The sequence below is a fragment of the Stenotrophomonas sp. genome (assembly GCF_032061965.1).
Lineage (GTDB): Bacteria > Pseudomonadota > Gammaproteobacteria > Xanthomonadales > Xanthomonadaceae > Stenotrophomonas.
The window spans coordinates 175,757-227,367 of the sequence record NZ_DAMBEF010000002.1 but is presented as its reverse complement, the minus strand read 5'-3'; the positions used below and the strand labels follow the sequence as shown (position 1 = coordinate 227,367).

General features: G+C 65.1%; 41 protein-coding genes. 18 read left to right on the top strand and 23 right to left on the bottom strand.

What is annotated here, in order from left to right; all coding sequences use genetic code 11:
* Nucleotides 1-145: 145 nt before the first annotated feature.
* Nucleotides 146-586: a D-aminoacyl-tRNA deacylase gene (dtd, locus tag RT460_RS02175; protein ID WP_313316880.1), complete on the bottom strand. Its 441-nt coding sequence runs from the start codon at nucleotides 584-586 to the stop codon at nucleotides 146-148.
* Nucleotides 587-650: 64 nt separating this feature from the next.
* Here dtd and RT460_RS02170 point away from each other — a divergent pair, with 64 nt between their 5' ends.
* The 4 genes from RT460_RS02170 (at nucleotide 651) to RT460_RS02155 (ending at nucleotide 4,924) form a co-directional block, all read left to right on the top strand.
* Nucleotides 651-1,571 carry a lauroyl acyltransferase gene (locus RT460_RS02170; RefSeq protein WP_313316879.1) on the top strand — a complete coding sequence of 307 codons (921 nt, stop codon included), beginning with the start codon at nucleotides 651-653 and terminating at the stop codon, nucleotides 1,569-1,571.
* A 74-nt stretch (nucleotides 1,572-1,645) separates the two neighbouring features.
* On the top strand, nucleotides 1,646-2,767 hold the full coding sequence (gene ribA, locus RT460_RS02165; RefSeq protein WP_313316878.1) for a GTP cyclohydrolase II RibA: 1,122 nt from the start codon (nucleotides 1,646-1,648) through the stop codon (nucleotides 2,765-2,767).
* A gap of 139 nt (nucleotides 2,768-2,906) precedes the next feature.
* Complete coding sequence (locus RT460_RS02160; protein ID WP_313316877.1) at nucleotides 2,907-3,419, top strand: PH domain-containing protein; 513 nt, start codon at nucleotides 2,907-2,909, stop codon at nucleotides 3,417-3,419.
* A complete protein-coding gene (locus RT460_RS02155; RefSeq protein ID WP_313316876.1) occupies nucleotides 3,416-4,924 on the top strand; it encodes a PH domain-containing protein in 1,509 nt (502 codons plus the stop codon). The genes RT460_RS02160 and RT460_RS02155 overlap by 4 nt, the downstream gene beginning before the upstream one ends.
* 163 nt (nucleotides 4,925-5,087) lie before the next feature.
* Here the strand turns inward: RT460_RS02155 and RT460_RS02150 are convergent, their stop codons facing one another.
* Entirely contained in the window at nucleotides 5,088-6,119 is a 1,032-nt protein-coding gene (locus RT460_RS02150) for a CDP-glycerol glycerophosphotransferase family protein (RefSeq protein ID WP_313316875.1), read from the bottom strand.
* 102 nt (nucleotides 6,120-6,221) lie between these two features.
* On the opposite strand from RT460_RS02150, the gene RT460_RS02145 reads away from it, so the two are divergent.
* Nucleotides 6,222-7,040 carry a glycosyltransferase family 2 protein gene (locus RT460_RS02145; protein WP_313316874.1) on the top strand — a complete coding sequence of 273 codons (819 nt, stop codon included), beginning with the start codon at nucleotides 6,222-6,224 and terminating at the stop codon, nucleotides 7,038-7,040.
* On the opposite strand, the gene RT460_RS02140 is transcribed toward RT460_RS02145, so the two are convergent.
* Nucleotides 7,031-8,227: an O-antigen ligase gene (locus tag RT460_RS02140; RefSeq protein ID WP_313316872.1), complete on the bottom strand. Its 1,197-nt coding sequence runs from the start codon at nucleotides 8,225-8,227 to the stop codon at nucleotides 7,031-7,033. The genes RT460_RS02145 and RT460_RS02140 overlap by 10 nt on opposite strands.
* A gap of 395 nt (nucleotides 8,228-8,622) precedes the next feature.
* On the opposite strand from RT460_RS02140, the gene RT460_RS02135 reads away from it, so the two are divergent.
* The gene (locus tag RT460_RS02135; RefSeq protein ID WP_313316871.1) at nucleotides 8,623-9,570 is read left to right on the top strand and encodes a UDP-glucuronic acid decarboxylase family protein; all 948 of its coding nucleotides are present in this window, start codon (nucleotides 8,623-8,625) and stop codon (nucleotides 9,568-9,570) included.
* Nucleotides 9,567-10,484, top strand: coding sequence for a glycosyltransferase family A protein (locus RT460_RS02130; protein WP_313316868.1), 918 nt, complete (start codon nucleotides 9,567-9,569; stop codon nucleotides 10,482-10,484). The genes RT460_RS02135 and RT460_RS02130 overlap by 4 nt, the downstream gene beginning before the upstream one ends.
* A gap of 35 nt (nucleotides 10,485-10,519) precedes the next feature.
* Here RT460_RS02130 and RT460_RS02125 read toward each other — a convergent pair whose 3' ends face one another.
* The 4 genes from RT460_RS02125 to def all read right to left on the bottom strand — a co-directional run bounded on the left by RT460_RS02125 (nucleotide 10,520) and on the right by def (nucleotide 14,348).
* Nucleotides 10,520-11,281 carry a glycosyltransferase family 25 protein gene (locus RT460_RS02125; protein WP_313316867.1) on the bottom strand — a complete coding sequence of 254 codons (762 nt, stop codon included), beginning with the start codon at nucleotides 11,279-11,281 and terminating at the stop codon, nucleotides 10,520-10,522.
* A 96-nt stretch (nucleotides 11,282-11,377) separates the two neighbouring features.
* The gene (rsmB, locus tag RT460_RS02120) at nucleotides 11,378-12,721 is read right to left on the bottom strand and encodes a 16S rRNA (cytosine(967)-C(5))-methyltransferase RsmB (RefSeq protein WP_313316865.1); all 1,344 of its coding nucleotides are present in this window, start codon (nucleotides 12,719-12,721) and stop codon (nucleotides 11,378-11,380) included.
* A 3-nt stretch (nucleotides 12,722-12,724) separates the two neighbouring features.
* A complete protein-coding gene (fmt, locus tag RT460_RS02115) occupies nucleotides 12,725-13,648 on the bottom strand; it encodes a methionyl-tRNA formyltransferase (protein ID WP_313316864.1) in 924 nt (307 codons plus the stop codon).
* 184 nt (nucleotides 13,649-13,832) lie between these two features.
* The gene (gene def / locus RT460_RS02110; protein WP_313316863.1) at nucleotides 13,833-14,348 is read right to left on the bottom strand and encodes a peptide deformylase; all 516 of its coding nucleotides are present in this window, start codon (nucleotides 14,346-14,348) and stop codon (nucleotides 13,833-13,835) included.
* Nucleotides 14,349-14,476: 128 nt separating this feature from the next.
* Between def and RT460_RS02105 the strand changes: the two genes are divergently transcribed.
* From RT460_RS02105 to RT460_RS02065, 9 genes are all read left to right on the top strand, one after another.
* Complete coding sequence (locus RT460_RS02105) at nucleotides 14,477-15,601, top strand: LysM peptidoglycan-binding domain-containing protein (protein WP_313316861.1); 1,125 nt, start codon at nucleotides 14,477-14,479, stop codon at nucleotides 15,599-15,601.
* Between the two features lie 72 nt (nucleotides 15,602-15,673).
* Complete coding sequence (dprA, locus tag RT460_RS02100) at nucleotides 15,674-16,816, top strand: DNA-processing protein DprA (protein WP_313316860.1); 1,143 nt, start codon at nucleotides 15,674-15,676, stop codon at nucleotides 16,814-16,816.
* A 46-nt stretch (nucleotides 16,817-16,862) separates the two neighbouring features.
* Entirely contained in the window at nucleotides 16,863-17,336 is a 474-nt protein-coding gene (locus tag RT460_RS02095; protein ID WP_313316859.1) for a DUF494 family protein, read from the top strand.
* A 37-nt stretch (nucleotides 17,337-17,373) separates the two neighbouring features.
* Entirely contained in the window at nucleotides 17,374-18,087 is a 714-nt protein-coding gene (locus RT460_RS02090) for a pilin (RefSeq protein WP_313316858.1), read from the top strand.
* A 32-nt stretch (nucleotides 18,088-18,119) separates the two neighbouring features.
* Nucleotides 18,120-19,073, top strand: a complete 954-nt coding sequence (locus RT460_RS02085; protein ID WP_313316857.1) for an RDD family protein — start codon at nucleotides 18,120-18,122, stop codon at nucleotides 19,071-19,073.
* 184 nt (nucleotides 19,074-19,257) lie between these two features.
* Nucleotides 19,258-21,759, top strand: a complete 2,502-nt coding sequence (locus RT460_RS02080) for a DNA topoisomerase I (RefSeq protein WP_313316856.1) — start codon at nucleotides 19,258-19,260, stop codon at nucleotides 21,757-21,759.
* Between the two features lie 269 nt (nucleotides 21,760-22,028).
* Nucleotides 22,029-22,589: a Sua5/YciO/YrdC/YwlC family protein gene (locus tag RT460_RS02075; protein ID WP_313316855.1), complete on the top strand. Its 561-nt coding sequence runs from the start codon at nucleotides 22,029-22,031 to the stop codon at nucleotides 22,587-22,589.
* A gap of 218 nt (nucleotides 22,590-22,807) precedes the next feature.
* Nucleotides 22,808-23,470 carry a DUF4124 domain-containing protein gene (locus RT460_RS02070; protein WP_313316854.1) on the top strand — a complete coding sequence of 221 codons (663 nt, stop codon included), beginning with the start codon at nucleotides 22,808-22,810 and terminating at the stop codon, nucleotides 23,468-23,470.
* Nucleotides 23,470-24,081 carry a DUF4124 domain-containing protein gene (locus RT460_RS02065; protein ID WP_313316853.1) on the top strand — a complete coding sequence of 204 codons (612 nt, stop codon included), beginning with the start codon at nucleotides 23,470-23,472 and terminating at the stop codon, nucleotides 24,079-24,081. The genes RT460_RS02070 and RT460_RS02065 overlap by 1 nt, the downstream gene beginning before the upstream one ends.
* Here the strand turns inward: RT460_RS02065 and RT460_RS02060 are convergent.
* Nucleotides 24,069-24,845: an SDR family oxidoreductase gene (locus RT460_RS02060; RefSeq protein WP_313316852.1), complete on the bottom strand. Its 777-nt coding sequence runs from the start codon at nucleotides 24,843-24,845 to the stop codon at nucleotides 24,069-24,071. The two genes, RT460_RS02065 and RT460_RS02060, sit on opposite strands and share 13 nt — an antisense overlap.
* A gap of 96 nt (nucleotides 24,846-24,941) precedes the next feature.
* Between RT460_RS02060 and RT460_RS02055 the strand changes: the two genes are divergently transcribed.
* Nucleotides 24,942-25,178, top strand: coding sequence for a hypothetical protein (locus RT460_RS02055; protein ID WP_313316850.1), 237 nt, complete (start codon nucleotides 24,942-24,944; stop codon nucleotides 25,176-25,178).
* 431 nt (nucleotides 25,179-25,609) lie between these two features.
* On the opposite strand, the gene sppA is transcribed toward RT460_RS02055, so the two are convergent.
* From sppA to RT460_RS02035, 4 genes are all read right to left on the bottom strand, one after another.
* Nucleotides 25,610-27,517, bottom strand: a complete 1,908-nt coding sequence (gene sppA, locus RT460_RS02050; protein ID WP_313316849.1) for a signal peptide peptidase SppA — start codon at nucleotides 27,515-27,517, stop codon at nucleotides 25,610-25,612.
* 69 nt (nucleotides 27,518-27,586) lie between these two features.
* Nucleotides 27,587-28,951, bottom strand: coding sequence for an MATE family efflux transporter (locus RT460_RS02045; protein WP_313316848.1), 1,365 nt, complete (start codon nucleotides 28,949-28,951; stop codon nucleotides 27,587-27,589).
* Between the two features lie 142 nt (nucleotides 28,952-29,093).
* Nucleotides 29,094-29,663 (bottom strand): DUF3106 domain-containing protein, encoded by a 570-nt coding sequence (locus RT460_RS02040; protein WP_313316847.1) that lies wholly within the window; start codon nucleotides 29,661-29,663, stop codon nucleotides 29,094-29,096.
* Nucleotides 29,650-30,654: a hypothetical protein gene (locus tag RT460_RS02035; RefSeq protein ID WP_313316846.1), complete on the bottom strand. Its 1,005-nt coding sequence runs from the start codon at nucleotides 30,652-30,654 to the stop codon at nucleotides 29,650-29,652. Before RT460_RS02035 ends, RT460_RS02040 begins: the two co-directional genes overlap by 14 nt.
* A gap of 423 nt (nucleotides 30,655-31,077) precedes the next feature.
* On the opposite strand from RT460_RS02035, the gene RT460_RS02030 reads away from it, so the two are divergent.
* Nucleotides 31,078-33,270, top strand: a complete 2,193-nt coding sequence (locus RT460_RS02030) for a primosomal protein N' (RefSeq protein ID WP_313316845.1) — start codon at nucleotides 31,078-31,080, stop codon at nucleotides 33,268-33,270.
* A 67-nt stretch (nucleotides 33,271-33,337) separates the two neighbouring features.
* On the opposite strand, the gene RT460_RS02025 is transcribed toward RT460_RS02030, so the two are convergent.
* The 11 genes from RT460_RS02025 to RT460_RS01975 form a co-directional block, all read right to left on the bottom strand.
* The gene (locus tag RT460_RS02025; protein ID WP_313316844.1) at nucleotides 33,338-34,429 is read right to left on the bottom strand and encodes a serine hydrolase domain-containing protein; all 1,092 of its coding nucleotides are present in this window, start codon (nucleotides 34,427-34,429) and stop codon (nucleotides 33,338-33,340) included.
* A 428-nt stretch (nucleotides 34,430-34,857) separates the two neighbouring features.
* A complete protein-coding gene (locus RT460_RS02020) occupies nucleotides 34,858-36,762 on the bottom strand; it encodes a hypothetical protein (protein WP_313316842.1) in 1,905 nt (634 codons plus the stop codon).
* A 105-nt stretch (nucleotides 36,763-36,867) separates the two neighbouring features.
* The gene (locus RT460_RS02015; RefSeq protein ID WP_313316841.1) at nucleotides 36,868-38,697 is read right to left on the bottom strand and encodes an ATP-binding protein; all 1,830 of its coding nucleotides are present in this window, start codon (nucleotides 38,695-38,697) and stop codon (nucleotides 36,868-36,870) included.
* Entirely contained in the window at nucleotides 38,694-39,353 is a 660-nt protein-coding gene (locus tag RT460_RS02010) for a response regulator transcription factor (RefSeq protein ID WP_313316839.1), read from the bottom strand. Before RT460_RS02010 ends, RT460_RS02015 begins: the two co-directional genes overlap by 4 nt.
* 329 nt (nucleotides 39,354-39,682) lie before the next feature.
* Nucleotides 39,683-41,119, bottom strand: coding sequence for a glycoside hydrolase family 47 protein (locus tag RT460_RS02005; protein WP_313316838.1), 1,437 nt, complete (start codon nucleotides 41,117-41,119; stop codon nucleotides 39,683-39,685).
* A complete protein-coding gene (locus RT460_RS02000; RefSeq protein ID WP_313316837.1) occupies nucleotides 41,119-43,824 on the bottom strand; it encodes a glycoside hydrolase family 2 protein in 2,706 nt (901 codons plus the stop codon). The genes RT460_RS02005 and RT460_RS02000 overlap by 1 nt, the downstream gene beginning before the upstream one ends.
* Nucleotides 43,825-43,857: 33 nt before the next feature.
* Complete coding sequence (locus RT460_RS01995) at nucleotides 43,858-45,099, bottom strand: AGE family epimerase/isomerase (protein WP_313316836.1); 1,242 nt, start codon at nucleotides 45,097-45,099, stop codon at nucleotides 43,858-43,860.
* Nucleotides 45,096-46,091: a carbohydrate kinase gene (locus tag RT460_RS01990; protein ID WP_313316835.1), complete on the bottom strand. Its 996-nt coding sequence runs from the start codon at nucleotides 46,089-46,091 to the stop codon at nucleotides 45,096-45,098. Before RT460_RS01990 ends, RT460_RS01995 begins: the two co-directional genes overlap by 4 nt.
* A 6-nt stretch (nucleotides 46,092-46,097) precedes the next feature.
* Nucleotides 46,098-47,405 carry an L-fucose:H+ symporter permease gene (gene fucP / locus RT460_RS01985; RefSeq protein WP_313316834.1) on the bottom strand — a complete coding sequence of 436 codons (1,308 nt, stop codon included), beginning with the start codon at nucleotides 47,403-47,405 and terminating at the stop codon, nucleotides 46,098-46,100.
* Between the two features lie 43 nt (nucleotides 47,406-47,448).
* Complete coding sequence (locus RT460_RS01980) at nucleotides 47,449-48,507, bottom strand: LacI family DNA-binding transcriptional regulator (RefSeq protein ID WP_313316833.1); 1,059 nt, start codon at nucleotides 48,505-48,507, stop codon at nucleotides 47,449-47,451.
* Between the two features lie 98 nt (nucleotides 48,508-48,605).
* Nucleotides 48,606-51,062: a GH92 family glycosyl hydrolase gene (locus RT460_RS01975; protein ID WP_313316831.1), complete on the bottom strand. Its 2,457-nt coding sequence runs from the start codon at nucleotides 51,060-51,062 to the stop codon at nucleotides 48,606-48,608.
* Nucleotides 51,063-51,611: the final 549 nt, after the last annotated feature.

The following is a 51,611-nucleotide window of genomic DNA, read 5'->3' as shown; positions in this document are numbered from 1 at the left end:
TGCTGATCAGAAGCTTGATGTCGTTTTGCTGGGCAGGACGTTCGTTGGCCATGTAATGCTCGCGCCACCGGCGATTGTGAAGATGGGAACCTAGCATTATACCAGCGCAGCATAGCGCTTGCCGTGGCGGTGGGTTCACGGAGCGTCATGGTCTGAGCAGAAAGGTGACAGGCCCGTCATTGATCAGGCTGACAACCATATGGGCACCAAACCGCCCGGTTTCCACCCCTGGGCCGTGCTTTTCACGGCAGATCGCCACCAAACGGTTGAAAAGCCGTTCAGCCTCGGCCGGCGGCGCGGCGCTGGTGAAGCTTGGGCGCATGCCCGAACGGGTATCGGCAGCGAGGGTGAACTGGCTGACCAGCAACAGGCCACCCCCGGTATCACGCAAAGAACGGTTCATCTTGCCCGCATCGTCGGCGAAAACCCGGTAACCGAGCAAACGATCAGCCATCCTCGACAACATCGCCTCGTCATCGCCCGGCTCCACGCCAACCAGGGCCAACAGACCGTGGCCGATCTGCCCCACCACGGCGTCATCGACGGTCACCGAGGCCTGGGTGACACGCTGGATCAGGGAAAGCATGGTCGCTCCTGCAAAGGGGGGCTGGGCACCATAGCACCGGGCGCCAGCGGCTAAACTTGGGCCAATGAAACCGCAATCCACCGCCAAGCTCTATTACCGCCTTGCCTCCGTCCTTACCCACCTGCCCTGGTCCTGGCAGAAGGCCCTGGCCGACGCAGTGGCCTGGCTGTGGCGCAGCATCAATGCCCGCGAAAGCCGGGTGACCCGCCGCAACCTGGAGCTGGCTTTCCCGGAGCTGGACACTGCCCAGCGTGCCCGCCTGCAACGTGAGGTGCTGCGCACCACCGCCCGCCAGGCGCTGGAAACGCTCTATCTGTGGACCCACGACCCCGCCCAAAATCTGTCCCGGCACCTGCGCGAACGGCATGGTGAAGCGCTGTATGACGCCGCCCTGGCCTCGGGAAAGGGGGTGATCGTCATCGCCCCGCACTACGGCAACTGGGAGCTGTTGAACCAATGGTTGGCCTCGCGCGGACCCATTGCCATCGTCTACGCGCCACCGGAAAACCCGGTGGGCGATGAATTCCTGCAGCTGTGCCGCGGCGGCGACAACGTGCGCCAGGTGCGCGCTGAGGGGCCGGCGGTGCGGCAGCTGTTCAAGGTGCTCAAGGAGGGCGGCGCCACCGGCATCCTGCCCGACCAGCAACCCAAGAACGGCGACGGCGAGTTCGTGCCCTTCTTCGGGATACAGGCGCTGACCATGACCTTGGTCAACCGTCTGGCCGAGCGCACCGGCGCCACCCTGCTCTATGGCTGGTGCGAGCGCATCGGGCCCAACCTGGACTTTGCCCTGCATATCGAACCGGCCGAGGCACAGATCGCCGACCCGGACCTGCAACGGGCCGTGGCTACCCTCAGCGGTGGTATCGAGCGCATCGCCCGGCGCGATCCCGCCCAGTACCAGTGGACCTACAAGCGCTACACGTTGCGCCCCCCCGGCAGCGGCGAAACCGATCCTTACGCCACCGCCAAACACCCGCACTGAGCGCGCTCCTGCAACACTGCGTCACCGCTGCCGTCGGATTGATTCGATGGCCAACGGCCCCCATAAGGTTCCAGATGAACAGCCCTGCCTCTCCCACCCCGCCCTACTTCGGCCAGACCGCCGCCATCGCCTGCGAACGCGCGGCAGCCGAGCTGCGGGCAGGCCGCCCAGTGGTGGTCAGCGATGGTGCGCGCCGGCTGGCCAGCATTGCCCTGGACAGCAGCTCGCCGGAAGGCTTTGCCGCGTTTGCCAGCGCCGCCGGCAACCGCCATTACATGTTCCTGACCGCTGCACGTGCGCAGACCCTGGGCATCGATGCCGCGCATGGCATCCGCATCCCACTGGCCAGCCGCGACTTCGCCGGGTTACCTGCGCTGGCCTACCTGCGCGGCGCGACCGCGCCCAGCGATGCACTGCCCAATGGCGATGCGCTGGATGCCGCCAGCGTGGAAGTGGCACGGCTTGGCCTGCTGCTGCCGGCGATGGTGTCGGTGGAACTGGATGCAGGACCCGGCCCCTTTGACGGCTGCATGCAGCTCAGCGCCGATGCGTTGCACGACGGCGCCAGCCAAGCCGGCCAGGACTACGAACTGGTCACGCGCTCACCCGTGCCGCTGCGCGACGTCGGCATGAGCGAGTTTGCGGTCTTCCGTGGCGGCGTGGCACAGCGCGATCAGGTCGCGGTGATTGTCGGCAGCCCGGACATGGGCGGCATCGTGCCAGTGCGGGTGCATTCGTCCTGCCTCACCGGCGACCTGTTTGGCTCGCTCAAATGTGACTGCGGCGATCAGCTGCGGCGCGGCTTGCGCACGCTCAAGGAACTGGGCGGCGGCATCCTGTTGTATCTCGACCAGGAAGGCCGTGGCACCGGCATTGCCGCCAAGATGCGCGCCTATGGCTACCAGCATGAAGGCTTGGACACCATCGACGCCGATGCACAGCTGGGCTTTGGGGCCGACGAGCGTCGCTATGGCAGCGCGGTGGCGATGCTGCGCGCGCTGGGCGTGCAACGCATCCAGCTGCTGACCAACAATCCCACCAAGGTGCAGCATCTGCGCAAGGCAGGCATCGAGGTCGTGGGTTGCGTGCCGGTCACCGGCGAAATCACCCACGAGAACGAGCAGTACCTGCGTACCAAGGCCGCACGCGCCGGTCATCATCTTGATGTGGATGCGCTGATCATGGCCGCGCAGTAGGCGCAGAGCCTCAACCCACCCCAACGTGTAGTGCCGAGCCATGCCCGGGAGGGCTGTCGCCGGAAATCCATCCCGGCATCGCAGGGATTATCAATGCCACGCCTACCGTTGCGCAGGTCCGGCGTTATATCGTCTGCACATGATCGACGCGCCCGAACTCCCCACTCCCCGGTTTTCCGACGACAGCCAATGGCATCCCTTGCCTCCGCGTGGCGCGGTGTTTGCCGCCATCGGTTCGGGGCTCAGCATGGCCCTGCTGTTCGGCGTGGCCAGCGTCGTCCTGATGCTGGTCACCCGCCAAACCCACTGGCTGCTGTGGCCTCTGGCAGCCGTTGCCGTTGGCGCCTTGCTCGGCGCCTGGTTTGGCTGGCGCCGCCATCGGCTCACCTTCTGGCGGCTGGACGCACAATCGCTGGGCGTGCGTCGGGGCCATATGTGGCAGAGCGAGAGCCACGTGCCGGTATCGCGTGTGCAACACCTGGATCTGCGCCGCGGCCCACTCGAGCGCATCGCCGGGCTGGCCACCTTGATCGTGCACACCGCAGGTACGCGCATGAACACCGTCGCCGTGGCGGGGCTGGCGCATGCCGATGCCGAGCGCTTGCGTGATCGCCTGGCGCGGCAGCTGGACCACGACGACGACGCCCTGTGAGTATCCCGCCGCCCCTGCCCAGCGACGAGCAGCGCCTGCACCCGTGGTCATGGCTGTTTGCGCTGCAACAGCAGGTGCAGCAGTTCCTGCTGCCCTTGCTCGCCCTGCTGGTGTTCGGCAGCCGCAGTGATGACGACCTGCCCTACCACCACTGGATCAGCGGCGCGATCGTGCTGTCCTTGGTGGTAAGCGCCGTGCTGCAATACCTGAGTTATCGCTACCGCATCGGCAGCGATGCGCTGAGCATCCGCAGTGGCATCTTTGAACGCACCCGTCGCGAGATCCCCTTCGCACGCATCCATAACGTGGTGGTGCACCAGAACCTGCTGCACCGCCTGTTCGGTGTGGCCGAGCTGCGACTTGAATCGGCCGGCGGCGACAAGCCCGAAGCGGAAATGCGCGTGCTCAAGCTGCCACAGGCCCTGGAGCTGGAGCGCCTGATCCGCCAAGGCAGCGATGGGGTGACACCGCAGATCGATACCAACGCACCTCACAGCGACGTGCTGCTTGCACTGCCGTTGTCCGAGCTGGTGCGGCAAGGCCTGATTTCAAACCGCGCGCTGGTGGTGGTTGCCGCGGCAATGGGCGCGGCCTACCAATTGTTCCCACGCCGGGCGACTTCGGATTTCATCGAAGAGCACGGCCGACAGGCATTCGGCTATGCCAGCCAGTTGCAGTTGGGCGCCATCACCCTGGTCAGCAGCGCGCTGCTGATCCTGGCGCTGGCGCTGGTGCTGATGCAGCTGGTCTCGATCGGCCTGTCGATCGTGCAGTACTACGGCTTCCGGCTGAGCGAAGCAGACCGTCGATTGACCGTTGAACGCGGGCTGTTCACCCGCGTGCGCAGCTCGGTGGCACGGCGCCGTATCCAGGCGTGGACCTTGCGTGAAGGCGCATTGCATCGTCTTTTCAAGCGACGCCAGCTGCGGGTGGACATTGCCGGCGGCGGCCAGCAGCAAGAGCAGGATGGACGCGCACTGAAAGAACTGGCGCCCCTGGCTACACCGGCAACCTGTGATGGCCTGCTGCAGCATCTATTGCCGCAGCTGCAATGGCCCCCGCTGCACTGGCAAGCGGTGAGCCGACGCGGCTGGTGGCGGCTATGTCTTCCGGCCCTGGTACTGATGAGCGCGCTGTCGGCACTGCTGATCTACGAAACCGGCAGCCTGTGGGGGCTGTTGCCCTTGCTGTGGCTGCCGTGGTCAGCGCTGAAGGCCTACCGCCAGGTCAGCCGGATCGGCTATAGCATCGATGCACAGCGCGTAGCCATTCGCGGCGGTTGGTGGAACCGTTGGTGGCGTGTGGCCGAACTGGACAAGCTGCAGGCGCTGCGGCTGGATCGTTCACCGCTGGACAGGCGGTTTGGCACCGCGACGCTGACCTTGGATACCGCAGGTGCGGCCGGCGCGCCGGCCTTGCAGCTGCGGTTTCTGGATGAAGCGCAGGCGCGGGCGCTGATGGCGCAACTTGAGCAGGAGATGGTGCGGCGCAAATTGCGTTGGTGAGGGAGGAGCCGCCCTCTCCCGCCCCTGCGGGGCACCCTCTCCCGCAAGGGGCGAGGAGAAGAGCTGCAATTGCAGGCAATGCTTGAACTCGCGGGGCTTCGCCCCTCTCCCCTTGCGGGAGAGGGTGCCCCGCAGGGGCGGGAGAGGGGAAAAGCGCGCCACCTCAAACCCGCGCAGGCCCCCAATAACCAATCCGCTTGCGCAGCTTGATCTTGCGCCACCAGTTGCGCGGCTTGGGCTTGCGGTTGCGCCCGCCCTTGGCGATGAAATCATCAATGGCCTGCAGGATGCGCTCGCTGGACTTGCCGTCGCGGTAGGGGTGCAGCTGGTCGGCGAACTGGCGTACCGCTGCCATCAATTCCGGCGGCCGCGACAAGGCGGTACGGATCGCACCTTCAAACTGCGCAGGGTCGTCAATGTCGATCAGCTGCGGGCCCGGACGGCGATTCTTGAAGGTCACCACCGGCTTGTAGGTCAGCAGGAATTCGTTGAGCGCCGAGGAAGTATCCGAGCACATCATGTCCACCTGCGGGAACAGGTCCAGGATGTTGTCGTCATCGGCAAAGCGCAGGTACGGGCCTTCCAGCGCGCGGTACTTGGCCACCACTTCCGGGTCCATCTTGGGGTGGAAGGTGACGATCCAGCGCCATTCGCCGGTCTGCGACAGACGCTTGATCTCATCGTGCAGGATACCGGCAGCACTCCATGACGGAGAGAACGTGGAGTGATAGAGGATCACCGGTGGTTCGCGCACCGGGTCCGGCTGATCGTGCAGTTGGCTCATGAACGGATCAATCTTCGGAAAGCCCGTTTCAACCACCGAAAAGTGCCCGGTCTTCTGCGCCAGTTCGGAGAACGCGGCGGTATCGCGTGGGCCGGTGGTGCAGTACAGGTCAAAAAACCCGCGGATGTAGATATGCCGCGGCTTGCCGGCATCGAAGCCATGGAAGGTCTCGACCTTCACTCCGGGGAAGAAGTGCGGCACCGCGTTGGACGAGGTGATCACCGCACAGGGGTTCCATGCGCGCACCTGCTGCACGGTCAGCAGGGTTTCATCCGCGGCCAGATCCTCGGCGCCAGGGCCGTCGAAGAACCACGCCGCCTCATCGCCACGCGCTCGGATAGCGGCCTGCAGCGGGCGGAGGATGGCCAACGCATAGCGCTCGGACCCGTACAGCAGATAGTGGCGTGGCACGGCGGGGAACTCCTGAATATCCCGGATATGGCGCAATTATCGCATCGCCAGTGGAACCCGTCGCTGCTAGGCTTTGGCCCGTTCCCCCGTGCCAGACACCGCATGCCCAGCTCAAGCCCCTCCTCGCCCGCCCCGCGACCACGCCTGTCGGCCTGCATCATCGCCTTCAACGAAGCCGACCGCATTGGCGACTGCCTGGCGTCGCTGGCGTTCTGTGATGAGATCGTGGTGGTCGATTCGTTCTCCAGCGATGCCACCGTGGCTGTTGCAGAGGCCGCCGGCGCGCGGGTTCTGCAGCGCGCCTTCAGCGGCTTCCGCAGCCAGAAGGCGTTCTGCGTGGAACAGGCCAGCCATGACTGGGTGCTCTGCCTGGATGCCGATGAACGCGTTGACGCCACCTTGCGCGCCGCCATCGAGGCCGAACGCGATGCGGGCTTCGGCCGTGCAGTCGGCTATCGCTTCGCGCGCTGCTCGGAATACTTTGGCCGCTTCTTGCGCCATGGCACGGCCTATCCGGACCGCGTGCTGCGTCTGTTCGACCGCCGACACGGCGGTTGGCGTGGCGACCGCGAGATCCACGAAGCGGTAGCGGTCGACGGGCCGGTGGCCTTGCTCCGCGGTGACCTCTTGCACCACCCCTACCGCAGCTTCCTGCAACTGCTGGACAAGAAGCAGAAGTACGCGCGGATGATGGCCGAGTACGAGCATGCCAAGGGCAAGCGCGCCACCTTGGGCAAGCTGGTACTCGCCCCCGGCTGGCGCTTCATCCGCAGCTACGTGGTCAAGCGCGGCTTCATGGATGGCTGGCCCGGGCTGATCGAAGCCTTCGTCAGCGCCAACTATGTGCGCCAGAAGACCATCATGCTGTGGCTGCTCAACAACGGGCAGCCGCTGGTCGACCCGCCGCGCGCTCAGTCCTGAGACGCGGGCCGCCGCCGTTGCGCGGCATCCAGCAAGGACAGACCGGCCAGCACGCCGACCAGGGTGGTATAGACGCTGGCGGTGATCTGGTGGGCGAACATGGATTGGGTCAAACCGCACAGCACATAGGTGCCCACGACCAATATCCCGGCCGCCGCCGGACCGCGGAATCCGCTCTCGCCACTGCGACGGTGCAGCCGCGTGAACAGCCACAACGGCAGCCCATAGACGATCAGCAGCAATACCGCCCCGGGCAAGCCCATCGTCGCGGCCCACTCCGCCAGGTCGTTGTGTGCGTGCCCCAGGTCACAGCGCGGCGCCTGCTGCACCGACGGACGGCACACCGGCAGGCGCTCCATTGCATTGTCAAAATGGCCGATGCCGATACCTGTCCAGGGACGCTCCTGCACGGTGGCCCATGCCACCTGCAGTCGCTCCAGGCGGGCTCCCGCCGATGAATTCACGTCGCCCCGTTCGATCCGCTGCACGTCGCTGTGAAGTTCATCCAGACGCGTCATTTCCCGCAGCTCGGGCACGGCCAGCACCAGCGTGCCGGCAACAGCCACCATGCTGGCGAGGATGGCAAGGCGGAACCGACCGTTGCGCCAAGGCACGCTCAGTGTCATGGCCAGCAACAGCATCAACAGCGCAGGCCACACCCCACGACTGCCACTGAGCAGAATCACCGTACCGCCGGCGACCATGCCCAGCATGATCAATCCCCAGCGTTGCGGCGGCCGGCACAGCACCAGCACCACCATCAATACCAAGGTGGTATCGGCAAGGACAATGGCATTGGTCCAGGCTTCGGCACGCTCGAGCCCCCCTGCAACCTGCACCACGGCGACCACCGCGGTGGCCAGCAATCCCAGCAGTGCTCCCCACCATAGCGATTGCTGTGCCGGCCGCAATGCGCATACCCACAACATGGCCCAGGGCATGACCAGGAATCGCGAGCGGTTGTCGACGTCGTCCAGCACGTTGTCAAAGTGCCAGACCGACCACAGTCCCAGCGCGATCACCGCCAGCGCCACGCCGGCCAGGGCGCCCAGATAAGGGCGCGCCAACGCCCGCGCGCGCCAGAGATAATCCGCGCCCAGCAGGCTACTGAACAACAGCACCACGCCGAACGGCAGCAGGTTGGTGGGGGTACTGAGAACCAGCCCCAACAGCAGCAGCAGACCCAACGAAGCAGATCGGTGCAGGGCAAGCCAACGACGGCTGCCACTGACTGGTTGCGCAAGACCGGGGGCGGTATCAGACAAAGATGAGGGCATCCGCGAATTGTGCCGTGATTGTGCTGAATTGTTCGCACAACCGCCAAAAAATTTTCACAACACGCTGCATTCTTTGCATCGGAGCCGGCCTCCACGGTCAATCCTGACAAAGGCACCGCCGCCGCGCCGAAGGTTCCGGCGGCCCGGCATCCCAGAAAGCCCCCAAAAGCGCCCCCTGATCTCCTTCCTTTTGTGCCGTTTTGGTCATTCCGGCCACCTCATGACGTCCGGCCCATGACAAAATAGCCCCCGCCGAGCCGTCAGGGGGGGGTAAAGCGGCAACACCATCCACCAGAGAAGGCTCCATGCAACGTATTCTGATCACCGGCGGCGCCGGGTTCCTGGGTTCCCATCTGTGCGATCGGCTGATCGCCGAGGGTCATGACATCCTCTGCGTCGATAATTTTTTTACCGGCAGCAAGCGGAACGTGGCGCATCTGCTGGGAAGCCCGAACTTCGAATTGATGCGCCATGACGTCACCTTCCCGCTGTACGTGGAAGTGGACCGCATCTTCAACCTGGCCTGCCCCGCCTCGCCGATCCACTACCAGCATGATCCGGTGCAGACCACCAAGACCAGCGTGCACGGCGCGATCAACATGCTTGGTTTGGCCAAGCGACGCGACGCGCGCATCCTGCAGGCCTCCACCAGCGAGGTCTATGGCGATCCGGAAGTGCATCCGCAGCAGGAAGGCTATTGGGGCCGCGTCAACCCCATCGGCGTGCGCAGCTGCTACGACGAGGGCAAGCGCTGCGCCGAGACGCTGTTTTTCGATTACCACCGCCAGCACTCGCTGGACATCAAGGTGGTTCGCATCTTCAACACGTACGGCCCGCGCATGCATCCCAACGATGGACGCGTGGTAAGCAATTTCATCGTCCAGGCACTGCGGGGGCAGGACATCACCATCTACGGCGATGGCAGCCAGACCCGCAGCTTCTGCTACGTGGATGACCTCATCGAAGCGATGACCCGCATGATGGATACTGAGCGCGGCTTCACCGGACCGATCAACATCGGCAACCCGGGCGAGTTCACCATGCTGGAGCTTGCCGAAATGGTGATCCGACTGGTCGGCGGCCGTTCGCGCCTGGTCTACCAGCCACTGCCCTCCGACGACCCCCGGCAGCGACAGCCCGATATCTCGCTGGCCCGTGAAAAGCTGGATTGGGAGCCCAAGGTGTCGCTTGAGGATGGCCTGAAGGAAACCATCGCCTACTTCCGCGCCTTGCTGGCCGAGGGCCAGGCATGACCACCTTCTCGGTGGTGATCACCAACTACAACTACGCCAAGTTCGTATTCGAGGCAGTGGAAAGTGCTTTGGCACAGACCCGCGCCGCGGCGCAGGTGCTGGTGGTGGATGACGGCTCCACCGACGACTCACCACAGATGCTGCGCGAGCGCTATGGCAATGACCCGCGCGTGACCTTGCTGTTCGACAAGAACGAGGGGCAACTGGCGGCCTTCCAGCGTGGCGTGGCAGCAGCCAACGCCGATGTGGTGTGCTTCCTTGACGCGGATGATCGATGGAAGCCGGACTATCTGGCACAGATCGGCGCCGTCTATGACAGCCGGCGCGACGTGGACTTCGTGTTCAGTGACCTGCAGACCTTCGGCATAGACCAGATGGATATCCGCTACGAAGACAGCGGCCAGGCCATCGATCTTGGTTACACGGCGATCAGCACCTACTTCCTGGTGCCCTGGTATGGCGCGCCGACCTCGGCGATCTCACTGCGCCGTCACTGGGCCGAGAACGTGCTGGACCTGCCTCACAGCTTCCGCCGCCATTGGAAACTGTGTGCCGACGCCTGCGTTGTACACGGCGCGAGCATCATGGGCGCGCGCAAGTACTACCTGCCCACCGGCTGCGTGGAGTACCGCACCCACGGCAGCAATGGCTGGTGGGCCACCCGGCAGGACCCATCGGCAATCTATCGCAACAACCTGCGCAACTACGGCATCGTCCGCCAGTACGCATGGCGTGCGGGACTGGATGATGGCTGCTGCATCCAGAGCAAGTACGAATACCGGACCAAGCCCAACCCGAGCCGCAAGGAGCGCAAGCGTTATGCCTCCCTGGCGTTGCGCGGCAACGCTCCCTGGTGGAAGCGGTACGAACGGGCTCTGGGCATCCTGATGGGCCATCGCGGCCAAAAGAAGTGAGCCTGTCACGGTCCGCGGCACCGCGGACCTGAGGCTTATCGGCGCTTGCTTTTCCAGCGGCTGCGCAGGCGGTGCGGAAGGTTGTGCAGGAACCAGCGCAGGTTCAGGCCTGCGCGATAGCCCTCACGGGTGATCCACCCCCATGGACCCAATGCCGGCTTGGCTGCTCGGCCCACCTGGATGATCGACTCGAACCCGTCGTCACAGTGCACGACGCCCGGCTTGACGCCCAGGCACTCCACGCCATGCAACCAGGCCAGGTCCATGTAGTCATCCACCGGCAGCACCCATCGCTCGGCGTGGCGCAACAGTTTCTGCGCGGCTTCGGGTGCCAGGTAGTAGCCCAGCGTGCACAACGGGCTGCGCCAATACCGGTGCAGCTCGAAATCTCCAAACCGCAGCCAGGCAGTGCTGGGGCGATCCCCGGCATGCAGGCGGAAATAGCCGACCTGCGCCGGCAACTGTGGCAGCGCCTGCAACAGATCAACAAATCGCTGCGACAGCGTGATGTCATCCTCCAGCACGATCATCGGCTGCCCGCTTTCCACGCAGCGCTGCCAAAGCAGGTAGTGGCTGGCCCAACAACCCAGTTCACCAGGCTTGAACGGACGCCCCTTGCCCGCCACCCGCCTGCCTTCATCCACATGCGCGAACAGCGGGTGGGGCTGACGGCCGTTGACCGCTTCGAAGAACGTCAACTGCAGTCCCCATGCCTCGGCCTGGCGTTGCATGGAATCGCGCCTGTCCGAAGAAGCCGGCAGGTTGACCACATACAGCGGCGGACAGGAATCAGGCAATGGCGCTCCTGGGCCCGATGGCGTACCGCCCACCCCGGCCCGCGGTGCATCGGCCCGCGGACTCAACGACACAGGGCTTGGCATGTCCACGGGATCTCAGCGCTCCCGTGCCTTGAGCAGACGTGCATAGAAGAAACCATCCCCCCCCTGTTCGCCCGGCAGACGCTGGCGCGCGCCCTGCTGGTCATGGCCAAATGCGCCAGGCAATGGCTCAAGACTGGCATCGGGGTGACGCTGCAGGAATGCAGTTACCTGTGCCGTATTTTCCTGCTGCAGGATCGAGCAGGTCGAATACAGCAGCACCCCGCCCGGCCGCAGCACCTGCCACAGCGCATCCATCAGCCGCGCCTGCAGGGCTACAAGGGCGGTGATGTCCGCAGGGCGGCGGTGCAGCAACACATCAGGCTGGCGGCGAATGATGCCCGTAGCCGAACACGGTGCATCCAGCAGCACCGCGTCGAACGGCTGCCCGTCCCACCATGCGGCCAGATCAGCGGCGTCCACGGCTTGCACGGTGGCATCAGCGCCAACACCCGTGCGGGCGAAGGTTTCGCGAATACGCTGCAGACGACGCGCGTCCACATCCAGCGCCAGCAACTTCAACGATGGGTCGCGTTCCAGCAGATGTGCCGACTTGCCGCCTGGTGCAGCGCAGGCGTCCAGCACCCTGGCCCCGGCCAGCGGCGCCAGCGCATCGGCCACCTGCTGCGCCGACAGGTCCTGTACCGATACGGCGCCTTGGGCAAACCCGGGCAGGCTGCTGACCGGCACCGGCTGCGGCAACTGCAGCGCGTCACCACTCAGCGGCTCGGCCAACGCCTCGATGCCCGCCTCCGCCAACTGTGCCTGGTAGGCATCACGGCGGTGCTGTTGGCGATTGACCCGCAGCCACAACGGCGCGGGCTTCAGACTGTCGGCAATGATTGCCCCCGCCTGCTCCGGCCAGTCGTTGCGGACCTGTTTGAGCAACCATTGCGGCCACGCATCTTCAGCGCGCGCTTCGGCAAAACCCTCGCGCTGCGCGCGTCGCAGTACCGCGTTGACCAGACCAGCCTGGCGCTCACGGCCCAGCGCGCGCGCCGCGTCCACCGTGGCGGACAACGCAGCGTGCGCGGGCAACTGCAATGCGTCGAGCTGGGCAAAACCCGCCATCAACAGCCCGCGCAGGTCCACGTCACGCGGGCCCAGCGGCTTCTGCATCCATGTTGTCAGCGCCTGTTCGTAAACGCAGCGTCGGCGCAGGGCAGCGAAGCAGATGGCCTCCAGCAACGCGCGGTCGCGGCTGTCGTCCAGGCGCGGCAGCGCCGCGGCCAGTTCGGCTTTCAACGAGCGGCCCTTGCCCAACACCGCAGCCAACACCTTGGCCGCCGCGACACGGGTCTGCACGCCAGGCGCCTGCGCTGCGCCTTTGCCGGCCCAGGGTGAAGAAGTTGCCGTCACGGATCAGTCCTCGATCCGCAGGTCACGCCGGGCATTGAGATAGTCGGCGGCGGTGATGGCCTTGCCACCTTCGCGCTGCACCACCCGCAGGCGCAGAGCGCCCTGACCGCAGGCGATATCGATACCCTCGCGCGAAGCGCCGATCACGCTGCCGGGCGCCTTGCCGCGGTTGTCGGCCAAGGCCACGGCACCATGGATGCGCACCCGCTCGCCGGCCAAGGTAGCCTCCGCCACCGGCCACGGGTTGAATGCGCGCACGGTCCGCGCCAGCGCGGCAGCATCGCGGCTCCAGTCAAGCCGGGCCTCGGCCTTGTCCAGTTTGTGGGCGTAGGTGACGCCCGCTTCGGGTTGCACCTGCGGCATCGGTTTGAGGCCGGCGCGCAACAGCCCCAGACCATCGGACAGTACCTGCGCACCCAACTGCGCCAGACGGTCGTGCAACTGGCCGCCAGTATCGGTGTCGCTGATCGGGGTGTGTTGGCGCAGCAGCACCGGGCCGGTATCCAGGCCAGCTTCCATCTGCATCAGGCAGACGCCGGTTTCGGCATCGCCGGCCTCGATCGCGCGCTGGATCGGCGCCGCGCCGCGCCAACGTGGCAGCAGGGAAGCGTGCACGTTCCAGCAACCGTGGGTAGGAATGGCCAACACTGCCTTGGGCAGGATCAGGCCATAGGCCACCACGATCATCAGGTCTGGCTGCAGGTCGCGCAGCTGTTGCTGGGCCTCAGGCGACTTCAGGCTTTCCGGTTGGAACACCGGGATACCGCGGGCAATGGCATCGAGCTTGACCGGCGAGGGCATCAGCCCGCGCCCCCGCCCGGCGGGGCGATCCGGCTGGGTGTAGACGGCGACCACCTCGTGATGGCGAGCCGCAGCAGCCAAGGAGGCGACCGCGAATTCCGGCGTACCGGCAAAGATGATTTTCATTGGGCGGGGGTCTGGAATTCGGGATTTGGGATTGGCAAAAGCAGCGCAGCGGCGACGGTTACCAATCGCGAATCAAAAAATCGGCGTGCAGATCAGGGACGCAGGAGGGAACGCCGGAGCTGGAAAAGACGCAGCAATGCACGCCTTCACCTATCCCCAATCCCGACCTCCCCAATCCCTGCACTCAAGCGACGTGCTTGCGCGACTTGGCCAGCTTCTTGCGCACCATCTCGCGCTTGAGCGGGGACAGGTAGTCGATGAACAGCTTGCCGTCCAGATGGTCCATCTCATGCTGCACGCAGGTGGCCAGCAGGCCATCCACGGCCAACTCCTGCTGCTTGCCCTCGCGGTCGAGGAAGCGAACAACGATGGAATCGGCGCGGGTGACGTCGGCATAGATGCCCGGCACCGACAGGCAGCCTTCCTGGTAGACGCGGCCGCCATCGCTGGCGCTGACGATCTGCGGATTGATGAAAACCATCGGCGCGTCGCGCTCTTCACTGACGTCGATGACCATGAAACGCTTGTGCACGTCGACCTGACTGGCGGCCAGGCCAATGCCCGGCGCCTCGTACATGGTCTGGAACATGTCGGTGAGCAGCTGCTGGAAGTCCGGGGTGGTCACTTCGGCGGCATCAACGAGCGCCGCCTTCGTGCGCAACCGAGGGTCGGGGAATTCGAGAATGGGCAGGAGGGCCATAGCAATACCAAGTGGGAATGCCGGTCAAATCGGCAAGATGTCGCAATTCTACCGCTTGCGCTTGCCCGGCGCGCCCATTTCTGCAATATAGTGCGCCAACCTGTTGGGGAATCAGGCAGATCGCAACCATGTTGAAACAAATACGTACGGTCGCCGCCGCGGCGCTGCTGACCGTGACGACCTATGCTGTCGCCGTGGAAATGAACGGCTCTCACCCTGACACCTATGTGGTGCGCAAGGGAGATACGCTGTGGGACATATCGGCTCGTTTCCTGAAGAAGCCGTGGCTTTGGCCGGAAATCTGGCAGGCGAACCCGCAGGTCAAGAACCCGCACCTGATCTATCCGGGTGACGTGCTCAGCCTGGCCTACCTGGACCGCGTGACCGCGCAACCTGGCCCGCGCCAGGAGGCTCCGATCAATGCGATCCCGCTGGCCGACGTCGAACCGTTCCTGAAGAACCTGAACATCGTGGACAGCTTCAAGGAGCTGCCCTACGTGGTTGGACTGGAAGATGACCGCCTGCGCGCCAGCGCCGGCCAGCTGGCCTATGTGGTTGGCCTGCAAGGCACCCAGCCGGGCCAGCGCTACATGGTGGTTCGCCCCACCGTGAGCTACAGCCAGCCCAAACCCAGCAACGACCTGGACGTGCGCGGCAATACGCTGCCCGGTTCAGGCAATCTGTGGAAGGACTACATTGCCAGCAGTGACCGCAATGAGTTCCTCGGCTATGAACTGGCACAGGTCAATATCGGCACCCTGACCAAGGTTGGCAGCGACGAAGCCCACGCTTCGACCCTGCGCCTGGAAGACAGCGGCCGTGAAGTGCGGGCAGGTGATCGCCTGGTGCCGATCCAGGCCCAGCCGTACGACCTGCAGTTCATCCCGCATGCACCAACCACCGAGCCGCTGCCGGGTCACCTGCGCGTGCTGGCGGTAACCGACGTACTCAGCTCCGGCGGCCCGCGCGATGTCATCGCCATCTCCGGCGGTGCCCGCGAAGGCATCGACAACGGCACGGTGTTTTCGATCTGGCGCAGCGGTAGCCATGTCAGCGACCGCATCACCCATCGTGACAGCTCGCGCATCAACGAGCGCTTCGAAGACGGTGTCGGCCGGGTTGCGCTGCCGGAAGAATATGCGGCGCATGCGATGGTTTTCCGCACGTTTGACAAGGTCAGCTATGCGCTGATCATGGAAGGCAGCAAGCCGGCACGGGTGGGCTACGAGCTCAAGCACCCGGACGCGCAGTAAGCCGGCAAGCCTTACACACCAACACAACGGCGCCCGAGGGCGCCGTTGTCGTATCCGGTCGATCCTCGGGCGATGAAGCCATCTCGCCCGCCTGCACCCGCAACCACCGCCGCCCTTTTGCCCCTGACCCTGGCCGGCGGCCCCCTGCAGCCGTTGCGCCTGTTGCTGGAACAGTTCGAGGATGCGGGCGCGGCCTTGGCCGCTGGGGCCAACGTATGGCGTGCCGCCGGTTGCACCGCAGCGCAATGCCAGGCCATCGCCCACCCCGACCCTGTCGCGATGGCGCGCAGCAAGGCCTGGTTGGATGCTCCCGCAAGGCAACTGCTCGGCTGGGCCTCACCGGACTACCCGCCACTGCTGCGCCAGGCCCCCAACCCTCCGCTGGCCCTGTTCGTGGCCGGCAACGCGAGCCTGTTGTGGCAACCGGCCATTGCCATCGTCGGCAGCCGCAATCCCACCGCCGGTGGCCGCGACAACGCCCGGCTACTGGCTGAACAGCTGGGCCAATGCGGCCTGACCGTTGCCAGCGGGCTGGCCGCCGGCATCGATGCGGCCGCGCATCGGGCGGCCTTGGCGGCAACCGCCCCCACCTATGCGGTGATCGGGACCGGCCCGGACATCGTCTATCCCCGCCATCATCGCCAGCTGCAGGCCGAACTGGCCACACATGGCGCGGTTGTCAGTGAATATCCTCCCGGCACCACGCCGCGCAGCGGCCACTTTCCTGCCCGCAACCGGCTATTGGCGGCGCTGAGCCTTGGGACGGTGGTGATCGAGGCCGCCGAGCGCTCGGGCGCCCTGGTCACCGCACGCCTGGCCGGCGAGGCCGGCCGCGAGGTATTCGCGGTGCCCGGCTCCATCCACAACCCCATGGCCCGCGGCTGCCATCGCCTGATACGTGACGGTGCCACATTGGTGACACATGCCGACCACATTCTTGAAGGCGTGGCCAATTTGGCTGGCGAACTGGGCAACGCCTTGCAAACCCGCTTGCACACCCCCACCTCCAAGGCAGTGACCGGCCCCGACCCGGTCCCGGACCTGCCGGACCCGGACTACCAGCGATTGTGGGAAGCCCTGGGCCACGACCCAACCGGTATGGATTCACTGATTGAGCGCACTGGATTGACGGCTGCCATGCTGTCCTCCATGCTGCTGCTCATGGAACTGCAAGGGAGAGTGTCGTCCGCACACGGTCGCTACACCCGCACCTGAGCGTTCCTTCACCTCCACAGCGCCGGATGGCGCAGGCCGAGGGGCAATGAAAGAGAGCATCCTGGACGTCCTGCTGTACCTGTTTGAACACTATTTCAGCGAGGATGCCGATCTCATCCGAGACCGCGACTCGCTCCAGAACGGCCTGATCCAGGCCGGTTTCAGTCCCACCGAGATCAGCAAGGCCTTCGACTGGCTCGATGCCTTGGCCGAACAGCGCCCGGCCGTCGCCCGGCCCCGCGTTGATGGGCCCGTGCGCGTTTTCCACGGCCCCGAGCTGGACAAGCTGGACGTGGACTGCCGGGGTTTCCTGCTGTTCCTGGAACAACATGGCATCCTCGACGCCGACCAGCGCGAGCTGGTGCTGGACCGTGCCATGGCCTTGGACCAGGACGAGCTGGACCTGGATGACCTCAAGTGGGTCGTATTGATGGTGCTGTTCAACCAGCCCGGCGCGGAAGCTGCCTACGCCTGGATGGAAACCCAGATGTTTGTCGACGAACCCGAACCCCTGCACTGAGCCCACGCGGCATGCAGGGACGCATGAGGAAAGCCACGTGAGTCAATGGTTCTACGCCGAGGGCAACCGCGAACGGCGCGGTCCGCTGGAAACTGAAAACATCGTCGAGCTGCACCGCTCCGGTCGCATCGACGATGACACGCTGCTCTGGCGCGACGGCGCCGGTGACTGGCGCCCGTTGCGCGACTTTGCCGCCGAACTGGGCATCGTCCCGCAGCAGGCCGCCGCTGACCCGGCAACCGCCGCACCGCTGCCACCGCCACTGCAGCAGGTGCCGCGCTACCCCGCAGCGGCACCGCCACCGAAGCAGGGCATGTCCGGTTGCGCCATCGCCGCCCTCATCGGCGCGGTGGTCGCCGTGATCCTGCTGGCGATCCTGGCGATCCTCGCCGCCATCGCCCTGCCCGCCTACAAAGACTATACGCAGCGCGCCAAGGCCAACGTGGTCTACACCCAACTGCAGCCCCTGAGCTCGGATATCGCCACCTTTGCCGCCGCCAATGAACGTTGCCCGGTCAATGGCGAGGACGGCTTTGGCAGCCCTGAAAGCTATGCCAGCGGCGACCTGGGGGAGGTCCGCGTGGGTCGCTTCGAGCAGGGCCACTGTGGGCTGGAAGCACGCTTCAACATTCCGCAGCAACCTGCACTCCACGGCAAAACGCTCTGGCTCGACTACGATATGCAGGCCGCGACCTGGGAATGCAGCTCGGACGTGGATGACAAGTACCTGCCTGCCAATTGCCGCGGCTGATTGCCGCAGCCGTGAATTCTCTGGGGAAACTGATGACTGAGTGGTATTACGCCGATGCCCAGCGCGAGCGGCACGGCCCGGTAGATGCCGGAACGATCCGCGACCTGTTCCGCAAGGGCGAACTGGACCTGACCACCCTGGTCTGGCGCGAAGGCATGCCGCAATGGCAAGCGCTGTCGGTTGCCGCCGAGGAGCTGGAGCTGCTGGTTGCCACACCGGCCTCGGAAGGCATCGACCTGCGTGCCGACTACACCGCCATCGCCGATGGCAGCGCGGTGGCGGCGGCCACTGCCGCAGCAGCTGATCGCGACGCCTCGCCGTATGCCGCACCCGGCACGGTCAGCCGTGACCACACCCGCGTGGTACACGGCGGAGAAGTGGTCTATGCAGGCCTGTGGCGGCGCTTTGCCGCCTCCATCATCGACAGCTTTGTCACCGGCATGCTCAGCTATGTGCTGCTGATCCCGCTGATGCTGGTGATGGGCGTGAGCATGGCATCGCTGTCGTCCGGTTCGGACGTTGCCAGTGCCGGCGTGATGGTCACCTTCTACACCCTCAATTACGCGATCAGCATCCTGGTGCCGGCGCTGTACTTCGGCTGGATGTACTCCACCAGCAACATGGCCAGCCTTGGCAAGATGGCGGTGGGCATCAAGGTGGTACGCAGCAACGGCGACGGCCTGACCTTCTGGCGTGGCTTCCTGCGTTACATCGCGTTGATGCTGTTCACCCTGGTCACCTGCGGCCTGGGCGTGCTGATCGCTGGCCTGATGGTGGCCTTCACTGAGCGCAAGCAGGGCGTCCATGACATGATCTGCGACACCCTCGTGGTCGATAAATGGGCCTTCACCGACAACCCGGAATGGCAGCAGCGCGGCCTGGGTACGGTCACCATCGTGGTGCTGTCCATCTTCGGCCTGCTGGCCGTATTGGGCATCGTGGCGGTCCTGGCAGTGATCGGCATCGCCTCGTCGAACTTCAACTGAGAGGGCCGGGCGGCTTGACAGCAGCCACCCCGGCATGATTCCTCTAAATAAGGAACCAAGCTGAACGCCCGGGCCTCAACCCGGGCGTCGGCTTATCCACAACGGCCCCATCTGCTTCACTATCGGCCCGGTTTACGCCACCCTAGCGCCCCCCAAGGGCCTTCCGCCCCAAGAATGTACTGACATGCCCAAGCACCTGCTCATCGTCGAATCGCCGGCCAAGGCCAAGACGATCAATAAATACCTCGGCAAGGACTACACGGTCCTGGCCTCGTATGGGCATGTGCGTGATCTGGTCCCCAAGGAAGGCGCGGTTGACCCGGACAACGGGTTTGCGATGCGTTACGACCTGATCGAAAAGAACGAGAAGCATGTCGAAGCCATCGCAAAAGCCGCAAAGGGCGCCGATGACATCCTGCTGGCGACCGACCCGGACCGCGAGGGTGAGGCCATCAGCTGGCATATCGCCGAGATCCTGAAGGAGCGCGGCCTGTCGGACGGCAAGCCGATGCAGCGTGTGGTGTTCACCGAGATCACCCCGCGTGCCATCAAGGAGGCCATTGGCCAGCCGCGCGAGATCGCCTCGGACCTGGTTGATGCCCAGCAGGCGCGCCGCGCGCTGGACTACCTGGTCGGTTTCAACCTGTCACCGGTGCTGTGGCGCAAGGTGCAGCGCGGCCTGTCCGCCGGCCGCGTACAGAGCCCGGCGTTGCGCATGATCGTTGAGCGAGAGGAAGAAATCGAAGCTTTCATTGCGCGCGAATATTGGAGCATCGAGGCCGCCTGCGCGCATCCCTCGCAGCACTTCAATGCACGCCTGATCAAGCTGGACGGGCAGAAGTTCGAGCAGTTCACCGTCACCGACGGCGACACCGCCGAAGCCGCCCGCCTGCGCATCCAGCAGGCCGCGCAGGGTGCGCTGCACGTCACCGACGTCGCCAGCAAGGAGCGCAAGCGCCGCCCGGCCGCACCGTTCACCACCTCCACCCTGCAGCAGGAAGCCTCGCGCAAGCTCGGCTTCACCACCCGCAAGACCATGCAGGTGGCGCAGAAGCTGTACGAAGGCGTGAACATCGGCGATGAAGGCACCGTCGGCCTGATCTCGTACATGCGTACCGACTCGGTCAACCTGTCACAGGACGCGCTGGCCGAAATCCGCGACGTGATCGCCCGTGACTACGGCATCAGCGCGTTGCCGGACAAGCCCAACACTTACACCACCAAGTCCAAGAACGCGCAGGAAGCCCACGAAGCCGTGCGCCCGACCTCCGCGCTGCGTACCCCGGCCCAGGTCGGCAAGTACCTCACCGACGACGAGCGCAAGCTGTACGAGCTGATCTGGAAGCGCGCCGTCGCCTGCCAGATGATCCCGGCGACCTTGAATACCGTCAGCGTCGACCTGTCGGCCGGCAGCGAACACGTGTTCCGCGCCAGTGGCACCACCGTCGTGGTGCCTGGCTTCCTGGCCGTGTACGAAGAAGGCAAGGACAGCAAGAGCGCCGAGGACGAGGACGAAGGCCGCAAGCTGCCGATGATGAAGCCCGGCGACCGCGTGCCGCTGGACCGCATCGTCGCCGACCAGCACTTCACCCAGCCGCCGCCGCGTTTCACCGAAGCAGCGCTGGTCAAGGCGCTGGAGGAATACGGCATCGGCCGTCCGTCCACCTACGCCTCGATCATCCAGACCCTGCTGTTCCGCAAGTACACCGAGATGGAAGGCCGCAGCTTCAAGCCGACCGACGTCGGCCGCGCGGTCAGCAAGTTCCTGTCCAGCCACTTCACCCGCTACGTCGATTACGACTTCACCGCCAAGCTCGAGGACGAGCTGGATGCGGTGTCGCGCGGCGAAGAGGAGTGGGTGCCATTGATGGCGCGCTTCTGGGGCCCGTTCAAGGAACTGGTCACCGACAAGAGCGAGTCGCTGGACCGCACCGATGCCGGCAGCGCGCGCGTGCTGGGCCCGGACCCGGTCAGCGGCAAGGACGTCACCGCACGTATCGGCCGCTTCGGCCCGATGGTGCAGATCGGCACCGTCGATGACGAAGAGAAGCCCAAGTTCGCCTCGCTGCAGCCGGGCCAGAGCATCTACTCGATCTCGCTGGACGAGGCGCTGAAGCTGTTCGACATGCCGCGCAAGCTTGGCGCAGATGCCAATGGCGAGGAAGTCACCGTCGGCATCGGCCGCTTTGGCCCCTTCGCCAAGCGTGGCAGCACCTATGCCTCGCTGACCAAGGAAGACGACCCGTACAAGATCGACCTGGCCCGCGCCATCTTCCTGATCGAGGAGAAGGAAGAGATCGCGCGCAACCGCATCATCAAGGAGTTCGAAGGCTCGGACATCCAGGTGTTGAACGGTCGCTTTGGCCCGTACATCAGCGACGGCAAGATGAACGGCAAGATCCCCAAGGACCGCGAGCCCGCCTCGCTGACCCTGGCTGAAGTCGAGCAACTGATGGCCGAGACCGGCAAGCCGGTGCGCAAGGGCTTTGGCAAGAAGGCCGCCAAGAAGACCACGGTGAAGAAGGAAGCGGCACCGAAGAAAGCCGCCGCAAAGAAGGCCCCGGCCAAGAAGGCGGCGACCAAGAAAGCCGCAACCAAGAAGACCGCGGCGAAGAAGGCCACCAAGAAGACCGTCGCCAAGAAGGCAGTGAAGAAGTCAGCAGCCGACGACGCACCGCCGTTCTGATCCTGCACTTCCCTCTCCCTCCGGGAGAAGGTGCCCGAAGAGCCTGCCCCCGCGAAGGCGGGGGGGCGGAAGAGGATTGGCTCTGCTCCAAGAACAGGCCAAAAAGGTCTTGCTCCAAAGCAGCAAAACGGCCCATCTATCCCCCTCCTCCGCCAACAAGCGGATAATCAGCAGCACCCGCAGCAGGCCGCCCACCGGGCGGCCTTTGCTTTGCGTCCCTTTCGCGGGCTGGCCCCCTTCTTCATGCCGGCCCTCCAACGGTGCTGACCATGCGTGAACTCGACCTGCACAACGTCGTCCCGGCCCTCCAGGCCGGCGGCGTGATCGCCTACCCGACCGAAGCGGTCTGGGGACTGGGCTGTGATCCCTCCAACGAAGCGGCGGTGATGAAGCTGCTCGCGCTCAAGCAGCGGCCCATCGCGAAAGGCATGATCCTGGTTGCCGCCAATCCCGCGCAGTTGGACGGCTGGGTGCGGTTGGATGCGCTCGCCGACGAACGCCGCCAAGCGGTGCTGGACAGCTGGCCGGGCGCCAACACCTGGATCGTCCCGGCCGGTCCACATGCGCCACATTGGATCACCGGCGAGCACACCGGCATCGCCGTGCGGGTCAGTGCCCACCCGCTGGTACGGGCGCTATGCGAGGCATGGGGCGGCCCGCTGGTATCCACCAGTGCCAACCTCGCCGGTGAGCCACCGGCACGCAGCCGTGCGCAGCTGGACCCCGCCCTGCTGCTACAGCTGGACGGGCTACTGGATGGCGCCACCGGCGGCCTGGCCCAGCCCACCCGCATCCGCGTCGCTGCCACCGGCGAAGTCCTGCGCGACTGAGAGCCCCTGCCCAGCACCCGGTAGTGCCGAGCCATGCTCGGCAGGGGCTTTCCTTAAAATCCATACAGGCTCGGCGGTAGAGCCGAGCCATGGCTGATGCTCGACCTGTAAAGCTTCAGCCGAGCATGGCTCGGCTCTACAAGGGGCGATGCCGGCGGTGCTTGCGGGACCGGCGTCAGCCGTGAACAACAACAAAGCCCCCATGGCACACTGCCGCCATGCGCCCTCGCCTGCTCCTGCTCGGTTGCCTGATCTGCTTGCCCGTGGCGGCACTGGCGGCGGATCCGCCGCCTGCCGCCTCTGCCGACAATGTGCGCATCTACCGCTGTGTCGGCAGCAATGGTGCGGTGTCGCTGCAGGATGCGCCCTGCACCAAGGCCCACCAGCAACAGGTGCTGGACATGACTCGCCCCAAGGATCCACCACCACGCCCTGCAGCGACGGCACCGGCAGCCGTCGCCACACCCGTCCCGCAGCGTGAGGTGCGCATAGTCACGGTACAGCCGCCGCAGCCCATGTATGAGTGCGTCACCAGCGAGGGCGAGCGCTATACCAGCGACAACAACGAAGGCAATCCGCGCTGGGTGCCCACCTGGGCCTACGCCTATCCCCGCCATAACGGTCACGGCCCACGTCCGCCGCACCCACCCGGCGCGGGCGGCACACCCTGGCGACCCGGGGTGGCGGTGCCAATGGGTTCGGTACTGGTACGCGACAGCTGCCAGGCATTGCCACCGCAGGAAGTCTGCGCACGCCTGCGCGATCGCCGCTGGGAACTTATCCGTCGCTATCACAGCGCCCTGCAGAGCGAGCGCAAGGACCTGGTACGCGAGCAACGTGGCATCGAAGCACGACTTGATCAGGATTGTGGAGGCCACTGATGCGTTGGCTGCTGCTCACCTTGTTCTGCGCCAGCGCCGCCCAGGCCGGTGAAATCACGTTCTACCGCTGCACCGATGCCAGCGGCGCGCTCACCATCCAGAACATGCCCTGCCCCAAGGGCATGCAACAGACCACCAAGGTGATGCAGGCAGTGGCTGCACCTGCGCCACCGGCAGCGGTACTGGCACCCCTTGCGACCGGCGTACTTGTGCCGCAGGCAGTACCCGCGTCGGAGCCGGTAGCGGTGGCGCCTGCCGCACCGGTTACGAAACCCGCGCCTGTTGCCCTGCCAGCGCTCTACCTGTGCAAAGGTCGTGGAGTTGACGACTACCTCAGCGAGAGCGCTGAACCGCCAAGCCGCTGCGTGCCCATGCGCGTGGTCGGCCTGGACGGCAACCCTGCCAAGGGCGCGGGTGAAGCCTGCGAAGTGCAGCGCGACACCTGCGCGGCCATCGACCCGACGCAGCTGTGCAGCACGTGGCAACAACGGGTGCGCGATGCCGAATCAGCGGCGCGCTTCAGTTCGCTCGCACAACCGGACGCACGCCAGCAGTACCAGCGCCTGCAGGCAGTGCTGGATGCCAGCGACTGCGCCGCTCAGAAGCCGTAACGCAGGAAGCCGCCGTCCACCGCGATGCACTCGCCGGTGACATAGCTGGATGCCGGCAGGCACAGGAAGCCCACCGCGGCGGCCACTTCTTCCGGCTCACCGATGCGCCCCATCGGCGTGCGCGCGATCACCTCGTCGTAGTAGTCCGGATCCGACAGCGGACCGGACGTACGTCGCGTGCGGATGTACCACGGCGCGACCGAGTTGACCCGGATGCCGTCCTCGGCCCATTCGCAGGCCAGGTTGCGGGTCATCTGCTGCATGGCCGCCTTGGTCATGCCGTAGACCACGCCACTGCGCACGTGGGTGATGCCGGACACGCTGCCGACGTTGACGATGGCCGAGGACGCATGCTTCGTCAGTAACGGGTGTGCATAGCGGCACAGCTCGAACGCCGAGAACAGGTTGGTTTCGAAGATCCCGCGCCACTCGTCTTCGGAATACTCGGTGGCCGGCTTGGTGATGTTGCCGCCGGCGTTGTTGACCAGGATGTTCAAACCATCGCTGTGATCTTCCACCCAGTCGAGGATCTCCTGGCGGTCCTGGTCGTCGCTGACGTCGGCTGAAAGCGCATGCACGCTGCGATCGGGATACGTGTCAGCCAGTTCGTCGCGGGCGGTTTCCAGCGCATCGACATCGCGACCGACGATCAGCAGATCAGCGCCGAATCCCATCAGTTCGCGTGCGATCGCCAGGCCGATGCCGGCCGTGGCGCCGGTTACCAGTGCGGTCTGTCCATCCAATCGCCAGCGCTGCGGGTTCATTGCATTTTCCTTTTCGAGGCTCAAGTGCGGCGCCGCGGAAGGACGCTGCCGGGGGATGGGGCTAGGATAGCCGCCTGAGTCCAGCGGAGCATGCCGATGAAGCCTCATTCCCTGTTGATCCTGCCGCTGCTGGCAGCGTTGGCGGCATGCAGCAAGCCGCAGCCACCGGAAACCGAGCGGCGCCCGGAACCGCAGGCAACGGCCATGCGCGAAGCCATCGCAGAGCCCCTGGCGCAGGCCAAGGCCGCAGCCGCGGCGACCGAGGAAGCGGCCAAGGCGCAAAAGGCCGCGATGGATGCTACAGGCGGAGCGACCACCGATACCCCGCAATAGAAGGAAGTGCCGCGCCAGGCAGCAGGGGCCACATGTAGTGCCGAGCCATGCTCGGCAGCAAGCGACACCTGTAGTGCCGAGCCATGCTCGGCAGGAGCTTCACCGGTAGTGCCTCCTTGCCGAGCATGGCTCGGCACTACCGGGGTTTGCTGGGAAAGCCCCTTGCCGAGCATGGCTCGGCACTACCGAGGGTTTGCTGGGAAAGCCCCTGCCGAGCATGGCTCGGCACTACCGGGGTTTGCTGGGAAAGCCCCTGCCGAGCATGGCTCGGCACTACCGAGGGTTTGCTGGGAAGCCCCTGCCGAGCATGGCTCGGCACTACCGAGGGTTTGCTGGGAAGCCCCTGCCGAGCATGGCTCGGCACTACCGGGCAGGCGGATGCGACAACGCCGCCCGAAGGCGGCGTTGTCGGTAGGCGCTGCGCAGCCGGCTTACAAACCGCAGAAGCAGTAGGCCAGCGACTTCACCGGCGCACCATTGCGATCCTTCACGGCGTCTTCAACAAAGCGCAGCTGGGTATCCAGCTCCGGCATCTGCTTGGCCAGCATCATGCGGGCAATGCCCGAATCGGCCAGCATCCAGGCACCGGCGCGACTGCCGGCAAAGCCGGTCATGAACTGTGCGAACGGCGTCGCCGCCTTTTCCACATAGCGCACGCGGTACTTGTCACTCTCACCCAACTTGGCACGGGTGGCGGCATCGGCCACGGCAGCCTTCAGGCCACCGAAGGCGTCCACCAGGCCGTGCTCCTTGGCCTGCGCCCCGCTCCACACACGGCCACGCGCAACCGCATCCACCGCTTCAACCGGCTTGTTGCGGGCAGCGGCGACCTTGCCAGTGAAATCGGCGTAGCCCTTGTTGATCACCGACTGGATCACCTGGCCCACGGCCGGGTCCATCGGACGGGTCACGTCGAAAGCGCCGGCAAAACGGGTAGTACCCACGCCATCGGTGTGCACGCCAATCTTGTCCAGGCTGCGGGCGAAGTTGGGGATCATGCCGAAGATGCCGATCGAACCGGTGATGGTCGATTCGTCCGCATAGATGCGATCGGCGTTCATGCTGATCCAGTAGCCACCGGATGCAGCCATATCACCCATCGACACCACCACCGGCTTGCCGGCAGCCTTGAGCGCTTCCACTTCCCGTCGGATCTGCTCCGAAGCGAAGACTTCGCCACCCGGCGAATCCACGCGCAGCACCACGGCCTTCACGTCATCGTCGTCGCGGGCCTCACGCAGCAGCGCCGAGGTCGACACGCCACCGATGCGGCCAGCCGGGAGGTCGCCGCCGGAGATTTCACCCTCGGCCACCACCACCGCCACCTGCGGACGCGAATCAACCGGCGAACGGCGTGCGTCAATCTGGGTGAGGTAATCGTTCAAGGCGATCTGGCGATAACCGCCGTCGGCATCGCTGTCGGCAGCGCCGCGCTCGGTGAGCAGGGCATCCACTTCCTCGCGCGTCTTCAGGCCATCCACCAGCTTCTGCTGCAGGGCGAAACGCGCCAGGTCGCCTTCGGCGGCGGCGATGCCCTCAGGCAGGGTGTCGATGCCGGCCGCCAGCTGCGCGACATCCAGCTTGCGGGCCTTGGCGATATCGCCCAGATAGCGCTGCCATACATCGTTCATCCAGAACAGGTCGGCTTCCTTGGCCTGCGGCGAGGCGGCGTCGAGCACGTAGGGCTCGGCGGCGGACTTGTACTCGCCCACCTTGAACAGGTGCACGTCCACGCCCAGCTTGTCCTGCAGGCCACTGCGGAAGTACTGGCGGTAACGGCCAAGGCCTTCCAGCAACAGCCCGCCCATCGGATCCAGATAGACCTCGTCGGCCTGTGCGGCCAGCAGGTACTGCGACTGGCCCATGTTCTCGCTGAACGCCACGACCTGCTTCTTGGCTGCACGCAGTTCCTGCAAGGCCACGGTCACTTCGCGCATGGAAGCGAAACCACTGGGTTGCAGCTTGTCCAGCTGCAGCACCACCCGTTCGATCTTCTTGTCGTCCTTGGCCGCTTCGATGGCACGCACCAGGTCGCGCAGCTGGATTTCCTCGGCGTTGGTTTCACCCAGCGCCTTGGCCAGCGCGCGGCTGACCGGGTCGCTGCTGAACTGCTCGACCAGACGGCCTTCCGGTGCGATCACCAACGTGGTGCGGTCCTGCATGACCTTGGCCGAGGATGCGCCCTTGCCCAGTACTACCAGGAAGACAATCAGCATCAACAGCAACAGGCCGAAGAACACCAGGTTGAGGATCAACCGGCGGGTGAAGTTCATTACATCCCACAGGCCCACGAAAAAGGTGGCAACGGGATTGCGACGCGGTACGGGGGGGGGATTCATGAACGCTCCGGTTGGGGCTTGTTACAGCTGAGGATACGCATAAGCACGATGCGCGGCATGGCCTTTAAGTCAGGGTGACGCGGGGTACAGAAGCCGCCGGCTGCTCACCCGCAACCGCCAGCCCAAAAGTACCGCAGCCACCGTCAAGCCCATGATCAGACCGACCCACATGCCCTGCGGACCCCAGCCCATGCCCAGCCCCAGGCCAGCGCCCAGCGGCATGCCCACGCCCCAGTAGGCGAACATCGCGATGAACATCGGCACCCGGGTGTCCTTGAGCCCTCGCAGCGCGCCGGCCGACAGCACCTGGATGCCGTCGGGGATCTGGAAGGTGGCCGCGTACAGCAGCAGGGTCGACGCCAGCGCGGCAACCGCCAGGTCGTCGGTATACAGGCGCACCACGGCATCGTGGCCCAACAGCAGGCCGGTGATGGACAGCAGCTGGGTCACCATCACGATCGCATAGCCGGCCCAGGTGGCACGGCGCACGCCCAGCGGGTCATTGCTGCCCACGGCATGGCCGACCCGCACGGTGGTGGCCTCGGCAACGCCCATCGGGATCATGAAGCACAGCTGGGCAACGTTGATGGCGATCTGGTGGGCACTGGCTTCGGTGGCACCAATGCGCCCGATCAGCAGCGCGGTGATGATGAACAAACCACCTTCCATCAACACGGTGATGCCGATCGGCAGGCCGGTACGCAGCAGGTCCCAGATCGCGCGCCAGCGCGGCAGCTCGAAATGACTGAACAACTGCAGGTGGGCAAAGCGCTTGGTGGTCCACAGGTAGGTGGCAAAGGCCAGCGCCTGCACCCACATGGTCACCGATGAAGCGATGCCCAGGCCCTCGGCCCCCAGCTCGGGGAAACCAAGCTTGCCGTTGCACAACACGTAGCCCAGCGGCGCCAGCACCAACAGGCCACCAAAGCCGATCAGCATGGTCGGCAACGTCCAATGCATGCCTTCACTGAGATAGCGCATGCAGAAGTACAGGGTCAGCGCCGGCACACCCCAGCGGATGGCATGCAGGAAGTCAGTGGCGCCGGGCACGATGTCCGCGGCGATGCCGAAGGCGGGCAAGAAGGCCGGTACCACGCTCAGGAACAGGAACATCAGCGCGCTCAGCCCGATCCCCAGCCACAGTGCCTGGCGGAACAAGGGACCGATATCGTGCTGGCGGCCTGCGCCATTGAGCTGCGACACCGATGCGGTGAGCGAGATCAGCGTACCGATGGGTACCAGCATCGGCAGCCATAGCAGCGCCGTACCAATGCTGACCGCAGCAAAGGTGTCGGTACCGTGATGGCCGGCGATGGTGTTGTCGACGAAAGCGATCAGACCGGTGGAAACATGGCCCAGCACAAGCGGCAGGGCGAGAAGACCAGTCGTCCGCACTTCCTGCAGGAAGCGCGGCGTAGCGGGAGCAGTGGACATAAAGCAGAGGACGCGGACTGCGGCCGGCGCAGGAAGTGCGCGGTTGCCGGGTCGCGGAGTGTGCCCATTCTACCGTGGCCGCACGGTTACCGCCCTGCCATGTGGTGAACGCTGGGTTTGATCCTGGCGCGCCAGCGCGCGGTCAATGGCCGACCTTTTCACGCAACCAGGCATCACGCTGGGCCGGCGCCAGACCCAGCAGTTGCGCGCGCAATGCGTCGCGCTCCTGCGGCGGCGTGCGCATCGAAACAAGGCTCAGCTGCTCCAGCTGGGTAGCGTCCAGCCCGCGCAGCAGGGCAATGACTGCAGCGCGTTCGGCATCGGGTACGAAACCGAACAAGGGCTGCAACCGAGGATAGAAAGTACCCAGCTGCGCGCCCAGCAGCCAGCCGTCGCGATGCAGCTTGTCCATGCCGGCGAAGCGCGCCTGCAGGGCATCACGTTGCGTCGGCGGCATTGCAGCCAGTGCGCTGGCGGCCTGCCGCAGGCGCTGTTTTTCGCTATCGGGCAATGCCTGCCAGGCAGCGTAACGGCTGCGCAGGTCGCGTTTCTGCGCGGCGGCCAGGCCGGGCCAACTGGCTGAAGCCGAGGCCGGCGCGCTGGCAGCGGGCGGCGACGGGATGCCTGGCAAGGCGGTAGGCGTGGCCGCATGCAGCAAACCGGCCGAGGCCAGCAGCAACAGCGCCGACAGCAGGTGCTCAGTTTTCAGCATCGACCGTCTCCAAGGCTGCGGCGGCAGGTTCGGGCCGGCTGGGTTGTGGTTCGGATTCGTCCACCGGCAAGGGACCGCCAGCGGCGTACCACGCAAGGAAGTCCACATCGCGGGCCAAGCCCAGGTCTGGATCGGACAACATCGCCGCGTCGCTGCCTGCATGCGGATCGGGGCCCGGCGCAGCCGCCTCGCCGTCATCGGCAAGCTCCTCTACCTGCACCGGGTTGTCGTCAGCCAGCCCGCTGCCTGCGCCATCGGCAGTCCCGGCCGGGTGATGCGAACGCCACCACCAGCCAGCCACCAGTGCCAACAGCAACAGCGGCAGGCACAGCAGCAACCAGGTCCGCAACGTCCAGCGCTTGCCCGGCTTGCGCCGTGGCTGCGTCGCGCGCTGCGGTGCCGGCTCGGGCTTGACCGCTGCCGGCGTCGGTTTGGCCGGCAACGCACCGGTCACCACTGCGTCACGCAACTGCTCCAATTGTTGCAGCCGTGCGCTCGACAGATCCCGTACCTGCGCCTGCACCTGTTCGGCCAGCGCCCGCCAGCCTGCCGCATCCGGCTGCCCTTGGGCATCCACCGGGCACGCGCCAGCCAAGGCCTGCCGGTATGCAGCCGGCGCCACGCCCAGCACCGCTGCGGCAGCGTCTTCGTCCAGACCGGCACCGATACGCAGCAGCAAGGCCAGGCGCTCGGCCGCGGCCAACTGCCGCAGATGGGCCAACGCGGGGTCCCACTGACCGACGCCGGTGGGTTTGAGCAATTGCGGGGTGCTGCACAGCAGCCCCCAGAACCGGGCCGGCCATTCAGCCATGGGAAGCTGCGTGGCATGCCCGGCAAAGGCGCGCATGGCCACGGCCACCGCGCGCTCGGCAACCGCGGCATCGCCGGTCTGCAGCTCGGCCACGACCAGCGCACGGCGCTCGGCCCCGCGCAGGAAGGCGGTCAAGGCATTGGCTGCGGCCGGGGAAAGAGGGGCTGGTGCAGCCATCATGTGAACTCCGTCATGGGACAAATCATACCCAGCACGTCCCCGCCTGCCGACGGCCTGCACGCGCTCTTAACAGTGTCGGCAGCGCCCCTGCCGGAACTTGTGCACAGCGTCAATACGCCGTAACAAATTCCCTGCGAACGTCATGCGCAGACTGCATTTCGTTTTTGTTTCACGGATAAGTATTTGTTTTTAAATGACAAATGTATGTGGCTATTTTTTGTCCAAGTTGACCCAAAGGCTTGAACCATCGCCCAAGGCGCGTGGAGCACCGCGCTCACCCACAGAGTTATCCACAGGAAATGTGGATAAGCCCAAATCCCTAAGCAGGGCCGGCGTTTACATGGCATTTATGGATCCGCTCACAGCTTGCGCACGCAAGTGAATACCGCCCGGTCCACTTGCCGGGGCAGCTAAACTGACAGCATGCCCGCCTGCCCCACCCTGCGCGTCGCCTTGCCGGTGCCGCTCCCGCAAAGCTTTGATTACCTGCCCCCGAGCGAGGTTGCCCCGTCAGAGGCCGACATCGGCCGGCGCCTGCGGCTCCCCTTCGGCAACCGCGAACTGGTGGGCGTGGTCGAAAGCCTGGGCCAGGCCGATGACACCGACAGCCTGCGGCCGGCACTGGCCTGGCTGGACGAAGGTCCATTGCTGGGGGGGGAACTGCTGGCCTCTTTACGCTGGCTCAGTCGGTATACCCACGCCCCTTTGGGTGAAGTCCTGTCTACCGCCCTGCCTGCCCTATTAAGGCGCGGAGAGGCGCTGCCGGATACCCACGGCTGGGCATGGCAGCTGACCGAAGCAGGCAGCGCCGGTCTTGCCCGCCTGCGCGCCAACACCCGCCCACAACGCTTGGCCAGCCTGCTGCAGCAAGGTGCGGTCAACGAGGATCTGCTGGACGAGCAGTTGGAAGACTGGCGAAGCGCCGCCCGGGCCCTGGCCAAGCGCGAGTTCGTGCATCGCATCGAGGTGCCTGCCCTCATCCCGCAGGCGCAGCCCCGGCCCGGTCCCCAGCCCAACCCGCAGCAGCAACAGGCCATCGATGCGTTGCAGGCCGCCGATGGCTTCCAGCCGTTCCTGCTCGATGGCGTCACCGGCAGCGGCAAGACCGAGGTCTACCTGCAGGCGATCTGCCATTGCCTGCAACAGGGCAAGCAGGCGCTGGTGCTGGTGCCGGAAATCGGCCTGACCCCGCAGACCCTGCATCGTTTCCGCAGCCGCCTGGGCATTCCGGTGCACGCGCTGCATTCGGGCTTGAACGACAACGAGCGCGCCCGCGTCTGGGCAGCGGCATCGCGTGGCGAGGCGCGAGTGATCGTCGGTACCCGCTCGGCGATTTTCACACCGCTACCGCAGGCCGGCTTGATCGTGATCGATGAAGAACACGATGGCAGCTACAAGCAGCAGGACGGCATCCGCTACCACGCGCGTGATTTCGCATTGGTGCGCGGCAAGGCGCTGAACGTGCCGGTAGTGCTGGGCAGCGCCACCCCATCGTTGGAGTCGCTGCACAATGCGCGCAGCGGTCGCTATACGCACCTGCGCCTGCAGCAGCGCGCAGGTGATGCCAAGCCACCAGGCGTGCGTGTGTTTGATGTGCGCAAGCGCCCATTGCAGGACGGCTTGTCGCCGGAAGTGCTGGCCGGCATTGAGCAGCACCTGAAGGCCGGCAGCCAGGTATTGGTGTTCAAGAATCGCCGCGGTTATGCACCGGTACTGTTGTGCCATGACTGCGGTTGGACCGCGCCCTGCAAACGCTGCAGCACGCCCCTGCATAAAACCCCGATGACCGTGCATGGTGGTGGTCGCCGCCTGCAGTGCCATCACTGCGGCGCGCGCCAGCCTGTGCCGCTGGCCTGCCCCGATTGCACCAGCCTGGCGCTGCAACCGCAGGGCATCGGCACCGAGCGGCTGGAAGAGCGCTTGCTGCAGTTGTTCCCCGATTACCCGGTGCTGCGCATCGACCGCAGTACCACCAGCCGCCGCGATGCGCTGGAACAGACCCTGGCAACGCTGGGCGAGCAACCGGGCATCCTGGTCGGCACGCAGATCCTGGCCAAGGGCCACGACCTGCCGAAGCTGACCCTGGTGGTCGTGGTTGGGATTGATGAAGGCCTGTTCTCGGCCGACTTCCGGGCCAGTGAAAAACTGGCTCAGCAGTTGATCCAGGTCGCCGGCCGCGCCGGTCGCGCCGAGCGCCCCGGCGAGGTCTGGCTGCAGACGCACCACCCGGACAACGCGCTGCTGCACACCTTGGTCAACGGCGGTTACCACGCCTTTGCCGATGCCGAACTGCTGCAGCGTGAGGCGGCCGGATTTCCACCCTTCGCGCATATGGCCTTGTTGCGTGCCGAGGCCAAACAGGTGGAACAGGCCAATGAGTTCCTGGGCGCACTCAAACAACTGATTCCGACGCAAAGCGATGTTGAACGCTTTGGCCCGATGCCGGCGCCAATGCCGCGCCGCGCGGGCTTCCAACGCACCCAGTTGTTGTTGTCGGCCGGACAGCGGCGGCCGCTGCATACGGTATTGGACAGCGTGATGGCGCAGGCCTACGGGCTGCCGCAGGCGCGTCGGGTGCGCTGGTCGCTTGATGTGGACCCGATGGATCTGTACTGAGCCCGGCAACATGGGCAGCGCATCGCTGCAGTTGCCGGACAACCACCCGCTGCAGCGCTTGCGCCACTCAACGATAGATAGCGGCGATCTGCGCGATGAACTGCTGTGGATTGGCGCCAACCAGGTTGGTCAGCACGATGACGGCCAGACCTTCGTCCGGATAGACGACGAAGGCCGCACGCGCACCGCCCATGCTGCTGACCTGTCGCCGTCCGTCTACGGTGGCCACGGGCCAGCCCGCTGCCCATGGACCTGCGCTGCCATCGTTCAATTGTTCCGGCGCCCACATGCGGGCCAGGCTTTTCGCGCTGATCAAGCGCTGCTGCATCAAGGCCAACAGCCATGCGGCCAACTCATCGCCCGTTGTCTGCAGCCCGCCGCCGGCCCACAGTCCCTGCGGCATGTCATAGAACCAATGCGACAGGCGCACCGGCGCACCTTCCGCATCCGTGCTGCGTGGAAACAGGCTGTAGATGGTTGCCGCGCCGGGAACCAGGTCATAGCTGTCGCCGAAGCGCGTGCGCGACATGCCCAACACTCCAAGCTGACGTGCTGCCAGGAAGTCTTCGTAAGGCACGCCGCCCTGCTGCGCGATGATCCTGGCCAGCAGGCCATAGTTGGTCTGGTTGTAGGCAAAACGTTCGCCCGCGGCGGCCTCGACCGGCAATTGCTCGATCGTGCGCCAGGCATCGGCTTCGGATCCACCGCCCGCCAGACCCTGCTCACCGACGATGTCCGGCAGACCGGAGGTATGCGCAAGCAGCTGGCGCACACGGATGCCATGCCACGCTGGCGGCAAGGCCTGCAGGTAGCGGGAAACCGGCGCATCAAGGTCAAGCTGCCCCGCTTCGACCAGCTGCATCACTGCCACGCCGGTGAAAGCCTTGGTCGCCGAGTTCAGCGGAAACAGGGTCGTTCTGCTGGCGGGCACGTGGTTTTCCACGTTGGCCAACCCGAGGCTTTCGGAAAACACGATGCTGCCGTGCTTGATCACCGCCACCTGCAGGCCGGGGATGCCCCGCTGCTGCATGGTGTTCTGGAGCAGCACGCGGGTCTTCTGGTTGGCTTCCTCAAGGCTGTCCGCCGAGACTGGCATGGCCACGAGGCCCAGCAGTGCAACCACGGGCAACAACAGGCATCGAAGAGTGCGGGCGGGCATCAGTGCATTCCAGTCTGGCCAAGGGGAATCGGTCGCCGATGATCCAGCGTGTACTCCCTTGGATGCAACTACCCGCGGAAAGGTTTAAACCACGTCCGGACATGCTGCGAATGGTCGCGCTCAACGCTGCTCGCGGAGTGCGCTCACCAGGCTTGCATGTAGCTGCTGGCTGTTGACCGCTACGCTTCGCGCACAGGCGCGGACGCTGTTTTGGATGCGGCGATGGGCAACGGCGTCATGCACGATCCAAGCCGCCTGCAAGGCGCCTGCAACGGCTACCGGTTGCGCGGGCACCGACGAGGCGAACGGCGTGCATGATCCGCTACCCTGGCTGTCGTCACACCATGACCTTGCCCCGTCCGTCGCGCTTGCCATCACGCCCCCTGTTGCCTGTGTGGTGCCCTTGAGCCGAGCTTGCGGCCCGGGTGTTACAGATCCATGCCAAAGCCCACGCCAGCGGACTTTTCCCCGCCACCGAAGGCACCGCCCAGGGAGAACGAAGCACGCGTACCGATCTTGCGGCCGTAGCCGACCGACAGCGCCGGCTCACCGCCCTGGAAACCAGCGCCCACCGCGATGCGGCCGCGTGCGCTTTGCCCGCCACCGGCATTCATCGCCATGTTGGTCATCGCCGACGTCATCGCGCCCATCCGGTCGATACGTCGGTCCTGGTTGCGCAGGCGTTGCTCCACGCCTTGATGGAAGCGGCTGAAGTCGTCACTGAATGCCGCCAGTGCGCTGTCGGTATAGGCATTGGCACTGCTCAGCGTCTGTGTTGCGGTCGTGTCGGTGTACTGGTTTGCAGAAGCCAGCGTGGCCGCATCCCCCGCACTGACCTCAGTGCGCACTGTCGCCACCTGCGTATCGGTGTAACCGTTGGAAGCGGCCAAGGTCGCGGCGTCGCCGGCATCCGCATGCGCGCGCGCCGCCTGCAATCCCATCGCCTGGCTGTTGGCGACCTGCTGGTCGGTGTACTGGTTGGCCGAACCAAGCGTTGCGGCGTCGCCAGCTGCAAGATCACCACGCAATGAAGTCTCACGCGTGTCGGTGTATGCGTTCGCCGAAGCCAGGGTGGCTGCGTCCCCCGCCGCCATGTCCGTACGGATCACCGCCTCACGTGCATCGGTATGCGCATTGGCCGAATCCAGGGTTGCGGCGCCGCCGGCGGCGATGTCGTCGCGGATCGCCGCTTCGCGCGCATCGGTATAGCTGTTGGCGCTGGCCAGGGTCGAGGCGTCCGCATCCGCCATATCGGTACGGATTGCGGTTTCACGCGCGTCGGTATGCGCATTGGCCGCATCCAGGGTTGCATCTGCGCCGGCGGCGATGTCATTGCGGAGGGCTGCTTCTCGCGTATCGGTGTATTGGTTGGCCGTCGCCAACGCAGCACCGGCCTCGGTGTCGACGTAGTTCTGCAGGTTCGTGCCCTGGTTGGTCAACGCAGTATCCAGCGCACCAAGCGCAGAGCCCACGCTGTGCTGCACCCCTCCCTGGATCGCATAGTTGGGCGCGGTGAACACGCCCCCGCTGTACGCAGCACCGCCGCCCAACCAGGCTGCGACACCCGACAAGCCGCTGCTGTTGGATGCTGACACCGCGTTCAACTGGGTGACATTCACCGCATCGTCGCCAGCGATGCCGGCGGCGACATTGGTGATGCGTCGTTTCAATGTAGCCGAACCCACCGACACCACGTTGGCAAGGCCACCGTCAGTGTTGCCAAAGCCCAAGGCTACCGAGCCACCGCCGGCAGCGATCGCATTCCTGCCGATGGCGACATTGTTGTCCGTACCCGCGGCGCCCGCGGGGGCTCCGAAACCACAGCACATGTCTCTGCCGTCACCGCCGTTTCCGGCCTGGCTGCCATCGCCCAACGCGATGTTGTAGTTGCCGCCTGCGCCACCATTGCCACCCGTGCCACCCGCGCTCCCCTGACCCGCCTTGCCGCCGTTACCCGCACTGCTGCTGGTACCGAATGCCAAATTGTAGGCCCCCCCATTGCCACCGATCCCCCCGGTTCCCCCGGCGGTGCCATTTGAGCCCTGCCCGCCCAAGCCGGCTGAACTGCCCTGCCCGAAAGCGGTATTGCCGGTGGCATTGCCCAACCCACCAGCGGAGGTGCTCCAGCCAAGCATGTTTGGGCCTGCGGGGCCGTCACTACCCACCCGGCTGCCATCCTGACAGGCGATGGCGCCGGTGCTCGTGTCCTGTGTGCACGGGGCTGTGGGGGAGGTCCCGCCAACCACTTCAGCGGCATGCACCGGCAACCATGGCAGCAAGGCAAGCAGGGTGGCCGCCAACGGCATGGCGGTGGTTACAAGGTGACGGCTCATGAACGGATCCCCCGAATCAACAAGGAGGAAAGCTAACGCCAGAGCTTGCTGTCCCGCATCCACGAAATCAGGTAATGCGGCGTTCCCCGACCTCGGTCAGGTTGATCACGGCACGGACAACACCAAGGCCAGGCGGGTGCCGGCGCCATTGGTTGCGGGCGACACCTGCAGCTCGCCGCCAAGCCTGCGCGCGCGCAGGCGCATGCTGGCCAGCCCCGCCCCCGCACGTGCGGCGGTTTGCTCGTCCGTGCTTTGCATCAGGCCGACGCCATCGTCGTCAATATGCACTTGCAGCTGATCGCCCTGCCGGCGCAGGTAGACATCCACGCGCTTTGCGCGGCTGTGCTTGAACACATTGGTCAGGCCTTCCTGCAACAACCGCAGCAGGTCCAGGCTGCGCGTCGCGCCGAGCTCCACGCCTTGAATATCATGCAGATGCCAATGCGCGTGGATGTCGGCCGCCTCCAGCAAGCTGCTGGCGCGATGCCGCAGTGGTATCAGCAGCTCGGCCAGATCGGCCTGTTCGCGCGCGGTACTGTCGATCACCAGCCGCAGGTCGTCGCGCATCTCGCGCAGCACCCCGATCACCTGTTGTCGCGGCATGTCCTCCGGTGCCTGCTCCAGTCTTGCAATGGCGCCCACCAGCGTGCCGCCAAACCCGTCGTGCAGGTCGCGCACCAGCTGCAGGCGTTCACCGGCGCGGCTGTGCGACAAGGCCAACGCGTGTTGCTGCTGCAACGTGTCTGCCAGCTGGGTCGTGGCCTGCTGCACTTCATGCCGCAGCTCGGCGTTGAAACCCTCCACCCGCTGCATGGTATTGGCAAAGCGATAGGCAAGCACGAAGCCCATGCCCAGCAGCATCAGCGGCGAAGTGAACGAACCCAGGTAGCTGACACCGCCGTACCAGCCCATATAGACGCCGAGGTCGTGCAATGACACCGCGATCGGCAGGATGATGCACAGCGCCAGTACCTGGTAGTCACGCCGGCCACTGCGCAGCGCATAGGCCATGAAGGTGAACGACACCACGTAAAGGAAGGCAATGGTCGGCACCAGGTAGATGTTGCGGTTCGGCCCCATCCACTGCGGCCACAGCAACGCACCCGCCATCACCAGCAGGGCGATGCCCAGCAATACCCGCTCCAGACGCGGCCACCGCCGCTCGCAGAAACGCAGAAGAAACACCGTATGTGCAGCAGCGCCTGCCACATAGCACGCGCCGATAAAGGCCTGCCAGCCATCGGTGGTGGAGAACGGCCACGGACTGCTGGCGAAGAAATTGCTGTCATACAACCGCCCGAATACCGCGCTCAGGGCATACCAGCCATACATGGATTCCTTGCGCCGCAGCAGCCAGAACATGCCGATGACGGCTGCCAGTACCAAGCCGATCGCGCTGTCCAGAACCTGCAGGTCATGGCGGACAAACACTTCCTGGCGATAGCGCGCCTGCAGCGTCTGCGGATCGCCTACGTCCACCACGCCGAGCGAAGGCTGGTACGCCGCCAGCCCCGACACCCGAACCAGCAACTCATTGTCCCCCTGCCGGAGCAGCGGGGACTGCAGCAGGAAATAGCGCGGCACATGCCAGCTGCGTGACAGCGGTTCGACCAGCGATGCATCGCGATCGATCAAGCTGCCATTGAGGTAAACCGCGGCCGCCATGCAGGTGTAGTCCAGCAGCAGGCCGGTCGGTTGATTGGCATCGCCTTGCTGCCAGCGCAGCCGGTACCAGACCACGCCATCGTGGTCCGGCCAACGGGTCTGCCATTGATCGGCCAGTGGCACCTGCTCCCAGCCCTGCGACGGCGCCGCTGGCGAGTGCCAATCCGCGCGCACCGCCTCTGCCTGGCTAATGCGCAGCACATCCGGCGTCTGCGCCTGGGCCGGCACCATGCACGCCCACACAAGCAACAGCAGCAGCCAACGGATCAAGGCAGTAGTCCCATCGCCCGTGCTTCGTATACTGCCGCGGTCCGCGAACCCACCGCCAGCTTGCGGTAGATGTTGCGGGTATGCGCTTCGATGGTGAGCCGTGACAGTCCGAGCAATTCGGCTATCTCGCGGTTTCCATAGCCCTGCGCGACATGCGCAAGAATGCCGAGCTCACGCTCTGACAGATGCACATTGGCTGCTGGCGGCGCGGCAACTGGCAACTGCGTAGCGGGCAGCAGCGCAAGAATGCGCCGTGCAATCATCGGATCAATTGGTGCGCCGCCGCGTTGCAGGCTACGCAGGGCGACAGTGAGCTCGATATCGTCGCGGTCCTTGAGCAGGTAGCCCACGGCGCCGGCACGCAGTGCGGCAAAAATGGCTTCTTCCTCGGCGAATGCCGACACGATCACTGCCTGCAACTGCGGCTCGTGTTGCTGCATCCAGCCGATCAGCTCGATGCCGGTACCATCGGGCAATTGCATGTCGACCAGGGCGAGATCGAAATGATGGGCCTGCAGGAGTGCGCGGGCCTCGACGAGATCTGGGGCGGTGTTGATCTGCGGCGCTTGATCTGCCGGCAGTTCTGCCACGAGCCGTGCCAGCCTCGCCAGCGAAGCTGCGTCGTCGTCGATGATCAGGATGGAAGACAGCTCCATCGGCCCCCGCCTTGGTCCCTGTTGGAGCGGAGTTTAGCGCGCTCTTACGGCGGGCTTGTGAGGGGGTGGTATTGGTGGGGGTTGAAGCGGGGTTCGAGGTGCTAGAGCTGCTTCCGGTGGGAGTGTTAGGCGAGGCGGCCCTCACCCCCTGCCCCCGCTCCGCGCCCCGGCCCTTGCGCTGGCGCAAGGGCGTTCGTGGGATAGCGAACCTTTGGTTCGCGAACTACCCCCCTCACCCCGCAAGCGGGAGAGGGGAGGAAGCCCAGCTTCGGTTGGTTCATTGGGAAGCCTGACTCCGGCTGGGTCAAAGCAGGCTTTGTCTTCCGTTCTTACCAGGTACGACGCAGCGGATGGGCTTCGGTGTTGAAGACTACGCCGTTGAAGTCCAGGGTCTTGGCCGGGGCGAACAGCAGGTAGTAGTACTTGAAGGTCTCGGCGAACAGGAAGCTCTCCATCGAGTCGTCCTTCTCCTTGCTGCGCACGTCCTTCAGTGCCGAGAAGCCGTGGTCGGTGCGGGTGTAACGCACGAAATCGTCGAAGAACTCCTTGCCCATGCCACGGTAACGCGCATCGCCGGTGTAATGGTGCAGGTAGTACGCCGACTCCACGATCTCCGGGCGCAGCGCATAGCTGGGCGAGCGCACTTCCATCTTGGCGTAGTCCAGCGACTCCGGCTCGATGTCGTGCAGGCGCCACATCTTCAGGTTGGATTCCTGCAGGCGCTTGGCGCGGTCAAGGTCACCGCCCAGTGCCAGCAGGCCCGGCATGAAGGCATCCAGTGCGCCATATGTGGTGGACGTGCGTGCACCGGTGTCCATGTCGGCGTGGCCATACCACAGCTCGCCTTCGCGCACTTCGTCAGCCAGGTACTGATTGATCGGGCCGATGCTCTCGTCCCACATCTTCTTGCAGTCTTCGTCGCCGAACAGCTTCCAGCACTTGAGCAGGTACTCGTAGTACGAATCGATGCCACCGGCAATCGAGGCGTCCTTGTTGGTCCACTCACCGGTCTCGACATTGATGTTCAAACCGACCAGGCCGATCTTGGAGCGACGCTTATGGGTTTCCACCAGCGCACGCTTGGCCTTGTCGTAGTACGCCTGCTTGCCGGTGAGCTTGGCCAGGGTGCCGAACTCGAGCAGCAAGGTGCCGGTCTCGGCGGGGTTGCTGATCTTGCCGCTGGTCTTGCCGGTATGCAGGTTGACGTGGGTGTACGGCAGGCCGGTGGGGCTGTCGAACACCGGCGACAGGCGCGTGCCCAGGTCGTCGGCGAGCTTGAGCAGGCGCTCGTCGTTGGTCATCTGGTAGGCCGACAGCAGGCCGCCCAGCAGCCGGATGGTGACTTCGAAGTTCTGTACGTCGATGTCCTGGTCGAAGGACAGCTGGGTGACGATCAGCTCGCGGGCTTCATTGGCCTCCTTGTCCAGGCCGAGCAGCAGCAAGGTGTCCAGCGCGTCCACCGGCGACATCAGCAGCGGCTTGGGATACCAGTCGCGCGGCTGTGCGCTGATCGGCTTCAGGTCGTCGTGGCCCTTGGCGTACTGCATATAGCCCTGCCAAGCGTGGCGGGTGGCCTCGCGGACCTGTTCGGCCATGCGCGCGGCCTCGGCCTCATCCACGTTGGGCAAGGCAGCATCTGCTGCCGGCGCGGCGGCAGTGGCCGGGGCAGCCGGGGTGGTGGCGGGAGCGGCGGCCTGCTGGCTGCAAGCGGAAAGCGCCAGCATCAGCGCGGCGACCAGGGGGGCGGTACGCAGGGAACGGGTCATCAGTGAATCCTCTCGACGGAAGCGTTGTCTTGCGATGCAACGGGACGGGACTGCAGGGTGTCGCCCAGCGTCTGCAATTGCAGTGCTGTGCGCAGGGTGGAAAGCGGGGCGGTGCTGCGGACGATCAGCTCGCGGGTCTGACCGGGCAGCAGGTCAAAGGCGTTGTCTTCAAGGGTCGCGCTCACGCCATCGAAGCCGATCCAGATGCCGCGCACCAACGCATCGGCGCGCAGCTGCAAGACGTAGTGATCACCTTCGGCACGCAAGGCGGTGTGTAGCTGCCCGGCCTGCAAGGCCTGCTGCTTGGCGGCGACGAAATAGACCAGACGCTGCGCCAATACTTCATCGCCGCGGGTCAATTCGAAGATCGCCACGCTGCGGTGCGGATCTGCGCCCTGCAGCAGTTCGGCATCACCGAAGCGCGCCGCTTCGGTCGCCGATAGCCCCGCCAAACGGATTGCCTTGTGCTCTTGCCGCAGCACACGGCCATCAAAATCCAGCACACGCAGCTGCCACTGTGCATCCAGCGGATCGCGGCCATCGTTGAGCAGGCTCAAGCGCGTCGTGCCTTCATCGCGCAGCGCCGCCACCGCGACATCGGCGAAGAAGCGTTTGGCATGGAAGTTCAGCGCCTTCCAGTTGCCGTAGTAATCCACGCTGGACCATGAAGCACCCGGCCACACATCGTTGAGCTGCCAATACAGCGAGCCCATCGTGTACGGACGCGACGCGCGGTGATGCAGTGCTGCAAGCTCAATGCCTTCGGCCTGCATCATCTGGCTCAGGTAGACGAAGTCGGCAAAGTTACGCGGCGTGCCGAACTCCATTTCGATGTAGTGCAGCAGTCGTTCGTTGCCCTTGCCAGCCAGGAACTTCTGGTGCGCCTGGATCACCGGGCCATCAATCTGCTGCTCTTCGGCCGTGGCGAACGCATTGACCGTCGACAGCTGCGGCCAGGCCTGCAGTCCGTACTCGGACATGAAACGTGGGGTTTCCTTGAGGTAGGCGGTCGGCGGCAAGGCCGGGTTACCCCAGACTTCCCAGTAGTGCTTGTCACCACGGCGCGAGTCGTTGGCCTTGGCGTCCAGATCATTGCTGGGCGAGCTGGACCAATACGGCACGCCCAGGCCTTCCTCGGCAACCACGCTGCGCAGGTCCTTGCCGAACAGATCCACATAGCCCTGCCATACCTTCTGCGCGAACACCGGATCGGCTTCCTTCAGCGTCTTGCCGTGGCCCCAATCCTTCCACGCGGTTTCTTCCTCGTTGTTGCCACACCACAGCACGATGCTGGGATGGTGACGAAGACGGCGGATGTTGTCGCGCGCCTCAGCCACTACATTGGCGCGGAACGCGGGGTCATAGGCCGGCTGCATGCCGCCGCCAAACATGAAGTCCTGCCACACCAGCAGACCCAGCTCGTCGGCGATGTCGTAGAAGGCATCGTCTTCGTAATAACCACCGCCCCAGTTGCGCAGCATGTTCATGTTGGCATCGCGCGCAGCCTGCAGGTCGCGGCGCAGGCGTTCACGCGTGACCCGTGCCGGGAAGGCATCGAAGGGAATGACGTTGGCGCCCTTGGCGAACACCGGCACGCCATTGATGACGAAGGCGAAGCCCTGGCCGCCATCCTTGTCCTCATCGCGCTGCAACTGCACGGTGCGCAGGCCGATGCGCACGCTCGACGCCAATGCCTCCTGCTGGCCGTCGCCCAGTCGCGCCTGCACGGTATAGCGATCCTGGTCGCCATAGCCTACCGGCCACCAACGCCGGGGCTTGTCGATCTGCAGTGGCAGCGACACGCTGTTTTCGCCCGGCTTCAGCGCAATGTCCTGGCTGATCTGGGCGACCTTGGCACCGTCTGGGCCGAGCACATCAACAACCACCTTCTGCGTGGCAGCGGCATCCGCCTGCTCAACCTGCAGCAGCACGCTCAGCCGCGCTGCATCAGAATCCAGTGAGTCTGTACGTACGGACAGATCGGTGATGCGCTGCTGCTCCCAACTGTCCAGATGCACCTGCCGCCAGACGCCGGCAGTGACGTAACGCGGGCCCCAGTCCCAGCCGAAATGGTAGGCCGGCTTGCGCACGAAATTGCCGACCATCGCGTCCTTCGGCTCGTCACCGTAGGGCGAGGGATAGTTGCCGGCGATCTTGTGCGGCATCGCCTGCACCTGTGGCAACAGGCTGCGGATAGGCGAGCGGAACACGATCTGCAGTTCATTGCCCTGCGCGCGCAGGCGGCCATCAACGCGGGCACGCCAGGTGCGGTGCGCGTTGTCAGCCTTCAACAAGGGCTGCCCGTTGAGACGCACCTCGGCGAACGTATCCAGGCCGTCGAAGCGCAGCTCGGCATGCGGGCGCGCCAGCGTTGCCGCATCCACATCGAAGCGTGCACGGTATTCCCAGTCGCCCAGGCCAATCCATTGCAGGCCGGCCTCTGCGGCACCCACATAAGGATCACCAATCAGGCCGGCCGCCATCAGATCGGTATGTACGCTACCCGGCACGGCTGCCGGCTTCCATGCATCCATACCGGGATGAGCTTGTAGCTGGGCGTCGCCGGGCAGCAGCCGGAAAGTCCATTGCGCCTGCAGCTCTGCCGCCAATGCGCTACCGGTCATCACCAGCAACGCACCGCCCAGCAGCGCCTGTGCGACGTGCTTTTGTATCGATCCAATTTTCAACTGCAAACGCTGCCGCATAGCCCCTCCGCTAGTGCTTGACGTTGCCGGGGCTCAGCCCGGCTGCTGCTCGCGTACCACGTTCAACACTTCGTGGCAGGCGCCCATGGTGTGGTAATCGGTCTTGCCGGCCGGGCTCTTTTCGTCGTCGTACTTGCGGTTGTCGGCATCGAGGATGCGGAACCATGCGCCATAACGGTGATCGACGAAGTACTGCCACGAATACGCCCACAGGCGGTCGTACCACTCCCAGTAGCCGGCATCGCCGGTGCGCTTGGCCAGCAGCGCGGCAGCGGCCAGCGACTCGGCCTGCACCCAGAAATACTTGTCGTCGTCGCAGACAAAGCTGTCGCCACCAATGGCGGCGCCGTCCATGTTGGGCTGCCGCCGCGACTCCGGCGCGAAGCCGTAGTACAGGCCACCACGTGCCTCATCCCAGGAGCGCGTCACTGCGGTATCGAACAGATGCTGCGCCGTCGGCACCAGCCAGTCGGCGTCGACATGGCGGTCGAGGATCATCAACAGCTTGGCCCATTCGGTCTGGTGGCCGGGCTGGAAACCCCAGGGGCGGAACAGATGCTTGGGATTGTCCAGGTTGTAATCCCAGTCGATGTTCCAATCGATGTCGTAGTGCTCCCACACCAGACCGCCGGCCTTGGCTGCCTGGCGACGGGTCATGTTGTCGGCCAGCTGCAATGCGCGCTGCAGGTAGCGCTGTTCGCCGCTGGCCTCGAACGCGGCCAGCATGGCCTCGCACATATGCATGTTGGCGTTCTGGCCGCGGTAGCCGGTGAAATTCCAGTTGGCGTCGGCTTCATCGCGGTACAGGCCGTGCTGCGGCTCCCAGAAGTGGCGTTCCAGCAGCTGCCAGGTTTCATCCATCCATTCCCGGCTCTGTTCGATGCCTGCCTTCAGCGCGCAGCTATAGGCCAGCAGCACGAAGGCCACGCCATAGCAGTGGTTCATGTCGTCCTCGACCTTGCCCTCGCGCAGGGTCCAGGCATAGCCACCCGTGGCCGGGTTGCGATGCACGTCGCGCAGATAGCGCACCCCGTGCGTCACCGCTTCCAGATACTCGGCATTGCCGTACTCGCGGTAGGCCATGGCGTAGTTGAAGACAAACCGCGTGCTGCTGACCAAGTGCCGATGGCTGCGGTCATAGATGCTGCCGTCGTCGCGGTAGTAGTGGAAGAAGCCGCCTTCCGGATCAATGCAATGCGGGTGGTAGAAGGCCATCGTGTCGGCGATGTGCCCGCGCAGGAAAGCCGGTGAACGGAAATCGGGCGTGGTGGTCATGCATTGGCCTCCTGTTGCTGCAGCAGATGCTGCACTTCATTCAAAGCGGGCATCGCCGCAAACGCGCCCTTGCGGGTGACCGCCAAGGCACCCACGGCGGCGGCGAACCGCAGCGTGCCGTGGATGGCATTGGGCGCCTTGCAGAAGGCGGCAAAGCCCGCCCCCGCGCCACCGCGTTCAACCAGCCCCACCAGCACACCGCCGACAAAAGCATCGCCGGCAGCGGTGGTATCGACGGCCTGCACGCTGAAGCTGGGTACTTCACCCTGACCATGACGGGTATACCAACGCAAGGTTCCTGCGCCATCGGTAACGATGACCCACTGTGCCTGCACGGCCAGCAGGCGCTGCAGCACCTGTGCTTCGCCGTCTGCACCCAATGGCGCGGCCAGGTAATCGAGTTCTTCGCGCGAGAGCTTGATCAGGTCGGCACGCTCCAGCGCTTGCCATAGGCGCGGGGTGGGGTCGACGTCACTCGGCCACAGCGCCGGGCGCAGGTTCAGGTCCAGGCTGACCACCGCACCCGCGGCGCGGGCGCGTTCCATGCCGTCGAACGTGGCCTTGGCGATCTCGGCCTCGGTCAGGCTGTTGGAACAGACGTGGAAGCACGCCGTGCCATTGAAGCAGGCCGGCAGGTAGTGTTCGGCGCGGAACAACAGGTCCGCCGCCGGTGGCCGGTAGAAGCTGAAGCTGCGCTCGCCATGTGCATCCAGTGCCACGAATGCGAGCGCGGTCTTGGCCTGGTCGGTACGCACCACGCAATCGGTCTCGACCCCTGCCTGCTGCAGGCTTTCCAGCAGGAAGTCACCGAACATGTCGCGGCCCAGCATGCCGGCGAAATGGCTGCTGGCACCCAGCCGTGCCGCCGCCACTGCCACGTTCGCCGGGGCCCCGCCAGCGTACTGCAGGAAGGCGCGCGGGGTGTCTTCCGACGCCGGTGGCTGCGCTAGTAGATCGATCAAAATTTCGCCGAAACAAACAATCTTGCCCATCTGGCCTCAGTCCTTCTGGCTGACACCGGTGCTGATGCGTGAACCGACCAGCCCGTAGAAAATGATGTAGCCGTAGCACAGCAACGGCAGGATGAAGGAGTGATGCACGCCGATGCGGTCGGCCAGCATGCCTTGCAGGAACGGCACCACCGCGCCACCGACAATCGCCATGATCAGCAGGCTGGAAGCCTTGTTGGTCAGCGGGCCAAGGCGCTCGATACCCAGCGCGAAGATGGTCGGGAACATGATCGAGTTGAACAGGCCGATCGCCACCACCGAATACAACGCCAGCTTGCCCTCGCTACCCATGGTCAGCGCCAGCAAGGCGACGTTGATCAGGGCAAACAGGGCCAGCAGCTTGCGCGGCGAGAACCGCACCAACAGCGCCGAACCGGCAAAGCGGCCAATCATCGCCATGGTCCAGTACAGCGACACGTAGTGCGTGGCCTGCTGCTCACTGAAGCCGCCGATATTGGGCAGCGACAGGTAATTGACCAGGAAGCTGCCGATCGACACTTCGGCGCCTACATAAAAGAAGATTCCCAGCACGCCGAACAGCAGGTGCTTGTGGCTCAACGCGTCGCCGTAGGTATGGCTTGCACTGTCTGCCTGCTCGCTGCTTTCACTCAATGTGGGCAGGCGGAACAGGAACACGAACAGGGCCAGAAGGAACAGCGCGACCGCCAGACCGAGATACGGCCCTTGCACCGATTGCGCTTCCTGCACGCGATAGGCCGCCTGTTCGGCCAGCGGCAATGCCTTCAGCTCATCGGCGCTCTTCACCGTGTTGCCGAGGATCAACAGGCCACCGAAGATCGGGGCAATCGCCGTACCCAGCGAGTTCAGCGCCTGTGCCAACGTCAGACGGCTGGAACTGGTTCGCTCCGGCCCCAGCAGTGCAACGTAGGGATTGGCGGCAACCTGCAGCACGGTGATGCCGGTAGCGAGCACAAACAGCGCAGCAAGGAAGGCGCCGTACTGACGCAACTCCGCCGCGGGCCAGAAGCCCAACGCACCGATGCCCGCGATCACCAGACCGGCGACGATGCCCTGCTTGTAACCCAGCCGCGCCACCAGTCGCCCGGCCGGCAACGACATCAGGAAGTACGCGCCGAAGAACGTGAACTGCACCAGCATCGCGCGGGTGTAATTCAGCTCGAAGACCGACTTCAGGTGCGGAATCAGGATGTCATTCAGGCAGGTAAGGAAGCCCCACATGAAGAAGATGGTGGTGGCCACCGCCAAGGCCACGCGCGTATTGACCACGGGCGCCGACGGGCTTGATGTAGACGATGGCGATGTTGGTATGTGCATGTGGGTGGGCCCTGGTACGGTGATCGGGAGGTGGAGTTACGGCTCAGCGTGGCCTTGCGGCACTGCTTTCACGGATCCGCAGCTGCACCGGGGCAACGGTGCGCATCGGCGCTGCATCGGGGTTGTCGAGGCGTTGCAACAGCAACGCTGCGGCTTGGCGGCCACGTTCACGAGGATCAGCGGTAAGCGTGGTCAAGGGCGGGAATGCGACTGCGGCCTCGGAGATATCATCGAAGCCGGTGACAGCGAAATCGCCACCGGGCCGTATTCCACGCGAGGTAAGGCCCAGCATCAGACCCAAAGCAACCGTGTCGTTGTAGCAGACCGCCGCACTGGGGGCCTGTGCGCTTTCGAACAATTCACCGGTACGCGCAGCGGCTTCCAGTCGATTGGGAGCGGACTCGATCATCCATTCGGCGTGCACCGGCAAACCGGCCTCGCGCAGGGCCTGCTGGTACCCCAGCCGGCGCTGCGCGCAGGAGCTGGACGCCGCATGCCCGCCGAAGAAAGCAACATCACGATGACCGCGTTCGATCAGGTGCCGGGTGGCCATGTAGGCGCCCTGTTGGTTGTCCAAGGTGAGGAAGTCCCACTGCGCGCCCGCCAGTTCGCGGTTGAACAGCAACACGTTGGCGTGCGCCCCCAATACCTGGCGCAGCTCGCCGGCATCGCTGCCTTCGGCGGGCGACAGGATGAAGCCGGTGGGGGTGTGCTCCATCAAGGTGCTCAGTACGGCCTGCTGTCGCTGCGGCGATTCGCCGGTGCTGCCCAGCAATGTCACATAACCCTTGCCACCCAGTGCCTCGTCCACGCCGGACGCAAACTCGGCAAAGAACGGGTTGGACAGGTCATTGATCACCAGTGCGATCGACGAAGAGGTACGACGGCGCAGGTTGGCGGCGGTACGGTTGTAGACATAGCGTTGCTTGCGCAGCTCGGCCTCGACCTTGGCGCGGGTATCTACATTGACCAGCGGACTGCCGCGCAACACCAGCGAGACGGTTGCACGCGACACACCTACCGCCTGCGCGATGTCGGTGACGGTGACCGCACGTTGGCCGGCCTTGCGAGCGCCCTTGGCGCCAGGTGGAGTGTCTTTCATCGGCTCGACTACGGTTGCGGAATGCGCCAAGCCTAAAGGATCAAGGCCACCGCTTGCGGTGCCCTGCCCCTTCTTGTTGCCCTTGGCGCCCGCCATGCTCACGGCTGGGCGCTGCCCGGAGTAGCGCAATAGGACACCGGCAGGTCGGCCTGGGCCGTGCCCCAGCCCTGTTCCGGCGCCTGCGTGCCCAGCTCGAAACGCACGTTGCCGCCCTGCTGCAGGCGCTGCCAGTCCAGCCATACAGCCGCCTGTGGCTTGCCATCGACCTGCACACCCTGGATGTACTGCAGGCTGCGCGGGTCGGCGCCCGGGGCTTGCAAGGTCAAACGACGGCCATTGCCCAGGCTGATCTCGGCCTTGCTGTAGCGCGGCGCATGCAGCAGGAACTGGCCACTGCCTGGCACCGCCGGGTACAGGCCCAGCGCGCTGAACAGGTACCAGGCCGACATCGTGCCCAGATCGTCATTGCCGGTGACGCCGTTCGGCGCATTGGTGAACAGCTGCTGCGCAGCGCGGACCACGGTGGCGGTCTTCCACGGCTGGCCGATCAGGGTATACATCCACGGCGCATGCAGGTCCGGCTCGTTGTTGGGGTTGTAGCGGTACTGGTTGTAATAGCTGTACGGGCCGACCACCCACTCCTTGCGCGCGGCGGTCAGCGGCGCCTGCAGCAGTGCGTCGTAGGCGAAGAAGGCATCCAGACGCTTGCCGGTCTGCTCGCGGCCATGCATGGCCTGCAGCATGCCCGGCACGTCCTGCTGCACCAACCATTGGTACTGCCAGCCGGTGCCTTCGTGGAAGCCGTGCTGCGAGCGCGGGCTGTAATGGCCATCGGCCGGCGTATACCACTTGCCGTTCTCGTCGCGCGGACGTGGGAAGCCGGTGAATCCGGTTTCAGCATCACGCACATCCGCATCCCACACCTTGTGCCAGTTGCCGCCGCGAGCACGCAGGGTAGCTGCATCGTCGGCATGACCGAGGCCATCGGCCATCTGCGCCAATGCGCAATCGGCCAGCGCGTATTCCAGCGTTGCCGAACCACCATGATGCGGATCCACGTCCATGCCCTTGGACGGGAAGGCGCGGTCGTAACCCACATAGCCGTTAGCGAGATAGCTGGCATTGCCGGAACGACCGGCATGGCGCGAGTTGATCGGCGGCATTTCAAAGGCATTGCGGCGCAGCGCACCCCAGGCTTCCGCCTCGCGGCCCTGCAGCGCGCCGAAGCGCCACAGGTCGACCATGAACGGCGTTACCGGGTCGCCGGTCATCACATTGGTTTCGAAGTTGGCATAGCCCCAACGCGGCAGCCAGCCGCCCTGTTCGTTGATGGCCAGCAGACTGCGGCCAATATCGCGGGCAACATCCGGGCGGGTCAGCGCCAGCCACTGGTTCTGCGTGCGGTAGGTATCCCACAGCGAGAAATACTCGTAGTAGGTCCAACCATCGGCACGATGAATCCCGTCGTCATAACCGCGGTAGCGACCATCGGCGTCGCTGCCGGTCATCGGCTGCAACAACGCGTGGTACAGCGCGGTGTACAGCACGCTGCGGTCATCGGCACTCGCGCCTTCGACCTTGACGCTGGCCAGCTGCTCGCGCCATTGCGCCTGCGACAGCGCGCGCATGCGATCGAAGCCCAGCAGCTTGCCGCCCTGCATGCCGTCGCTGCGCAGGTTGTTGCGTGCACCTTCGGCATCCACATGCGAGATCGCACTGGTGGCGGTGACGCTGCGGCCATCGGCCAGGTCAAAGCTCAACCACGCACCATTGGGCTTGGCCTCGCCTTCCATGCTGTGACGCGCACCGGGCAGGCCGCCTTGCTCGCCCCAGGTGCCATGCGCCTTGAACGGACGATCGAACTCGATGCGGAACCACGTCGTGTACTGGTGGCCGCCGCAGAAACTCTTGGTGACCAGCTTGCCTTCCACCGCGCGGTCGCCGACCACATCGATGACGCTGCCGATCACCGAATGCCGCTCGTTGGCTTGGGCCACATTGACCAGCACCTGGCCTTCGCTGACGCCGGCGCTGAAGGTGTAGCGCTCGGCGGCGGCACGGGTGAGCGCGGTGGTTTCCACGTCGATGCCGCGGTAGTCGGTCAGCCGGACCTTGTAGTAGCCGGCCTGCCCTACTTCGCCATCATGGCTGTAGGCCGAGGCGTAGCTCTTGTGATCGAAGCGCTTGGGGTCCTTGGTATCGAAATCACCGCCCGGGCCGATGCTGCCGGTCACCGGCAAGACCGACACCTGCCCGCCCTGCTCCCAGCAACCCGCGCCGGAAATGAAGGAATGACCAAAACCACGGATCTTCTCGTCGTCATAGCGCCAACCCGAGTAGTGGCTGCCGATCGGGCTGACCTGGATCAGGCCAAACGGTGCAGACGCGCCCGGGAAGGTGTTGCCGTCATCCTTGCTGCCGATGAAGGTGTTGACCTCACGTTCCAGCGCGACTGACGGTGCAGCCTGCAACAGCGGCGCGAAGCTCAGCGCCAGCAAGCAAGCGGCCATTGCCACAGGGCGATTGGAATGGGCGGTGGACGGCGATCGGCTCATGTCTTGGATCCTTGGGTCGGTCGTTACGGCAACGATGTTGGTACGGCAAAGGTTGGCCCGGGCAAGCCGGGCCGCTGATACCCAGCCCGTTCCTTGCAGAACGGGGGAGAGATGCCAGGCATCAGCAAAACGGGCGGCCCGGCGCCTGCCCCGGCAGCCGTCACGACAGCGGCTGGCGGATCAAGCACCCAAACGCGGGCCATTCGAAGCGCTTTCCAGCCATGTTTTCAGTGACTTGCAGCATCCAGAGGCGCGCCCTGCGCAGCCCCAACTGCTTCCCCCGAATCACATTGCTGAAAATTTAGATCGATCCAAGTAAAGCATGAGGATTTCGTCCAACGCATTCTGCGGCGCAACATCGCAGCAGAACCCCCGGTAGTGCCGAGCCATGCTCGGCAGGGGCTTTCCCCACAATCCGGCACAAAAGCCACCCCCTCCCCAGCCCTCCCCCTGCCTGCGGCAAAGGGAGGGGGCGTAGTGCCGAGCCATGCTCGGCAGAGGCTTTCCCGACAATCCCGCACAAAAGCCAGCCCCTCCCCAGCCCTCCCC

Excerpts from the sequence above, each read along its gene's own strand:
- RT460_RS02025 (WP_313316844.1), bottom strand. The coding sequence starts at position 34,429 with ATGCCCGCCCGCACTCTTCGATGCCTGTTGTTGCCCGTGGTTGCACTG.
- RT460_RS02105 (WP_313316861.1), top strand. The coding sequence starts at position 14,477 with ATGTTGAAACAAATACGTACGGTCGCCGCCGCGGCGCTGCTGACCGTG.
- RT460_RS01975 (WP_313316831.1), bottom strand. The coding sequence starts at position 51,062 with ATGAGCCGATCGCCGTCCACCGCCCATTCCAATCGCCCTGTGGCAATG.
- RT460_RS02160 (WP_313316877.1), top strand. The coding sequence starts at position 2,907 with ATGATCGACGCGCCCGAACTCCCCACTCCCCGGTTTTCCGACGACAGC.
- fucP (WP_313316834.1), bottom strand. The coding sequence starts at position 47,405 with ATGCACATACCAACATCGCCATCGTCTACATCAAGCCCGTCGGCGCCC.
- RT460_RS02075 (WP_313316855.1), top strand. The coding sequence starts at position 22,029 with ATGCGTGAACTCGACCTGCACAACGTCGTCCCGGCCCTCCAGGCCGGC.
- RT460_RS01980 (WP_313316833.1), bottom strand. The coding sequence starts at position 48,507 with ATGAAAGACACTCCACCTGGCGCCAAGGGCGCTCGCAAGGCCGGCCAA.
- RT460_RS02095 (WP_313316859.1), top strand. The coding sequence starts at position 16,863 with ATGAAAGAGAGCATCCTGGACGTCCTGCTGTACCTGTTTGAACACTAT.
- RT460_RS02145 (WP_313316874.1), top strand. The coding sequence starts at position 6,222 with ATGCCCAGCTCAAGCCCCTCCTCGCCCGCCCCGCGACCACGCCTGTCG.
- RT460_RS01990 (WP_313316835.1), bottom strand. The coding sequence starts at position 46,091 with ATGGGCAAGATTGTTTGTTTCGGCGAAATTTTGATCGATCTACTAGCG.
- RT460_RS02020 (WP_313316842.1), bottom strand. The coding sequence starts at position 36,762 with ATGAGCCGTCACCTTGTAACCACCGCCATGCCGTTGGCGGCCACCCTG.
- RT460_RS02035 (WP_313316846.1), bottom strand. The coding sequence starts at position 30,654 with ATGATGGCTGCACCAGCCCCTCTTTCCCCGGCCGCAGCCAATGCCTTG.
- RT460_RS02000 (WP_313316837.1), bottom strand. The coding sequence starts at position 43,824 with ATGCGGCAGCGTTTGCAGTTGAAAATTGGATCGATACAAAAGCACGTC.
- RT460_RS02070 (WP_313316854.1), top strand. The coding sequence starts at position 22,808 with ATGCGCCCTCGCCTGCTCCTGCTCGGTTGCCTGATCTGCTTGCCCGTG.
- RT460_RS02010 (WP_313316839.1), bottom strand. The coding sequence starts at position 39,353 with ATGGAGCTGTCTTCCATCCTGATCATCGACGACGACGCAGCTTCGCTG.
- RT460_RS01995 (WP_313316836.1), bottom strand. The coding sequence starts at position 45,099 with ATGACCACCACGCCCGATTTCCGTTCACCGGCTTTCCTGCGCGGGCAC.
- RT460_RS02130 (WP_313316868.1), top strand. The coding sequence starts at position 9,567 with ATGACCACCTTCTCGGTGGTGATCACCAACTACAACTACGCCAAGTTC.
- RT460_RS02055 (WP_313316850.1), top strand. The coding sequence starts at position 24,942 with ATGAAGCCTCATTCCCTGTTGATCCTGCCGCTGCTGGCAGCGTTGGCG.
- def (WP_313316863.1), bottom strand. The coding sequence starts at position 14,348 with ATGGCCCTCCTGCCCATTCTCGAATTCCCCGACCCTCGGTTGCGCACG.
- sppA (WP_313316849.1), bottom strand. The coding sequence starts at position 27,517 with ATGAATCCCCCCCCCGTACCGCGTCGCAATCCCGTTGCCACCTTTTTC.
- dprA (WP_313316860.1), top strand. The coding sequence starts at position 15,674 with ATGAAGCCATCTCGCCCGCCTGCACCCGCAACCACCGCCGCCCTTTTG.
- RT460_RS02030 (WP_313316845.1), top strand. The coding sequence starts at position 31,078 with ATGCCCGCCTGCCCCACCCTGCGCGTCGCCTTGCCGGTGCCGCTCCCG.
- RT460_RS02040 (WP_313316847.1), bottom strand. The coding sequence starts at position 29,663 with ATGCTGAAAACTGAGCACCTGCTGTCGGCGCTGTTGCTGCTGGCCTCG.
- RT460_RS02065 (WP_313316853.1), top strand. The coding sequence starts at position 23,470 with ATGCGTTGGCTGCTGCTCACCTTGTTCTGCGCCAGCGCCGCCCAGGCC.
- RT460_RS02005 (WP_313316838.1), bottom strand. The coding sequence starts at position 41,119 with ATGACCCGTTCCCTGCGTACCGCCCCCCTGGTCGCCGCGCTGATGCTG.
- ribA (WP_313316878.1), top strand. The coding sequence starts at position 1,646 with ATGAACAGCCCTGCCTCTCCCACCCCGCCCTACTTCGGCCAGACCGCC.
- RT460_RS02170 (WP_313316879.1), top strand. The coding sequence starts at position 651 with ATGAAACCGCAATCCACCGCCAAGCTCTATTACCGCCTTGCCTCCGTC.
- dtd (WP_313316880.1), bottom strand. The coding sequence starts at position 586 with ATGCTTTCCCTGATCCAGCGTGTCACCCAGGCCTCGGTGACCGTCGAT.
- RT460_RS02085 (WP_313316857.1), top strand. The coding sequence starts at position 18,120 with ATGACTGAGTGGTATTACGCCGATGCCCAGCGCGAGCGGCACGGCCCG.
- RT460_RS02045 (WP_313316848.1), bottom strand. The coding sequence starts at position 28,951 with ATGTCCACTGCTCCCGCTACGCCGCGCTTCCTGCAGGAAGTGCGGACG.
- RT460_RS02060 (WP_313316852.1), bottom strand. The coding sequence starts at position 24,845 with ATGAACCCGCAGCGCTGGCGATTGGATGGACAGACCGCACTGGTAACC.
- fmt (WP_313316864.1), bottom strand. The coding sequence starts at position 13,648 with ATGAAAATCATCTTTGCCGGTACGCCGGAATTCGCGGTCGCCTCCTTG.
- RT460_RS02080 (WP_313316856.1), top strand. The coding sequence starts at position 19,258 with ATGCCCAAGCACCTGCTCATCGTCGAATCGCCGGCCAAGGCCAAGACG.
- RT460_RS02135 (WP_313316871.1), top strand. The coding sequence starts at position 8,623 with ATGCAACGTATTCTGATCACCGGCGGCGCCGGGTTCCTGGGTTCCCAT.